At 59.4% G+C, this 57,017-nt stretch carries 52 protein-coding genes, 1 tRNA gene, 1 other RNA gene and 1 riboswitch (1 of these 55 cut by a window edge); of the genes, 25 read left to right on the top strand and 29 right to left on the bottom strand.

The features are described 5' to 3' along the window. From QP941_RS00305 to ctaC, 8 genes are all read right to left on the bottom strand, one after another. Nucleotides 1-689: the 5' portion of a C40 family peptidase gene (locus QP941_RS00305; protein WP_225746705.1), read on the bottom strand. The gene continues 355 nt to the left of window position 1, outside the view; 689 of the gene's 1,044 nt are visible here — the first part of the coding sequence; its start codon is at nt 687-689; its stop codon lies beyond the left edge, outside the window. Nucleotides 690-801: 112 nt separating this feature from the next. Continuing rightward, complete coding sequence (locus QP941_RS00300) at nt 802-1,431, bottom strand: C40 family peptidase (protein ID WP_284765747.1); 630 nt, start codon at nt 1,429-1,431, stop codon at nt 802-804. Between the two features lie 954 nt (nt 1,432-2,385). Further along, on the bottom strand, nt 2,386-4,008 hold the full coding sequence (gene qcrB, locus QP941_RS00295; protein WP_284765746.1) for a cytochrome bc1 complex cytochrome b subunit: 1,623 nt from the start codon (nt 4,006-4,008) through the stop codon (nt 2,386-2,388). Continuing rightward, on the bottom strand, nt 4,008-5,228 hold the full coding sequence (gene qcrA / locus QP941_RS00290; RefSeq protein WP_198491715.1) for a cytochrome bc1 complex Rieske iron-sulfur subunit: 1,221 nt from the start codon (nt 5,226-5,228) through the stop codon (nt 4,008-4,010). The genes qcrB and qcrA overlap by 1 nt, the downstream gene beginning before the upstream one ends. Beyond that, nucleotides 5,225-6,112 (bottom strand): cytochrome bc1 complex diheme cytochrome c subunit, encoded by an 888-nt coding sequence (gene qcrC / locus QP941_RS00285; protein WP_225746703.1) that lies wholly within the window; start codon nt 6,110-6,112, stop codon nt 5,225-5,227. Before qcrC ends, qcrA begins: the two co-directional genes overlap by 4 nt. Before the next feature lie 53 nt (nt 6,113-6,165). Next, complete coding sequence (gene ctaE / locus QP941_RS00280) at nt 6,166-6,777, bottom strand: aa3-type cytochrome oxidase subunit III (protein ID WP_448341695.1); 612 nt, start codon at nt 6,775-6,777, stop codon at nt 6,166-6,168. A gap of 547 nt (nt 6,778-7,324) precedes the next feature. Further along, complete coding sequence (ctaF, locus tag QP941_RS00275) at nt 7,325-7,756, bottom strand: aa3-type cytochrome oxidase subunit IV (protein WP_225746701.1); 432 nt, start codon at nt 7,754-7,756, stop codon at nt 7,325-7,327. Between the two features lie 19 nt (nt 7,757-7,775). Then, on the bottom strand, nt 7,776-8,849 hold the full coding sequence (gene ctaC, locus QP941_RS00270; protein WP_005324460.1) for an aa3-type cytochrome oxidase subunit II: 1,074 nt from the start codon (nt 8,847-8,849) through the stop codon (nt 7,776-7,778). A 390-nt stretch (nt 8,850-9,239) separates the two neighbouring features. Between ctaC and asnB the strand changes: the two genes are divergently transcribed. Beyond that, a complete protein-coding gene (asnB, locus tag QP941_RS00265) occupies nt 9,240-11,162 on the top strand; it encodes an asparagine synthase (glutamine-hydrolyzing) (RefSeq protein ID WP_284867612.1) in 1,923 nt (640 codons plus the stop codon). A gap of 65 nt (nt 11,163-11,227) precedes the next feature. On the opposite strand, the gene QP941_RS00260 is transcribed toward asnB, so the two are convergent. Then, nucleotides 11,228-11,572: a HesB/IscA family protein gene (locus QP941_RS00260; protein WP_005324455.1), complete on the bottom strand. Its 345-nt coding sequence runs from the start codon at nt 11,570-11,572 to the stop codon at nt 11,228-11,230. Nucleotides 11,573-11,713: 141 nt separating this feature from the next. Here QP941_RS00260 and QP941_RS00255 point away from each other — a divergent pair, with 141 nt between their 5' ends. Further along, entirely contained in the window at nt 11,714-12,406 is a 693-nt protein-coding gene (locus QP941_RS00255; RefSeq protein ID WP_225746698.1) for a DUF3043 domain-containing protein, read from the top strand. An 11-nt stretch (nt 12,407-12,417) separates the two neighbouring features. After that, nucleotides 12,418-13,212 carry a nicotinate-nucleotide--dimethylbenzimidazole phosphoribosyltransferase gene (locus QP941_RS00250; RefSeq protein ID WP_284867611.1) on the top strand — a complete coding sequence of 265 codons (795 nt, stop codon included), beginning with the start codon at nt 12,418-12,420 and terminating at the stop codon, nt 13,210-13,212. 7 nt (nt 13,213-13,219) lie between these two features. On the opposite strand, the gene QP941_RS00245 is transcribed toward QP941_RS00250, so the two are convergent. Beyond that, nucleotides 13,220-14,317, bottom strand: coding sequence for a branched-chain amino acid aminotransferase (locus QP941_RS00245; RefSeq protein WP_502869183.1), 1,098 nt, complete (start codon nt 14,315-14,317; stop codon nt 13,220-13,222). A gap of 103 nt (nt 14,318-14,420) precedes the next feature. Between QP941_RS00245 and QP941_RS00240 the strand changes: the two genes are divergently transcribed. From QP941_RS00240 to thiC, 3 genes are all read left to right on the top strand, one after another. Beyond that, nucleotides 14,421-15,908, top strand: a complete 1,488-nt coding sequence (locus QP941_RS00240; protein WP_284867609.1) for a leucyl aminopeptidase — start codon at nt 14,421-14,423, stop codon at nt 15,906-15,908. A gap of 38 nt (nt 15,909-15,946) precedes the next feature. Next, nucleotides 15,947-16,483: an isochorismatase family protein gene (locus QP941_RS00235; RefSeq protein WP_284867608.1), complete on the top strand. Its 537-nt coding sequence runs from the start codon at nt 15,947-15,949 to the stop codon at nt 16,481-16,483. Between the two features lie 316 nt (nt 16,484-16,799). Continuing rightward, a riboswitch (TPP riboswitch) is annotated at nt 16,800-16,910 on the top strand. Further along, on the top strand, nt 16,909-18,690 hold the full coding sequence (thiC, locus tag QP941_RS00230) for a phosphomethylpyrimidine synthase ThiC (RefSeq protein WP_284867607.1): 1,782 nt from the start codon (nt 16,909-16,911) through the stop codon (nt 18,688-18,690). (Overlaps the previous riboswitch by 2 nt.) Here thiC and QP941_RS00225 read toward each other — a convergent pair. After that, on the bottom strand, nt 18,682-19,092 hold the full coding sequence (locus QP941_RS00225) for an oxidoreductase (RefSeq protein ID WP_225746692.1): 411 nt from the start codon (nt 19,090-19,092) through the stop codon (nt 18,682-18,684). The two genes, thiC and QP941_RS00225, sit on opposite strands and share 9 nt — an antisense overlap. A gap of 125 nt (nt 19,093-19,217) precedes the next feature. Between QP941_RS00225 and sucB the strand changes: the two genes are divergently transcribed. The 7 genes from sucB (at nt 19,218) to QP941_RS00190 (ending at nt 28,887) form a co-directional block, all read left to right on the top strand. Further along, nucleotides 19,218-21,263 (top strand): 2-oxoglutarate dehydrogenase, E2 component, dihydrolipoamide succinyltransferase, encoded by a 2,046-nt coding sequence (gene sucB, locus QP941_RS00220; protein WP_225746691.1) that lies wholly within the window; start codon nt 19,218-19,220, stop codon nt 21,261-21,263. 293 nt (nt 21,264-21,556) lie between these two features. Continuing rightward, nucleotides 21,557-24,400, top strand: coding sequence for an aminomethyl-transferring glycine dehydrogenase (gene gcvP, locus QP941_RS00215; RefSeq protein ID WP_284867606.1), 2,844 nt, complete (start codon nt 21,557-21,559; stop codon nt 24,398-24,400). A gap of 2 nt (nt 24,401-24,402) precedes the next feature. Next, on the top strand, nt 24,403-25,515 hold the full coding sequence (gcvT, locus tag QP941_RS00210) for a glycine cleavage system aminomethyltransferase GcvT (protein ID WP_284843745.1): 1,113 nt from the start codon (nt 24,403-24,405) through the stop codon (nt 25,513-25,515). A gap of 36 nt (nt 25,516-25,551) precedes the next feature. Further along, complete coding sequence (gcvH, locus tag QP941_RS00205; RefSeq protein ID WP_005324433.1) at nt 25,552-25,944, top strand: glycine cleavage system protein GcvH; 393 nt, start codon at nt 25,552-25,554, stop codon at nt 25,942-25,944. An 80-nt stretch (nt 25,945-26,024) separates the two neighbouring features. Beyond that, complete coding sequence (gene lipB / locus QP941_RS00200; protein ID WP_284867605.1) at nt 26,025-26,828, top strand: lipoyl(octanoyl) transferase LipB; 804 nt, start codon at nt 26,025-26,027, stop codon at nt 26,826-26,828. A gap of 127 nt (nt 26,829-26,955) precedes the next feature. Further along, on the top strand, nt 26,956-28,020 hold the full coding sequence (lipA, locus tag QP941_RS00195) for a lipoyl synthase (RefSeq protein WP_284867716.1): 1,065 nt from the start codon (nt 26,956-26,958) through the stop codon (nt 28,018-28,020). Nucleotides 28,021-28,101: 81 nt separating this feature from the next. Continuing rightward, nucleotides 28,102-28,887 carry a DUF4191 domain-containing protein gene (locus QP941_RS00190; RefSeq protein ID WP_284867604.1) on the top strand — a complete coding sequence of 262 codons (786 nt, stop codon included), beginning with the start codon at nt 28,102-28,104 and terminating at the stop codon, nt 28,885-28,887. 74 nt (nt 28,888-28,961) lie between these two features. Here the strand turns inward: QP941_RS00190 and QP941_RS00185 are convergent, their stop codons facing one another. Continuing rightward, complete coding sequence (locus tag QP941_RS00185) at nt 28,962-29,435, bottom strand: RDD family protein (protein ID WP_005328129.1); 474 nt, start codon at nt 29,433-29,435, stop codon at nt 28,962-28,964. Nucleotides 29,436-29,553: 118 nt separating this feature from the next. Between QP941_RS00185 and glnA the strand changes: the two genes are divergently transcribed. The 5 genes from glnA to QP941_RS00160 all read left to right on the top strand — a co-directional run bounded on the left by glnA (nt 29,554) and on the right by QP941_RS00160 (nt 33,976). Further along, entirely contained in the window at nt 29,554-30,987 is a 1,434-nt protein-coding gene (glnA, locus tag QP941_RS00180; RefSeq protein ID WP_284867603.1) for a type I glutamate--ammonia ligase, read from the top strand. Nucleotides 30,988-31,323: 336 nt separating this feature from the next. Beyond that, on the top strand, nt 31,324-32,229 hold the full coding sequence (locus QP941_RS00175) for an Abi family protein (RefSeq protein ID WP_284765732.1): 906 nt from the start codon (nt 31,324-31,326) through the stop codon (nt 32,227-32,229). 173 nt (nt 32,230-32,402) lie between these two features. Continuing rightward, on the top strand, nt 32,403-33,374 hold the full coding sequence (locus tag QP941_RS00170; RefSeq protein ID WP_284867602.1) for a TDT family transporter: 972 nt from the start codon (nt 32,403-32,405) through the stop codon (nt 33,372-33,374). 18 nt (nt 33,375-33,392) lie between these two features. Next, entirely contained in the window at nt 33,393-33,602 is a 210-nt protein-coding gene (locus QP941_RS00165) for a hypothetical protein (protein WP_284867601.1), read from the top strand. Beyond that, nucleotides 33,602-33,976 carry a hypothetical protein gene (locus tag QP941_RS00160; RefSeq protein ID WP_284867600.1) on the top strand — a complete coding sequence of 125 codons (375 nt, stop codon included), beginning with the start codon at nt 33,602-33,604 and terminating at the stop codon, nt 33,974-33,976. Before QP941_RS00165 ends, QP941_RS00160 begins: the two co-directional genes overlap by 1 nt. Before the next feature lie 2 nt (nt 33,977-33,978). Here QP941_RS00160 and QP941_RS00155 read toward each other — a convergent pair whose 3' ends face one another. Genes QP941_RS00155 through thrC form a run of 4 tightly spaced genes read right to left on the bottom strand, consistent with a single transcriptional unit; the run spans nt 33,979 to nt 36,957 of the window. Further along, complete coding sequence (locus QP941_RS00155; protein ID WP_284867599.1) at nt 33,979-34,524, bottom strand: NUDIX hydrolase; 546 nt, start codon at nt 34,522-34,524, stop codon at nt 33,979-33,981. A gap of 29 nt (nt 34,525-34,553) precedes the next feature. After that, nucleotides 34,554-35,354 carry a trypsin-like serine protease gene (locus QP941_RS00150; protein WP_284867598.1) on the bottom strand — a complete coding sequence of 267 codons (801 nt, stop codon included), beginning with the start codon at nt 35,352-35,354 and terminating at the stop codon, nt 34,554-34,556. A gap of 10 nt (nt 35,355-35,364) precedes the next feature. After that, nucleotides 35,365-35,511, bottom strand: a complete 147-nt coding sequence (locus QP941_RS00145; RefSeq protein WP_225746679.1) for a hypothetical protein — start codon at nt 35,509-35,511, stop codon at nt 35,365-35,367. 3 nt (nt 35,512-35,514) lie between these two features. Beyond that, nucleotides 35,515-36,957 carry a threonine synthase gene (thrC, locus tag QP941_RS00140; RefSeq protein ID WP_284867597.1) on the bottom strand — a complete coding sequence of 481 codons (1,443 nt, stop codon included), beginning with the start codon at nt 36,955-36,957 and terminating at the stop codon, nt 35,515-35,517. A gap of 39 nt (nt 36,958-36,996) precedes the next feature. Between thrC and QP941_RS00135 the strand changes: the two genes are divergently transcribed. Further along, nucleotides 36,997-38,304 carry an MFS transporter gene (locus QP941_RS00135; protein ID WP_284867596.1) on the top strand — a complete coding sequence of 436 codons (1,308 nt, stop codon included), beginning with the start codon at nt 36,997-36,999 and terminating at the stop codon, nt 38,302-38,304. Between the two features lie 14 nt (nt 38,305-38,318). Here the strand turns inward: QP941_RS00135 and QP941_RS00130 are convergent, their stop codons facing one another. The 6 genes from QP941_RS00130 to QP941_RS00105 all read right to left on the bottom strand — a co-directional run bounded on the left by QP941_RS00130 (nt 38,319) and on the right by QP941_RS00105 (nt 44,730). Beyond that, a complete protein-coding gene (locus tag QP941_RS00130; protein ID WP_284867595.1) occupies nt 38,319-39,026 on the bottom strand; it encodes an AAA family ATPase in 708 nt (235 codons plus the stop codon). Nucleotides 39,027-39,036: 10 nt separating this feature from the next. Next, nucleotides 39,037-39,255, bottom strand: a complete 219-nt coding sequence (locus tag QP941_RS00125) for a hypothetical protein (protein WP_284867594.1) — start codon at nt 39,253-39,255, stop codon at nt 39,037-39,039. 156 nt (nt 39,256-39,411) lie between these two features. Next, a complete protein-coding gene (locus tag QP941_RS00120) occupies nt 39,412-39,861 on the bottom strand; it encodes a hypothetical protein (RefSeq protein ID WP_239279126.1) in 450 nt (149 codons plus the stop codon). A 10-nt stretch (nt 39,862-39,871) separates the two neighbouring features. Further along, complete coding sequence (locus QP941_RS00115; protein ID WP_284867593.1) at nt 39,872-40,216, bottom strand: Cgl2226 family protein; 345 nt, start codon at nt 40,214-40,216, stop codon at nt 39,872-39,874. Between the two features lie 97 nt (nt 40,217-40,313). Further along, nucleotides 40,314-43,385 (bottom strand): bifunctional [glutamine synthetase] adenylyltransferase/[glutamine synthetase]-adenylyl-L-tyrosine phosphorylase, encoded by a 3,072-nt coding sequence (locus QP941_RS00110; RefSeq protein ID WP_284867592.1) that lies wholly within the window; start codon nt 43,383-43,385, stop codon nt 40,314-40,316. Nucleotides 43,386-43,392: 7 nt separating this feature from the next. Next, nucleotides 43,393-44,730 carry a glutamine synthetase family protein gene (locus tag QP941_RS00105; protein ID WP_150850861.1) on the bottom strand — a complete coding sequence of 446 codons (1,338 nt, stop codon included), beginning with the start codon at nt 44,728-44,730 and terminating at the stop codon, nt 43,393-43,395. Between the two features lie 192 nt (nt 44,731-44,922). Between QP941_RS00105 and QP941_RS00100 the strand changes: the two genes are divergently transcribed. Next, nucleotides 44,923-45,981, top strand: coding sequence for a DUF2786 domain-containing protein (locus QP941_RS00100; RefSeq protein ID WP_284867591.1), 1,059 nt, complete (start codon nt 44,923-44,925; stop codon nt 45,979-45,981). Between the two features lie 133 nt (nt 45,982-46,114). Then, nucleotides 46,115-47,851, top strand: a complete 1,737-nt coding sequence (locus QP941_RS00095) for a CYTH and CHAD domain-containing protein (protein WP_284867590.1) — start codon at nt 46,115-46,117, stop codon at nt 47,849-47,851. Between the two features lie 59 nt (nt 47,852-47,910). Here the strand turns inward: QP941_RS00095 and QP941_RS00090 are convergent, their stop codons facing one another. Next, nucleotides 47,911-48,099: a hypothetical protein gene (locus QP941_RS00090; RefSeq protein ID WP_239279133.1), complete on the bottom strand. Its 189-nt coding sequence runs from the start codon at nt 48,097-48,099 to the stop codon at nt 47,911-47,913. Nucleotides 48,100-48,359: 260 nt separating this feature from the next. Here QP941_RS00090 and QP941_RS00085 point away from each other — a divergent pair, with 260 nt between their 5' ends. Then, nucleotides 48,360-49,634 carry a galactokinase family protein gene (locus tag QP941_RS00085; protein WP_284867589.1) on the top strand — a complete coding sequence of 425 codons (1,275 nt, stop codon included), beginning with the start codon at nt 48,360-48,362 and terminating at the stop codon, nt 49,632-49,634. A 12-nt stretch (nt 49,635-49,646) separates the two neighbouring features. On the opposite strand, the gene QP941_RS00080 is transcribed toward QP941_RS00085, so the two are convergent. The 5 genes from QP941_RS00080 to QP941_RS00060 all read right to left on the bottom strand — a co-directional run bounded on the left by QP941_RS00080 (nt 49,647) and on the right by QP941_RS00060 (nt 54,516). After that, nucleotides 49,647-51,041: an RNB domain-containing ribonuclease gene (locus tag QP941_RS00080; protein WP_284867588.1), complete on the bottom strand. Its 1,395-nt coding sequence runs from the start codon at nt 51,039-51,041 to the stop codon at nt 49,647-49,649. 25 nt (nt 51,042-51,066) lie between these two features. Further along, nucleotides 51,067-51,514, bottom strand: an RNA gene (gene rnpB, locus QP941_RS00075) — RNase P RNA component class A. A gap of 15 nt (nt 51,515-51,529) precedes the next feature. After that, entirely contained in the window at nt 51,530-52,660 is a 1,131-nt protein-coding gene (locus QP941_RS00070; protein ID WP_284844892.1) for a bifunctional RNase H/acid phosphatase, read from the bottom strand. Then, complete coding sequence (locus tag QP941_RS00065) at nt 52,660-53,376, bottom strand: zinc ribbon domain-containing protein (protein WP_005324390.1); 717 nt, start codon at nt 53,374-53,376, stop codon at nt 52,660-52,662. Before QP941_RS00065 ends, QP941_RS00070 begins: the two co-directional genes overlap by 1 nt. Continuing rightward, the gene (locus QP941_RS00060; protein ID WP_284791510.1) at nt 53,377-54,516 is read right to left on the bottom strand and encodes a Nif3-like dinuclear metal center hexameric protein; all 1,140 of its coding nucleotides are present in this window, start codon (nt 54,514-54,516) and stop codon (nt 53,377-53,379) included. A gap of 95 nt (nt 54,517-54,611) precedes the next feature. Between QP941_RS00060 and QP941_RS00055 the strand changes: the two genes are divergently transcribed. Continuing rightward, nucleotides 54,612-55,103, top strand: coding sequence for a low molecular weight protein-tyrosine-phosphatase (locus QP941_RS00055; RefSeq protein ID WP_284867587.1), 492 nt, complete (start codon nt 54,612-54,614; stop codon nt 55,101-55,103). Between the two features lie 43 nt (nt 55,104-55,146). Here the strand turns inward: QP941_RS00055 and QP941_RS00050 are convergent, their stop codons facing one another. Continuing rightward, on the bottom strand, nt 55,147-55,353 hold the full coding sequence (locus tag QP941_RS00050; protein WP_284867586.1) for a hypothetical protein: 207 nt from the start codon (nt 55,351-55,353) through the stop codon (nt 55,147-55,149). On the opposite strand from QP941_RS00050, the gene QP941_RS00045 reads away from it, so the two are divergent. Both QP941_RS00045 and QP941_RS00040 read left to right on the top strand, forming a co-directional pair. Beyond that, a tRNA-OTHER gene (locus tag QP941_RS00045) sits at nt 55,316-55,415 on the top strand. The two genes, QP941_RS00050 and QP941_RS00045, sit on opposite strands and share 38 nt — an antisense overlap. Then, nucleotides 55,372-56,121, top strand: a complete 750-nt coding sequence (locus QP941_RS00040) for an SURF1 family cytochrome oxidase biogenesis protein (protein ID WP_284867585.1) — start codon at nt 55,372-55,374, stop codon at nt 56,119-56,121. The genes QP941_RS00045 and QP941_RS00040 overlap by 44 nt, the downstream gene beginning before the upstream one ends. Nucleotides 56,122-57,017: the final 896 nt, after the last annotated feature.

The raw sequence follows: 57,017 nt of genomic DNA, 5'->3' as shown, positions 1-57,017 counted from the left end.
ATATCCGGCTTATCAGATCCGCCGAATTGGCCTTCCCAGGCCTCGCGCTGCTGCTCATCGAGAGCGTCCACCTGCTTCTCGATGTCCTTTTGCTGCTTTTCCAACTCCTCCTTTTCCTTGAGAAGCTCCTCGCGCTGCTCTTCCAGCGCCTTCTTTTCCTCGCGCACCTTCGCGGCGGCATCGGCAGCCTTATGCTTTTGCTCTTCCGCCATGGAAGCGGCATTAGCCTTTGCATCAAGAGTGCGCTGGGCCTTGCGGGAAAGCGCGCCGAGGTAGCCCATGCGCTCTACGGCATCGGAGGGATCTTCTGCAGCCAAAGCTCCAGACACTGCCGAACGGGAATCACCGCGGTAGCGCGACTGTGCGATGCCATTGACACGGTCCTGCTGGGTGGAAACATCCCCCTTCGCATCGTCCGCCCGCGTTTGTGCCTCAGCGGCGGCCTGCTCGGATTCAGCAACCTCAGCCTGCTTCTCCTCAAGCTTGACCTCGAGCTCTTTTACTTCTTCGTTCTTGGCAGAAACTTTGCGCGCAACTTCTCCTACGCGCTCCACCAAGGCGTCTACATTTTCGGTGGCACTCTCCTGTTGTGGAGCGGCCTCCTGCGCAACAACCTGCGAAATCCCAGAAACCGACGTAACAGCAAGAGCCGCTGCAAGTGCAGCTGCAGGAAGTACTCGTTTAGACACGTAAGGACCCTTAGACTAAGAAATTTAAAAATCGTACTAACTATAGCGGGTTTTACCCCCTGATGCACGACAAAGCCCTCCCCGCGAAGGGGAGGGCAAGATCCGCCGCTACTTAGAAGCGAACTGCGGAGTGAATCGGCATGTAGTTCAGGTCGCGCTCCTGAACCGGCACGCCGGAGTTAAGGGCGTCGATGATGGTGCCGTGGCCGGTGTAGATACCAACGTGGGAAGCGCCACCGTAGTAAGCGATGATGTCACCCGGCTGCAGCTGATCCAGGGATACCGGGGTACCGGCGGCAGCCTGTGCCTGAGAGGTACGCGGGATCTGCTTGCCAGCCTGAGCGTATGCCCAGCTGGTCAGACCGGAGCAGTCGAAAGCGTTCGGGCCAGCGGCGCCGTATACGTATGGAGAACCGATGACGGAGCGGGCTGCTGCCAGTGCCTTCTGGCCAACGGTCTGCTGTGCTGGGGCGGCTTGCTTGTGGCCAGCTGCTGCGTAGTTGGTGTTCTGCTGGTTAGAAACCTGACCCAGGGACGGAACGTAGCGGTCAATGTTCGGCACCTGGTCAATGTTCGGGACGTTTTCCAGACCTGCTACCTCAAAGCGGTAGTCGGTATTAGGTACGACGACCTCTGCTGCCTGTGCGACGCCCGGTGCGACGACTGCTGCGGTTGCAGCCAGTGCTGCAGTAGATGCGATGCGACGGGTGTTCTTAATGCCCTGACGACGGTGCTGTGCCATGAGTAAAACTCCAAATCTTCCTGCGCGCCTACTTCCCTAATAAAGGAAGCTCTGACCCTGGGGGACTAGCGTTCGTTGGGAATCCGTTCCTTTAGGATTTCCTCCACTCGGCCCCTCAGTAGGAAGGGCCAGATGCGGCGCTGTAATTCTTCTGTTTAGATTGAGCACCTTTTCGGGCGGTAACTCAATGTCTCGAATAGGTTACGAAATCATCACAAGCAATGTCCATTCGCGACACCAAAATAACGTTTGTTATCGCTTCGTTACCTTCCGTTGACCTTGCCGAGATTTAACCTCCATATGGATGCTAGCACCCGCCAGAATCCACCGCCTCGAGGCCATAAGCTGCACAAATGACAGCGGATGCCGGGCATCCGACCAAGAAGTGTCCCCACTAAGAGTAAGCTTAACAATTAACACATTTCTAATTTGTGACTTTCAACACTACGACATTTTGACAGTCCCTCTTCCCCCACGATGTCACTCCTTTAACACACCTCTAGAGTCTCGCTTACATCACGACGGCGCCCCGCTTTGCCACCTTTCCTTGCGGTCGTTTTAGCTAAACCGCTTCTTGAAGCCCCAAAGGCACTAAACCGACGAGCGCAGCGTACCTCTAGACAATAAAGCCTTTCGGCATTCACACCCACCTGAGCCCACGCACTAGGCTCCTGAAACAGTAAAGCGCGACAAAACCGCAAACTATCGACAATCCGCGCACCAGAACATGTACTAAACCGGCTGCACAACAAGCTTCAGCAGTTCTTTAGATGCTTCTAGATTCATAAATACTCACTGGCACGCAACAGCTCCCCTTCAACAACTCCTGTAGCAGCCAAAAGGATGAGGACTGGGGTCGGAATCTATCTGTACATACGCAAACCGCCCTTGCTCCTTCAGCAGGAGCAAGGGCGGTTCTGTGAGCGCGTTTCGAGTAATCCTCAGGAAAAGCGGCTAAATGCGGCCGTTTTCCTCGTCCTCACGGCGGTTAGCCTCGTTGAGGCGGCGGAACATCTCCGCTTCCTCGTCGTGGTTATCCGAGTGGATTTCGTGTACTCGGTGCATGAGGGCCGAATCATCAGGGCTGAAGGTGCCCTGGGTCTCGGAGTCAGCGAGTCCGAGGTGGTTCAGCTGCTTCGGCACCTGAGCGCCTGCATACTCGAGCGGAACCGGGTGGCCTTCGGCATCAACCGGGCCGAGCGGCTGGTGAACCTCGATGAAGGCACCATTCGGCATCTGCTTGATAACGCCGGTTTCAATACCGTGCTCGAGAACCTCCCGGTCAGAGCGCTGCAAACCAACGCAAATGCGGTAGGTCATGAAGTACGCAATCGGAGGAAGCACGATGAGGCCGATACGACCAACCCAGGTCATAGCGTTCAGCGAAATCTGGAAGAAGTGTGCCACGTGGTCGTTACCACCGGACAGGGTGACCAGCAGGAAGAACACGATGGCAGCAGCGCCGATAGCGGAGCGGGTAGGAACATCGCGCGGACGCTGCAGCAGGTTGTGGTGTGCATCGTCACCGGTGAACTTCTTCTCCAAGAACGGGTACGCCATTAGCAGGACGACCATGAGGCCACACAGCAGAGCTACCCAGAACGCGGAAGGAATGGTGTAGTTGCCAATGTAGAGTTCCCAAGCCGGCATGACACGGGCAACACCGTCAGTCCACAGCATGTAAATATCTGGCTGGGAACCAGCAGAAACTTGGGATGGATTATAAGGTCCAAGCAGCCAGATGGCGTTGATGGTCAGCAAACCAGACATCAGCGCCAGTACGCCAGCCACCATCATGCCCATACCAATGGCCTTGGTGGCGAAGACCGGCATAATGCGGACGCCAACGACGTTGTTCTCCGCACGGCCCGGTCCAGGGAACTGGGTGTGCTTCTGGAACCAAACCATAATCAGGTGGGCTGCAATCAGGCCAAGGATGATGCCCGGAATAACCAGAACGTGCAGGATGTAGAAACGATCCAGCATCAGGTCGGACGGGAAGTCACCGCTAAAGATTGCCCAGTGCAGCCAGGTGCCGATAATCGGCAGACCCAGGATGATGGCGGACATGATTCGCAGACCAACACCGGAAAGCAGGTCATCCGGCAGGGAGTAACCAAGGAAGCCCTCGATCATGCCCAGCAGAATAAGTGCGCAACCGATAATCCAGTTTGCTTCACGCGGACGACGGAACGCGCCGGTGAAGAAGATACGCAGCATGTGCGCAACCATGGACATCATGAACAGCAGAGCTGCCCAGTGGTGCATCTGGCGCACGAACAAGCCACCACGAACTTCAAAAGAGATATCCAGCGCGGTGGCGTATGCGCGGGACATTTCTACACCATTAAGCGGTGCATAGGTGCCGTCGTAAATGACCTTGGTGATGGAAGGGTCGAAGAACAGCGCCAGGTAGATACCGGTCAGTACAAGAATGATGAAGCTGTATAGCGCCATCTCACCAAGCATGAAGGACCAGTGGGTCGGAAAGACCTTGTTCAGCTGAGTCCTCAACACGCCGGCGGCGCTATAGCGCTCATCCATGTTGTTGCCCATTTGGGCGAGTTTATTGCTCATTATGACTTACGCTCCCAGAATGCCGGGCCGACAGGCTCAATGAAGTTGCCCTGTGCAACGAGGTAGCCCTCGTCATCCACCGTGATAGGCAGCTGTGGCAGTGCGCGGGCAGCCGGGCCGAAGACCGGCTTACCGTACTGCAAAGCGTCGAACTGCGACTGGTGGCACGGGCACAGGATTCGGTTGGTCTGAGCCTCATACAGAGAGGTCGGGCAACCGATGTGGGTACAGATCTTGGAGTAGGCGTAGTAATCACCGTGGTGGAAGTCTTCCTGACCTTCGCGCTCGATTGCCTTCTGAGCGTCGTTGTGACGCAGGCGAATCAGCATGACCGCATTGCGGTTGCCGTGAATCGAGTGCATGTGGTGCTCGTAGACATCGCGCTCGGCATCGTACTTGTCGCCATCATTAACGTCTTCTTCCGCCAGCGGGAAGACGGTTTCCATACCGCCTGCCGCTAGATCCTCTGGACGCACGCGAACCAAGCGGGTTACACCCTTGGTGCTGTAGTGTTCACCAGTTTCACCAGAGTGCTTCTCGGCAATAGTACCGGTGTCGCGGGCGAGGTAAAGCTTGACGCCTTCATTGTGCAGGGTCCAACCGGAAGTCCACAGGGTGCCGTCGCCGGCATAATTCATGTTGTGGCGTACCTTCCAAGGGTTTTTGATTGCGCCGCCGAGCGGAGCAATCACGGTTAGACCAAACAGAACGCCGGCGCCGCCCAGCAGACCCTGAACGGTCTTGCGACGACCCAGAGTCGAGGTCTTCCAAGAGTCGTTCAGTAGAGCGGTCAGGGTACGGCGGTCAACCTCTTCGGACGGACCGTCGTGACGACGCTGAACGGAAATCTCCTCTGGGAGAATCTTCTTAACGTACTGAACAATGGCAATGCCCAAGCCGCAAATTGCGAGGGCAGCAGTAATACCCAGCAGAGGGGTGTAAAGAGTGTGCCAAATGTGGCCCTCCTCCCCTAGCTGCTTGTACTGCCACGGCCAGAACAGGTAAACGCCGAGGAATCCAAGGCCGCCAATGACGGACAGGAACAACCAGATAGCAACGTTACGTCCAGCGCGCTTTTCAGCTGGGTCACCTTCGACTGGGAAGCGCTCCTTACGGAACGCAACGGTGACGTCGTCGAGCTCGGTACCAAGAGCAGCGAGTTCATCGTTACTCATCTTGTCGAGCTCAGCGTTAGTGTAATTCTTCTTCACATTGCTCATGAGCGCGATCCAATCCACATAGCGGCAGCGCACAGGGCGCTAATGCCGATGATCCACATTGCCAGGCCTTCCGCTACTGGGCCGAGACCACCAAGGTCCCAACCTGCTGGGGAAGGAGTTTCCTTTGCAGACTTGAGGTAGGCAATGATGTCCTTCTTCTCGTCTGCGGTCAGCTGGCGGTCAGAGAACTTAGGCATGTTCTGCGGGCCGGTCAGCATTGCCTGGTAGATCTCCTGCTCACTTGCCGGAGCCAGCTCCGGAGCGAACTTACCGGAAGACAGTGCGCCGCCCTGGCCGGTGAAGTTGTGGCAGGATGCGCAGTTCATGCGGAAGAGCTCGGAGCCCTTCGCTATGTCTTCTGCCTGAATTTCGCCGTTGTAGTTAGCACCACGCAGCGATTCCTGGGCAACGCTTCCGTCGTCGTTGTAGACAATGTCAGCGCCGCCACCGTTAGCTGCAACATATGCAGCCAACGCCAGAGTCTGTTGCTCAGTGTAGCGGGGAGCCTTGCGCTCTGCCTGTGCGTCGTTAGACATCATCGGCATACGGCCGGAGTGCACCTGGAAGTACACGGAACCAGCACCGACACCAACGAGGGACGGACCGCGACCTTCGATGCCCTGCAGATTGGCACCGTGGCAGGTGATACAAGCGGTGTCATAGATGTCCTTACCCTCTTGGACGAGGGCTTGGTCATCTTTTTCCGCCGTGGCGACCTGTGCGTCTGGGGTCAAGGCAGAAGCCAAGACGCCCGCACCGGACAGGCCAATCGCCAAAGCGAAGCCACCGGCAAGGGTGCGCTTCGCCTTGCGGCGACGGCGGGTCTTCTTAGCCGCCGCAGTGGTCTGCTCCACTGCCACGGACTGCGAATTGTTATCCATCATTTTCCTTTAGATAACTCGAACACGGGAGGACTGTTTGGGGATCTTGGCCAGTGCTACTGAACCAAGTAAATAACGGTGAAAACGCCGATCCACACAACGTCAACGAAGTGCCAGTAGTAGGACACTGCCATTGCTGCGGTCGCCTGTGCCGGCGTGAACTTGGACTTAGCAACGCGCGCGAGAATGATTGCAAAAGAAATCAGGCCCGCGGTCACGTGCGCAGCGTGGAAGCCGGTGATGATGTAGAACACCGAGCCAAAGACGCTGGCCTGGACAGTCACACCTGCGTGAATCAACTCGGCCCACTCGAACGCCATGATGCCCAAGAACACAACGCCCAGTACCAGCGTCACGGTGTACCAGAGTCGAAGCTTGTAAACGTCACCCCTTTCTGCGGCAAACACGCCGAACTGCGAGGTCACAGAAGAAGAAATCAGCACTGCCGTAATGAGGAAACCCATGGGCAGGTTGATATGGGCGGTGTGCTCCGCCCAATCGCCTTCCTGACCGTTTGCTCGCGAGGTAAACCACATCGCGAACAGTCCGGCAAAGAACATCAATTCCTGAGACAGGAACACGATGGTGCCCACGCTGACCATATTGGGTCGGTTCAGCGAGGCAGCACGTGGTGCTGTCATACCTTGGTTAGAAACTACGCTCGTCACAGTGGCTATTATGGCTGTTCTGAGCGCTAAAGTCACCTCGATTCCCCCCCGCTTTCTCTATTCGTTTTTGATGCTTCATCCAGCGAACGTTCAGCTCGTGAGGGCCAAAAACAATATTCCTCCAAACGGGAACTTTTTACCCCGCTTTCCGACGCCCCATTGATGCAGGTGACACCACCAGCTGGGCCCTACCCTGAAATTCCTAAGCACCCCAGACGCCTGCGGCCCACGCTTGTCGATGCGCCAATTAGTGCACCCGATCCCAGTCCTCCAGAGAGATAAATCACATTCCACGGGCCCCCTAAACGCCCAGCTTTACAACTTTCGAACGACCCCCGCTAAAATCGGCTTCTACGTGCCAGAATGCAGAAGAAGACTAGTCGACAATACGTCACACAGTCAGGTGTCACTCCCCCACCGGCAAACTTTTTAGAAATCTCGGGAACTTTATGACGCGACAGACGACGCTGGATCGCCAAAGCCCTCCTAGCCATGATGACTAGGAGGGCGGAGAAGTTTTAGGCAGGGATTCCTTTACATCAAGGAATTAGTGCTTTTCCTTCGGCAGGCCGTACTGCAGGGACAGGCCGGTGCAGGCCGCGATGAGGCAGACAGCGCCGAGGGCAATCAGCCAGAAGTAGAGGAAGATGATACCCAAGCCAAGGAGGCCAATGGCGCCAGTCATAGCCAGCGGCCAGATGGAGCTTGGGGAGAAGAAGCCCAGGATGCCAGCGGCATCTTCAGTTTCTGCCTCTTCCCAATCTTCTGGCAGAACGTCACTGCGGTCATCAGTGAAGTGAAGGTAAGCACCCAGCATCATGCACAGCAGGAAGGCGAGGAACATGCCGACGATGCCAACCCACTCGGCACCGTAGAGGTAGCCGTCGTCCTTAACGAAGGTGACGCCGAAGATATAGACAATCAGCGAGACAAGAAGGTACGTCGCGATTGAGTAAAAGACTTTCGATGTTGCACGCATTGTGTTGTGTCCTTATCTCTTATGCCGCGGTGTTTACGTAGTTGTCGCCCTTAGCGGTGTCACGCTCGCCGGAGAACGGGTGGGTGGTTACCGCGTATGGGTCCTGGCCGATTTCTTCCAGAGCTTCCGCGTTGGTGGCTTCTGGGTTGTCCTCGCGGAACTTCAGGTAGGTGTTGAAGTCCTCCGGAGAGACAACGCGGATTTCAAAGTTCATCATCGAGTGGTAGGTACCGCACATTTCGGCACAACGGCCAACGAATGCGCCCTGCTTCTCAATCTTTTCTACCTGGAAGCTGCGCTCCTGAGCGTTTGCCTCGGGGTGTGCGTAGACGTCGCGCTTGAACAAGAACTCCGGTACCCAGAATGCATGGGAAACGTCGCCGGAAGCCAGACGGAACTCAATCGCGGTATCGGAAGGAAGGACCAGAACCGGAACCTCTTCGGTGGTACCGACGGTCTCAATCTTGTTGTAGTTCAGGTAGGAAAGGTCGCCCATGGACTTGCCGTGGATTGGGTTCGGGTTGTCCACGCCCTCAGGGTCGTGAGCAGTCTTCTCTGCCTCAGCCTGACGCTCCTTGTCGGCACCGTCGTAGTTCTCACCATTGACGTGATTCTCGGCGTAACCGAACTTCCAGTTCCACTGGAATGCAGTGACGTCGACGACAACCTTCGGATCCTTATCCAAGGCGGTGACCTTTTGCTGAGTCTGAACAGTGAAGAAGAACAGGCCCATAATGATGAGGATCGGGACGATGGTCAGAACCATCTCCAGCGGAACGTTGTACTGAATCTGGCGCGGGAACTCGCCCTTGCCATCTTTCTTCGCCTTCTTCGCGCTCCAGCGGAAGATTGCGGTGAGGAACAGGCCCCACATAATAAAACCAACGATCCATGCGGCAACCCAGACCCAAATCCAGAAGTTGTACATGGCCTCTGCCTCAGGAGTAATACCCTTCGGCCAACCGAATCCAAGGAGGTTCTCTACAGCAGTTGGCGCCTGAACGTCACAACCTGCCAGAGCGAGTCCACCCAGGGCAAGTGCGCCAGCTACGCCCGCCTTGCGGGCAAAGGTGCGCTTATTACGCTGTCCCACGTGTGTTCTGCCTTTCTGTCCACACAAAACTTCTCGAATACTCACAGAGCACTCTTACCCAATCAGAATAGAGGATAATTGCCAGATTCCCAGCCTGTTTAAAGGCACAAAAGGGCACCTAGTGTGCTCATTTCATATTCTCCTTCTGGTAGGTTACCGCCCCACCTGCACAATGTTCCAACCGCACCCCCAGTATCCATAGGCTTCGTGTGCGCCAATTCACAGGATTCTCGTGGAGCCATCATCCGAAAGTTCGCACCCCTATCGGGGAAGCTAATTCCAAGGCAGTCGGCAGGTTTCCTTAAGCCGTGGCGTGTTCTGGTTTCACGCTCTCTAGCCGTAAAGTGGGTGACTAGCAATAGACGCTTATATATAAGGAGCAATCTTTACATGTGCGGACTTCTTGGCATGCTCGCCGCCACAGGCAACGTAGATAAGTACGTTGATGCGCTGGAACGATCCCTGCCCTGCATGCGCCACCGCGGTCCAGACGCGGCCGGCACGTGGCATGACGGCGATGCCGCCTTCGGCTTCAATCGTCTGTCCATTATTGACTTGGAGCATTCCCATCAGCCCCTCCGCTGGGGCCCGAAGGACCAGCCTGACCGCTACGCCATGACCTTTAATGGTGAAATCTACAACTACGTAGAGCTACGCGAGGAGCTCACCGGTCTCGGCTACACCTTCCACACCGAGGGTGATGGCGAGCCCATTGTGGTGGGCTACCACCACTGGGGCAAGGATGTGGTTAACCACCTGCGCGGCATGTTTGGCATCGTCATCTGGGATACCCACACCAAGACGATGTTTGCTGCCCGTGATCAATTTGGCATCAAGCCGCTGTATTACGCCACCACCCCAGCAGGAACTGTCTTCGCTTCCGAGATGAAGTGCATCCTTGAAATGGCAGACGACATTGGTCTAGAACTCAACCTTGACCGACGCGCCATTGAACACTATGTGGACCTGCAGTATGTCCCGGAGCCAGAATCTCTCCACGCGAATATTCGCCGCGTTGAATCCGGCTGCACTGTCACTCTTCGCCCGGGCGAAGATGTCGTCTCCGAGCGGTACTTCAAGCCCCGTTTCCCTGTGCAGCAGGTAAAGCAAGGCGAAGAGCAGCAGCTGTTTAACCGCATTGCAGAGGCGCTCGAAGATTCCGTCGCTAAGCACATGCGTGCCGACGTCACCGTGGGTTCCTTCCTATCTGGCGGCATTGACTCCACCGCTATTGCCACACTGGCCAAGCGCCACAACCCAGATCTACTGACCTTTACCACCGGCTTCGAGCGCGAGGGATATTCTGAGGTCGATGTCGCGGCAGAGTCTGCGGAAGCTATTGGTGTGGAGCACATCGTCAAGATTGTATCCCCTGAAGAATATGCCGAGTCCATCCCGAAGATCATGTGGTACCTGGACAATCCGGTGGCTGATCCCTCGCTGGTACCGCTCTACTTTGTGGCGCAGGAGGCCCGCAAACACGTCAAGGTAGTTCTTTCCGGCGAGGGCGCAGACGAGCTCTTTGGCGGCTACACCATTTACAAGGAACCACTGTCCCTCGCCCCATTTGAGAAGATTCCGTCCCCACTGCGTCGCGGTCTGGGCAAGCTCTCGCAGGTTCTGCCCGAGGGCATGAAGGGCAAGTCCCTGCTTAATCGCGGCTCGATGACGATGGAAGAGCGCTACTACGGCAACGCTCGTTCCTTCAACTTTGAGCAGATGCAGCGCGTTATCCCGTGGGCAAAGCGCGAATGGGACCACCGTGAGGTTACCGCCCCCATCTACGCCCAGTCCGAGAACTTTGATCCGGTTGCCCGCATGCAGCACTTGGATCTATTCACTTGGATGCGCGGTGACATCCTGGTCAAGGCCGATAAGATCAATATGGCCAACTCGCTGGAGCTGCGCGTGCCCTTCTTGGACAAGGAAGTCTTCAAGGTTGCCGAGTCCATCCCTTATGACCTGAAGATCTCGCACGGCACCACCAAATACGCCCTGCGCAAGGCCATGGAACAGATCGTGCCGGCGCATGTTCTGCACCGCAAGAAGCTGGGTTTCCCAGTGCCGATGCGCCACTGGCTGGCCGGCGATGAGCTTTATGGCTGGGCCCAGGACACCATCAATGAATCCCAGACCGAGGACATCTTCAATAAGAAGGAAGTTCTCGAGATGCTCAAGGAGCACCGCGACGGCGTTTCCGATCACTCCCGCCGCTTGTGGACCGTGCTGTCCTTTATGATCTGGCACGGCATCTTTGTGGAAAAGCGCATCGATCCGCAGATCGAGCAGCGCGACTACCCAGTCAAGCTCTAAGAGCCTTCCACACATACAAAGAGGGTGGGTGCCAGTGGCACCCACCCTCTTTTCTGTCCTTCTATTTAGTTGAAGGAATCGCCACAAGCGCAAGAGCCGGTGGCATTCGGGTTATCAATGGTGAAACCCTGGGACTCGATGGTGTCAGCGAAGTCAATCTTGGCACCGGTCAGGTAGGGAACGGACATCTTGTCCACAACGAGGTTTACGCCGCCTACCTGGTCAACCTTGTCACCATCCAAGGTGCGGTCATCAAAGTAGAGCTGGTAGCGCAGGCCAGCGCAGCCACCAGGCTGGACGGCAATGCGCAGAGAGAGATCGTCGCGGCCTTCCTGATCAAGCAGCGCCTTTGCCTTTGCGGCTGCTGCTTCAGTCAGAATGACGCCGGTTGCGGAAGCTGGAGCGGTCATCACTTCTCCTCAATAAGTATTGGATTCGTTGCCACTACCCTACCCGGTTAGTTCAGGTGGGAAAAGGTAGCCCATACCTACAACACCATCTGGGCCGGGCCTATTCCCCTATTCACACCTAAACCTTGTAGTGTGAGGAGCGTGAAACTCCCGTGGCAAAAAGATGACAAGACCTCCACTGAACCCGCCCCTGTACAGGACAAAGCTCAGGCCAAAGTTCAGGAAGAGCCCCAGCGCAAGGGCTACACCCCACCGAAGGGTCGTCCTACGCCAAAGCGCGCAGAGCAAGAGATTGCGCGCGGCGTAAAGCGTGATCCCAATGGCATGTCCGATGCGCAGCGCTACCAGCACCGCAAGGACATGAAGAAGTCCATGAGCAAGGACGAGTGGAAGGAATATAAGAAGAAGGAGCGCCAAGAGCGCCAGCAGGCCAACCGCGAGCAGCAGGCCCGCATGGCAGAAGGCGATCCGCGCTTCCTCCCCGCCCGCGACCAGGGTGAAGTGCGCGCCTATGTGCGCGATTGGGTGGATGCCCGCCGCAGCCTGAGCAACTGGGTCATGCCGATGGCCTTGGTGCTCATCGTGGTCATGTTCTTGACCTACGCGGTACCCAGCATTGCAACAATCATCAACGCGGTAGCGATGGTTATCCTCGTAATCTTCGCCATCGAGGGCGTCATTTTGGCCCGCCGCTGCAATAATGCCGTGCGCGCCAAGTTCCCTGGCACCACCGAAGCCGGCTTTAGTCTTGGTTTTTATGCGTATTCTCGCGCCAGCCAGCCGCGCAAGTGGCGCATCCCGCGCCCCCGCGTGGAGCTCGGCGCTGACGTTTAGGGGGACTACTCATGGCCATTCCGCAGCCCGATAAGCAGGCACATACCGCACAGGACGCGCAGCTCGCCCCTTGGGGGCGCCTGACCGACGCCGCTCAATGGCTGGCTGCTTGCCAAGGCGCGGCACCTGCCCATGAGCCGCGGCGCGTGCGGGCCGTGATTTTCGCGGATCAAGAGACCTCGCTTTCGGCCGCTGAGACCGCTGCGCGTCGCGCCGAGGCCGGGCTGAATGTAGTCACCGTGACGGATTATTCCCAAGCCTACAGCCTTGGAGCCGCAACAGCGGATGCGGAAATTGATGCCGGGGCTGACCTACTGATTCCCGGCGGCGAAGAGCTCGCCCGAGTACCGGCCGTGGTAATGGCAACTATGACGCAAACGGAACCGGTAGTGATCGTCGGCAAGCAGCGCAGCGTGGAAGACTGGAAGCGCGAGGTTTGCGCTATCCGGGACGCCATGTTCCGCGCCCGCAACCTCGAAGGCATGGAGCTGGTTGAATCGTGCCAGTCCACCGTACTAGCAGCCACGGTGGGGTTCATTACCCGGGCCGCGGAGCGCCGTACGCCCCTGCTTATCGACGCCCCCTTGACCGCCACCGCCGCGCTCCTTGCCGAGCGCGATAATCCCGGTGTGAAAGACTGGCTCTTCGCCACCTCCCTATCCACTGCCCCTGCGCACAAGTTGGCACTGGAAAAGCTAGGGCTCCACCCCCTCCTGGAACTGGGAATGGAGCCACAACCTACGCTCGGTGCCCTCGCGGCGCTGCCACTGCTGCTCACCGGAGTGGAGATCGCCGCGGACGCCTAAGCGGGGGTTACTTCACTAGGGTATGGAGCCAACCGTGGGTATCCTCCACTGCGCCGCGCTGGATTCCGGTGAGGCGCTCGCGCAGGGCCATGGTGATCTCCCCCGCTTCATTGCCATTGACCTGGAAGTCGGCAGAGTCTCCCAACACGTGACCCACCGGCGTAATAACCGCGGCAGTGCCACAAGCAAAGGCCTCTGACATAGCGCCGGATTCGGCATCGCGCTGCCACTCTTCGGCAGTAATGCGGCGCTCGGTGACCTTGTAGCCCACATCCTGTGCTACCTGCAATAGGGATTCGCGGGTAATGCCGGGCAGCAAAGAGCCCGATAGTTCTGGTGTAACAATCTCCGCGCTATCACCAGAGCCATACACAAACATCAGGTTCATTCCGCCCATCTCCTCGATGTAGCGGCGCTCAATGGCATCCAACCAGACAACCTGGTCACACCCCTTTTCATCTGCCTGGGCCTGCGCCAAGAGCGAGCCTGCATAGTTGCCCGCAAACTTGGCCGCGCCGGTGCCGCCAGGGGCTGCGCGCACGTAGTCAGTGGATAGCCACACCGAAACCGGCTTGATTCCGCCGCTGAAGTAGGAACCCGCTGGGGAGGCAATGAGCACGTAGCGGTAGGAATTGGCCGGGTGAACTCCCAAGGAGACTTCGGTGGAGATCATAAAGGGGCGCAGGTACAGCGCTTCTTCCCCGCCGGCTTCTGGTACCCAGTCCTGATCCACCTCAACCAATTGGCGCAGGGACTCAATAAACTCCTCCTGCGGAAGCTCGGGCATAGCCAAGCGCTCAGCAGAATTGATAAAGCGCTGCGCATTGTGGTCCGGCCGGAAGGTAGTAATAGAACCATCCGGCTGACGGTAGGCCTTGATGCCTTCAAAGATTGCCTGCCCATAATGGAATACGTTGGTGGCAGGTTCCATGGTCAGCGGTCCGTACGGGCGCACCTGAGCATCGTGCCAGCCCTTTTCTTCGGTCCAGTCAATGGTGACCATGTGGTCTGTAAAGTGCTTGCCAAAGCCGGGGTTGGCGAGGATGTCGCTCAAGTCTTCCGCGGACGTGGGGTTATCGGTACGAGTAATCGTGTAATCAAGCATGCCCACAATCTACCCCTTTATCTATAGCGAGGCAGGAATAAGTTCATCGCCGAGCGGTACAGTGGAGGGAAGATTGATAAGCCTTTCCATAAAGGAGGAGACAATGGCACAGTCCGATCTACCAGCACGCGGCCACTTTCCCCAGGTAAAGCTGGGAAAGAAGGTTCCTAAGAAGGCGGAAGCTCTACTTATCGCCGCTTTCGAGGGCGAAGGCGGCCTCGAACTGCCAGGCACCGATCTACTTGGGGGCGCAGCGCTGCGTTCCACCTATGAAGCACTGGTGGCCGTCGGGGCCTCTGGCAAGGCCGGTGAGGTCACGCGCGTGCCGGCTCCGGCCAAGGCGGGCGTGGCCTCCATCATCGCCGTTGGCTTGGGCGATGCGGAAGAAGTAGACGATGAGACGCTGCGCCGCGCTGCGGGCCAGGCCGCACGTTCCATCACCAAGGTGGGGGCCGTAGCCACCTCGCTAGGCGATTTTGGCGTCGCCCCAGTGGTAGAAGGCCTCATCCTCGGCGGCTATAAGTACTCTGGCCTGCGCTCTGAGTCGGTCGCGGAGACCACCACTTACACCGTGGTGGCGGAGAAGTCCGCACAAGAGGAATTCGACAGCGCCAAGATTACCGCCGAATCCGTCCTCATCGCCCGCGACCTAGTCAATACCCCCTCCAACCTGCTCTACCCAGAAACCTACGCCGCGTTCCTGTCCACCCAAGCGGCAGAAGCCGGCCTTGAGGTAGAGGTCTTGGACGAAAAGGCACTGGAAAAGCAGGGCTTTGGCGGCATCATGGCCGTCGGCCGTGGGTCCGCACGTCCGCCGCGCTTGGTCCGCTTGAGCTGGAAGCCGAAGAAGGCCAAGCGCCACGTCGCCCTAGTAGGCAAGGGCATTACCTTTGATACCGGCGGTATTTCCCTGAAGCCGGGCGCCAAGATGTGGGACATGATTTCTGACATGGGCGGTTCCGCTGCAATGGCCGCGGCCATCATCGCTGCGGCAAAGCTAAACCTGAAGGTGGGCATCACCGCTACCCTGCCGCTGGCAGAAAACATGCCAGGCAGCGATGCTACCCGCCCAGGCGATGTCATCACCCACTACGGCGGCATTACCTCCGAGGTACTCAACACTGACGCGGAGGGCCGCCTCGTGCTTGCCGACGCCATTGCGCGCGCCAGCGAGGACAAGCCCGATTTCCTCATCGAAACCGCGACCTTGACCGGTGCACAGATGGTCGCCCTAGGTGAGCGCACCGCCGGCGTGATGGGCTCGGAAGAATTCCGCGATCGCATGGCCGAGATTGGCCGCGAGGTGGGCGAGAAGGCATGGGCCATGCCTTTGCTAGAGGAACACGAGGAATCCGTGAAGTCCGCCAGCGCCGATATCCGCAATATCAACGCCAAGCGTGAGGGCGGCATGGAATACGCCGGCACCTACCTCCAGCACTTCGTGGGCGAGGGAATCGAATGGGCTCATATCGACGTGGCAGGCCCTTCCTTCAACACCACGGGCGCTTATGGATACACCCCAAAGATGGGCACCGGCGTGCCCACCCGCACGGTGGTTGCCGCCTTGCGCGAGATTGCTGAATTAAAGTAGCACCACAACAGGCTTAGTGCGTTTAGAATCCTAGAAGCATGAAGCCTGCTTTAATCATCGTTGACGTGCAACATGACTTCTGCCCCGGCGGCGCCTTAGGCACCGAGCGGGGCAACGAGGTCGCTGTAAAAATCGCTACCCTGCAACGGGATTACGAAACCGTCGTAGCCACGCAGGATTGGCACATCGATCCGGGTTCTCACTTTTCTAAGGACCCGGATTTTGTCGATTCTTGGCCCGTGCACTGCGTAGCCGAGTCCCACGGCGCAGCCATGCATGAGGCCATCGGGCCGGCGCAAGCCTACTTCCGCAAGGGCGAATACACCGCCGCCTATTCCGGATTCGAAGGCGCTGCAAACGACACCTTGCTCGCTGACTGGTTGCGCGAGCGCCACATAGACGCCGTGGATATCGTGGGCATTGCCACCGATCACTGCGTGCGCGCCACGGCCGCCGACGCCCTCAGGGAGGGCTTTGCCGTCCGCGTATTGCGTGAATATTGCTCCCCAGTGGACGAAGCCCGCGGCGAGGCCGCGTTGCAAGAGTTGGCCGCCGCCGGCGCCACCATCTGCTAAACACAGGAAAACGCCTACGGCCCTCGAACCGAATCTGGTCCGAGGGCCGCTGACGTCTCTCTACAAGGTGTTTCCATCTATCGGCTAAAGCAGCCGCCCTCTGGAAACGGGAGGGGTTCTCTCTATCTCTCTCGCATGCGCTCTCTCAAACGCATGAATTAAGTATGAGGTATCGAAATTGGATCCGGGTGTCAAGTACCTGAAAGTTTCCTGTTGGATTATGCCACCAAGGCTCCTACTACCTCACCTCGACAAATGCGTCTCCACCCAAACGGCGAAAGCCCTGCGCTATGCGAGACGATTGTTATAGGGCGATCTGCGTCCCCACGGGTGCCCGAGCACGGGCTGAGAGTGCGCTAAAGCTGCGCATAGACCGTTCGAACCTGTTTGGTTAATACCTACGAAGGAAGAGAGGAGCGCTTGCCATGACGGCTGCCCCAGAAAACCACCCTAAGCATTCCTATTCCCCCATTCACCACGACGGTCTAGAAGTTCCAGAGACCGAAATCCAACTGGATGATTCCCCACAAGGTCCCAATGAGCCCTTCCGCGTCTACCGCACGCGTGGGCCAGAATGCGCACCTGAAGTGGGGCTACCCGCCCTGCGCAGCGAGTGGATTAGCGAGCGCGCAGATACCAAAGAGTACGCCGGTCGCGGCCGCGAGCTGGCTGACGATGGACGTGCCGCACAACGCCGCGGGGCGTCTTCCCAAGAATGGAAAGGCCCTAAGCGCACGCCGCTTAAGGCTCAGCCTGGGCGCCGCGTAACCCAAATGCACTACGCCCGCCAAGGAATCATCACCCGCGAAATGGAATTCGTAGCACTGCGTGAGCACTGCGATCCGGAATTCGTTCGTGCTGAGGTAGCTCGCGGCCGCGCCATTATCCCTAATAATGTCAACCACCCCGAGTCTGAGCCCATGATCATTGGGCGAAAATTTCTCACCAAAATCAACGCCAATATTGGTAACTCCGCGGTTACCTCCTCCATCGAGGAAGAAGTGTCCAAATTGCGCTGGGCCACCCAGTGGGGCGCGGACACCGTAATGGATCTTTCCACTGGTGACGATATCCACACCACCCGCGAGTGGATTCTGCGCAATTCCCCAGTTCCCATTGGCACCGTGCCTATTTACCAAGCATTGGAAAAGGTCAATGGTGTGGCAGAGGATCTGACCTGGGAAATCTTCCGCGATACCGTCATCGAGCAATGCGAACAGGGTGTGGACTATATGACCATTCACGCCGGTGTGCTCTTGGCGTATGTACCGCTAGCAAGCAATCGCGTGACCGGCATTGTCAGCCGCGGTGGCTCCATCATGGCGGGATGGTGCCTTGCTCACCACAAAGAGTCATTTCTGTACGAGCACTTCGATGAGCTATGCGAGATTTTCGCTCAATACGATGTCGCATTTTCGCTTGGCGACGGCCTGCGCCCCGGCAGCCTTGCCGATGCCAACGACGCTGCCCAATTTGCAGAGCTAAAGACTATTGGCGAACTTACCCGCCGCGCCTGGGAGTATGACGTCCAAGTCATGGTGGAAGGCCCCGGACACGTGCCGCTCAACATGATTCAAGAAAACAACGAACTCGAACAGGACTGGGCTTCAGATGCCCCCTTCTATACCCTGGGCCCTCTAGTTACCGATATCGCCCCTGGCTATGATCACATCACTTCCGCCATCGGTGCCGCCCATATCGCAATGGGTGGTACGGCCATGTTGTGCTATGTCACGCCGAAGGAGCACTTGGGACTGCCCAACCGCGATGATGTAAAAACTGGTGTCATTACTTATAAGATTGCGGCGCACTCAGCGGACGTTGCCAAGGGACATCCAGGCGCCCGCGCATGGGACGATGCCATGAGCAAGGCCCGCTTTGAATTTCGCTGGAATGACCAATTTGCGCTCTCCCTCGACCCAGAGACCGCTCAGGCCTATCACGATGAAACGTTGCCTGCTGAGCCAGCAAAGACCGCACACTTTTGTTCCATGTGTGGGCCGAAGTTCTGCTCCATGCGCATTAGCCAAGACATCCGCGAGATGTTCGGCGGGCAAATGGCCGAGCTCGGCATGCCGACGCTGGGCGAGCAGGTCCGTGCGGCAGCCCACGGCCCAGCACCACAGGAAGGTATGCAGGAAAAATCCGCCGAATTCCGCCGCAACGGGTCTCAAATTTATTTACGCGAGGATGCTGACCTAGCTTAGCTCTCGCCCTGTATCGGGATTTTCGCCGCGCTCAAATCGGGCGCGGCGTTGCCTTTGTTCTTCCCTTTTGCGCAAGATGCGCTGCCTTTCCATGCGATCGCGCATGCGCTGCGGATAGCCGGTTTCTTCCACGTCATAAATATCGCAGCTCAAAAGTTTGGCCACCGCATCAATTCCTTTCGGCCCGCCAATACGGCGCCGGATAAAATCGCCGTGTTCATCCACAACGACAACGGACATCTCATTGACTACAGTTTCCGGTTCCACAAAGGCCTCTACATATACCTTTCCGGCGGCCCATTGTTGCAGATCCTGCGCGTCTTCCGGGCGGATGGTCTCCCCCGGTCCGCGGGGTGGTCGCAGTGACGATCTGGACTTGTTGCGGCGGAAAGGGTTGAACATAATTCCCTAGCTTACCCGGAAGGAGGGTAGTTACTAACCCCACATCTGCACGAGGGTGAGCATCACGCTGTAAGATTGTCGGGTAGCGATAGAACACTTCCAACTTTCGAGGAGTCTTATAACTCATGGCGAACTCCGTTGAGATGCCCGAGCTGGGCGAATCCGTAACCGAAGGCACCATCACGCAGTGGCTCAAGTCCGTAGGCGACACCGTCGAGGTCGACGAACCATTGCTCGAGGTCTCCACTGACAAGGTCGATACCGAAATCCCCTCCCCCGTAGCCGGCACCATTATTGAAATTAAGGCTGACGAGGATGACACCATCGAGGTCGGCGAGGTCATCGCCATCATCGGTGACGAGGATGAGGCAGGCTCCGCATCCAACGACTCCTCCGCTGACAAGGGCGAGGAAGAAGCAGAAGAAAAGAAGGAAGAGCCGAAGGCTGACTCCTCCAACGGCGGCTCCGGCGACGCAGCCGACGTGGAAATGCCAGAACTCGGCGAATCCGTCACCGAGGGCACCATCACGCAGTGGCTGAAGTCCGTAGGCGACACCGTCGAGGTAGACGAGCCACTGCTCGAGGTCTCCACCGACAAGGTCGACACCGAAATTCCTTCCCCAGTAGCAGGCACCCTGGTAGAAATCCTCGCAGACGAGGACGACACCATCGAGGTCGGCGAAGTCATCGCCCGCATCGGCGACGAAAACGCCACCGCATCCTCCTCCGAGGCCAAGCCAGAGCCACAGGAAGAAAAGAAGGAAGAGCCAAAGGCCGAAGAAAAGGAAGAGCCAAAGGCTGACTCCTCCAACGGCGGCTCCGGTGACGCAGCCGACGTGGAAATGCCAGAACTCGGCGAATCCGTCACCGAGGGCACCATCACGCAGTGGCTGAAGTCCGTAGGCGACACCGTCGAGGTAGACGAGCCACTGCTCGAGGTCTCCACCGACAAGGTCGACACCGAAATTCCTTCCCCAGTAGCAGGCACCCTGGTAGAAATCCTCGCAGACGAGGACGACACCATCGAGGTCGGCGAAGTCATCGCCCGCATCGGCGACGAAAACGCCACCGCATCCTCCTCCGAGGCCAAGCCAGAGCCACAGGAAGAAAAGAAGGAAGAGCCAAAGGCCGAAGAAAAGGAAGAGAAGAAGCCAGAACCGAAGGCTGAGGAGAAGAAGGAGTCCAAGCAGGATTCCTCCCTGAACACCTCTGCCAAGGTAAACAATGGCGACAACGTTCCTTATGTCACCCCACTGGTACGCAAGCTGGCTGAAAAGCACGGCGTAGACCTCAACACTGTTGAGGGCACCGGCGTGGGCGGCCGCATCCGCAAGCAGGACGTGCTCGCCGCTGCTGGCGAGGGCGATGCACCTGCCAAGTCTGGCGCACAGTCCGATAACTCCCCACGCGCACGTTGGTCCACCAAGTCCGTGGATCCGGCTAAGCAGGAGCTCATCGGCACCACCCAGAAGGTCAACCGCATCCGCGAAATCACCGCTGCCAAGATGGTCGAGGCGCTGCAGATTTCCGCGCAGCTTACCCACGTCCAGGAAGTCGACATGACTGCCATCTGGGATATGCGCAAGAAAAACAAGCAGGCGTTCATCGACAAGCACGGTGCCAACCTGTCCTTCCTGCCATTCATCGTGAAGGCTACCGCCGAGGCTCTGGTCTCCCACCCGAACGTCAATGCGTCTTATAACCCAGAGACCAAGGAAATGACCTACCACTCGGACGTCAACATCGCTATCGCCGTTGACACCCCGAAGGGCCTGCTCACCCCGGTCATCCACAAGGCACAGGACATGACCCTGCCGCAGATCGCTCAGCAGATTGCAGAGCTGGCTGATAAGGCCCGCAATAACAAGCTGAAGCCGAACGATCTCACCGGTGCTACCTTCACCGTGACCAACATCGGTTCCGAGGGCGCCATGCTCGATACCCCGATTTTGGTTCCGCCACAGGCCGGCATCCTGGGCACCGCGGCCATTGAAAAGCGCCCAGTTGTTGTCAACGAGAATGGCCAGGACGCCATCGCTATCCGCCAGATGTGCTACCTGCCATTCACCTACGATCACCAGGTAGTTGACGGTGCGGACGCAGGCCGCTTCATTACCACCATCAAGGACCGCCTGCAGACCGCTGACTTCCAGGCAGACCTCGAAGTCTAAAGGTTCTATCGCCGCTTGAAGCCTCTTAGCCCCACTGCGGGGCTAAGAGGCTTTAGCTATGTCTGGGGTGCCAAGTGGGGGTGATGGATCCACAATCACCGGACTAATCCATCCCCTTTTATTCGAGGTCTTGAGGATGCCTTGCCCCTAAGCCCATGGTGAGCGCACTGGGCGCAGTTCTATACAGTGACGCGCTGCATAAAAGTTTCCAAAGGGGGATCGGCTCACCCATTGTTAAACATATAATTGGGGCGGTTACAGCCACTGTCCCCCTATTAAGGAGTCTCACTGACATGGAATTCATCTCCCGCCACCTAGGGCCGGATTCTGCGGAGCAGGCCACCATGCTTGCGAAGGTAGGCTACGACAGCGTGGACGCGCTGGTCGATGCCGCCATTCCGTCAAAGATCCGCGCCGCAGAACTGCCTCAGCTTCCTGAGGCACTCTCGGAAGATGAGGCGCAGGCTACATTGCGGGAGTACGCCAACCAAAACACCGTGCTGAAGTCCTTCTACGGACAAGGCTTTTCTGACACCCTCACCCCCGCGGTCATCCGCCGCGGTTTATTGGAAGATGCGGGATGGTACACCGCCTACACCCCGTATCAGCCAGAGATCTCCCAGGGTCGTCTGGAAGCGCTGCTGAACTTCCAGACCATGATTGAGTCCCTGACCGGCCTGCCCATCGCGAATGCATCCTTGCTGGATGAGGCCTCCGCCACCGCGGAAGCCGTGGGGCTTATGTCCCGCGCGGTAAAGAAGGGTCGCCGCGTGGTACTGGATTCTCGCCTGCACCCGCAGGTGCTTACCGTCGCCGCGGAGCGCGCCCGCGCGATTGACCTCGAGGTAGAGATCGTAGACCTGCGCGAAGGCCTCGTGGGCGAGGATCTCATCGGCGCAGTAATCGCCTACACCGGTACCGAGGGCGATATCTTTGACCCCTCCACCATCATCGAGGAGCTGCACACCCGCGGCGCTCTGGCGACCGTGGCCACCGACCCGCTTTCGCTGCTCCTGCTGGAGGAACCTGGCTCGCTGGGCGCCGATATTGTGCTCGGTTCTTCCCAGCGCTTTGGCGTTCCGCTCTTCTTCGGCGGCCCGCACGCTGCGTACATGGCAGTCACGGAAAAGCTGAAGCGCCAGATGCCTGGCCGCATCGTAGGCGTGTCCAAGGACGCGGATGGTCGCCCCGCTTACCGCCTAGCGCTGCAGACCCGCGAGCAGCATATTCGCCGTGAACGCGCTACCTCCAATATTTGTACTGCGCAGGCGCTGCTGGCCAATGTCGCCTCCATGTACGCCGTCTACCACGGCCCGCAAGGCCTCAAGGCCATTGCCCAGCGCGTCCACGCGCTCGCTTCCTCCTTTGCACAGTCCCTCAAGGATGCCGGGAAGCAACTCGTGTCCGAGGACTTCTTCGATACCGTTACTGTCGCCGGCGTAGACGCCGCCACCATCAAGGCTGACCTCCAGAAGGAGGGCTACCTCGTGCGTACCATCGGCGAGGACAAGGTATCGGTGTCCTTTGGTGAGTCGGCGACCAAGGAGGACGTCGCCAAGCTCGCCCAGGCCTTCGGCGCCAAAGCTGCTGAGGCCGACTTTACTCTGCCGGAGAACCTGCAGCGCGGCGAGGAGCCGCTCCAGCACGAAATCTTCAACCGCATTCACTCCGAGACCCAGATGCTGCGCTACCTGCGCAAGCTAGCCGATAAGGACCTGGCGCTCGACCGCACCATGATTCCGCTGGGCTCCTGCACGATGAAGCTCAACCCCACCGCCGCCATGGAACCCATCTCCTGGCCGGAGTTTGCGGGCATCCACCCCTACGCACCAGAGGAAACGACCGCCGGCTGGCGCGCCTTGGTAGACGAAATTGAAGGCTGGCTGGCCGAGGTCACCGGCTACGCCAAGGTCTCCATCCAGCCCAATGCCGGCTCCCAGGGCGAGCTGGCGGGTCTATTGGCCATCCGCCGCTACCACGTAGCCAATGGCGATAACGAGCGCGATGTAGTGCTCATCCCAGCTTCCGCGCACGGTACCAATGCGGCCTCGGCAACGCTGGCTAACCTGCGCGTTGTTGTGGTCAAGACCGCCGAGGATGGCTCTATTGACCTGGCAGATTTGGATGACAAGATTGCCAAGCACGGCAACCACATCGCCGGCATCATGGTGACCTACCCGTCCACCCACGGCGTCTTTGACCCGGAGGTCCGCGACGTATGCGATAAGGTCCACGCGGTGGGCGGCCAGGTCTACATCGACGGTGCGAATATGAACGCGCTGACCGGCTGGGCCCGCCCAGGCCAATTCGGCGGCGATGTTTCCCACCTCAACCTGCACAAGACATTTACCATTCCGCATGGCGGTGGCGGCCCGGGCGTGGGTCCGGTCGCAGTAGCCGAGCACCTCATCCCCTTCCTGCCCACCAACGCCGCGGATCCGCAGCTGGATGCCACCACCGCTACCCCGGTAGGCCAGGGCGTGCCAATTACCAATACCAAGTACGGCTCGGCTGGTGTGCTGCCGATTTCCTGGGCGTACCTAGCTATGACCGGTACGCAGGGACTAGCCCAGGCCTCCGCCCACGCGATTTTGGGCGCGAACTACCTGGCCAAGTCCTTGGAAGATTCCTTCCCGGTGCTCTACACCGGCAATGCTGGCTTGGTTGCGCACGAATGCATCCTGGATCTGCGCGCGCTTACCGACGCCTCCGGGGTCACCGCAGCTGACGTAGCCAAGCGCCTCGTGGACTTTGGTTTCCATGCCCCGACCCTCGCCTTCCCGGTGGCCGGCACCCTCATGGTCGAGCCCACCGAGTCTGAAGACTTGGCCGAGCTGGACCGCTTCATCGAGGCTATGCGCACCATCCGCGCCGAGATCCAAGAGATCATCGACGGCGAGGTGTCCTACGAAGGCTCCGTTATCCACCACGCACCATTTACCGCGGAGTCCGTCGGTGCCGATGCGTGGGAGTTCGCCTTCAGCCGCGAAAAGGCAGCGTGGCCCGTGAAATCCCTGCGCCACAGCTACAAGTACTTCCCGCCGGTGCGCCGCATCGACGAGGCCTACGGCGACCGCAACCTGGTCTGTAGCTGCCCACCACCAGAAGCTTTCGACATCGACGATTCTGAGGAGTAACCATGACCGAACTACTCACCTCCCCGCTTCATGCCGAGCACGACAAGCTCGGCGCCACCTTCACGGCCTTCGGCCCGTGGAATATGCCCTTGAAGTACCAGAATGAGCTGGAAGAGCACCGCGCGGTGCGCAGCACCGCTGGCCTCTTTGACCTATCCCACATGGGCGAAATCTGGGTCAACGGCGCCGACGCCGGCAAGTTCTTGTCCTATGCCTTCATCTCCAACTTTGAGCCCCTCAAGGTGGGCAAGGCCAAGTACTCCATGATTACCGCTGAGGACGGCGGCATCATCGATGACCTGATTACCTACCGCTTTGAAGAGGACAAATTCCTCGTCGTCCCGAATGCCGGCAACGCCGATACCGTATGGGACGAGCTCAATAAGCGCGCCGAGGGCTTCGATGTTTCCCTGAAGAACGAGTCCCGTGACGTCGCGATGATCGCCGTCCAGGGCCCTAAGGCCGCAGAAATCCTCGTCCCGCTGGTAGAAGACAATAAGCAGGACGAGGTATATAACCTCGGCTACTACGCTGCCACCATGGGCAAGGTAGCGCGCACCTTCGCCATTATCGCGCGCACCGGCTACACCGGTGAGGATGGCTTCGAGCTCATCGTGTATAACTCCGATGCCCCACAGCTGTGGGAAGAACTGCTCAAGGCCGGCGCGGAATACGACCTCAAGCCGTGCGGTCTTGCCGCCCGCGATTCCCTGCGCCTCGAGGCCGGCATGCCGCTCTACGGCAACGAGCTCTCTCGCGATATCACCCCGGTAGAGGCGGGCATGGCGCGTGCCTTTGCCAAGAAGGAGGCCGATTTCGTCGGCGCCGAGGTCATCCGCCAGCGCGCTGCCGAAGGCCCACAGGTAGCGATCACCGGTCTCACCTCCACGCAGCGCCGCGCCGCGCGCGCCGGAGCCGAAGTATTCGTGGGAGACAAGAAGGTCGGAACCGTCACCTCCGGCCAGCCTTCCCCCACCCTGGGACACCCAGTGGCCATCGCGCTGCTGGAAACCAGCGCTGAACTCGAGCCCGGCGCCGAAGTCGAGGTAGAGATCCGCGGCAAGCGCTATCCTTTTGAAGTAACCGCGTTGCCGTTCTACAAGCGCGATAAGTAAACACTTTCTCAACCAGCCCGAAAGGACTACATCACCATGGCTACCCTTCCACAAGATTTCTCCTACTCCGAAGACCACGAGTGGGTCAACGCCACCGCTGACGCCGTCGCAGGCGCTACCGTGCGCATCGGCATTACCTCCGTCGCTGCCGATCGCCTGGGCGAGGTTGTCTTTGCCGAGCTACCGGAGGTGGGCGATACCGTCACCGCCGGCGAGTCCTGCGGCGAAGTCGAATCCACCAAGTCCGTCTCTGACCTCTACTCCCCTGTCACCGGCACCGTCAAGGCCGTAAACGAGGCCGTGCACGATGACTACGCCGTCATCAACAACGACCCGTTTGGTGAAGGCTGGCTCTTCGAGGTCGAGGTAGATGAGGCAGGCGAGCTCATGGATGCCGCCGCCTACGCATCCGCTAACGGCCTGGACTAATTCGGCCCCACGCGGGAGGGTGTGCCACGCGCATCCTCCCGCTTTGCTTTGCCCACCGCACCAGAGGAAACTTTGAGGCTATGACTGCACCACGCGATCCTTTCTTCCCCGCCGAGCGCTCTATCCGCGCCTCCGATAAGCCACTAGAGGTCCGTTTCCTGGGCCGGATGGACTACCAGGAGGCGTGGGATTACCAGGCCGAGGTAGCGGCCGCCCGCGCCAAGGGCGAGCAGGGCGACGTGGTGCTTGTGGTCGAGCACCCCAATATCTATACCGCCGGCAAGCGCACCCAGCCAGAGGATATGCCGGATAACGGCCTGCCCGTCATCACCGTAGACCGCGGCGGGCGCATTACCTGGCATGGCGAGGGCCAGCTGGTCATCTACCCCATTATCAAGCTGGCTGAGCCTGTCGACGTCGTCGACTATGTCCGCCGCTTGGAGGAAGCCACCATCCAGACGGTTCGCCAGATGGGGGTGACCACCGCTGGGCGCATCGACGGCCGCTCGGGCGTCTGGGTCCCCTCCACCACCCAGGCCAAGGATCCGGCTGCCCCGAAGCGCGACCGCAAGATTGCCGCGCTGGGCATCCGCATTACCCGCGGGGTGACCATGCACGGCTTGGCGCTCAATTGCTGCAATACGCTGGAGTACTACGACCACATCGAGGCCTGCGGCATCGACGACGCCGACGTGACCACCCTGTCCCTAGAACTGGGCCACCAAGTCACCCTCGAGGACGCCACCCAGCCGCTGTTGCAAGCGCTGGACGACGCCCTCTCGGGCCGCCTCATCGTTGCCGACCACACCTTCGGCTCAGCCCCGGATCCCACGAAGCTGGCCAATGAAAGGGCACGGGAGAGGCGTCGGCAAGCGCGGCACTAGCCCTCGTTCGGGGCTGGCGCGGAATAGGATGTGACCCTGGCGACTTATACCTAGAAGAGCTATTAGCCATCACCACCATCAACCGATAAAGTGAGTTTTTGTGACTGTAAAGCCTGAAGGACGCAAGATGCTCCGCATTGAAAAGAAGAATGCGGAGTCACCCATCGAACAAAAGCCACGCTGGATTCGCAACCAGGTCCGCACCGGCCCGGGCTACGAGGACATGAAGTCCCGCGTGACCGGTGCCTCCCTGCACACCGTGTGCCAAGAGGCAGGCTGCCCGAATATCCACGAGTGCTGGGAATCCCGCGAGGCTACGTTCCTTATCGGTGGCGATAAGTGCACCCGCCGCTGCGACTTCTGCGATATTGCCACCGGCAAGCCGGAAGAACTCGACCGCGATGAGCCGCGCCGCGTGGCCGAAAACATCCAGGAGATGGACCTTAACTACACCACCATTACCGGCGTTACCCGCGACGATCTCCCGGATGAGGGCGCATGGCTCTACGCCGAGGTCGTGCGCAAGATTCACGAGCTTAACCCGCATACCGGCGTAGAAAACCTCACCCCGGATTTCTCCGGCAAGCCGGACCTGCTCGAGGAGGTCTTCGAAGCCAAGCCGGAGGTCTTCGCCCATAACCTGGAGACCGTGCCGCGCATCTTTAAGCGCATCCGCCCGGCCTTCCGCTACGAGCGCTCCCTGGACGTTATCCGCCAGGCCCACGACTATGGCCTGATTACCAAGTCCAACCTGATCCTGGGCATGGGCGAGACCGAGGATGAGGTCGAGGAAGCATTGCGTGACCTGCGCTCTGCCGGCTGCGATATCATCACCATCACCCAGTACCTGCGCCCCGGCCCGCGCTTCCACCCGATTGAGCGCTGGGTGCGCCCAGAGGAGTTCGTCGCCCACTCCAAGCTAGCCAAGGAGCTCGGCTTCGGCGGCGTCATGTCTGGCCCGCTGGTGCGCTCGTCCTACCGCGCCGGCCGCCTCTATGTGCAGGCCATGGAAAAGCGCGGCTTCGAGCTGCCGGAAAATCTCAAGCACCTGGCCGAGACCTCCCAGGGTGCCACCGCCCAAGAGGCCTCCACCTTGCTGGAGAAGTACGGCCCCTCGGAAGAGACTCCAGTGACCACCCGCATGGCCAAGACCCCGGCTAATGCGAATTCGGCGGCGGCCACCATCCGCTAAACCGAACGTTTTCATAACGGCCTGCGCTTTTCGCGTGGGCCGTTTTAACATTTATGCCCGTTGACCTTTAAAGTAGGAGCCATGGCGAAAGATGACAAGGCAGCACTAAAGGCTGCAAAGAAGCAAGAACGCGCGGCCAAGCGCCAGCAGCGTAAGCAAACCTGGTCCCAGATGTGGCAAGCATTCAATATGCAGCGCAAGCAGGATAAGGCGCTTATCCCCATCATGCTGGGTGCCTTCCTGGGCATGGGATTGCTCTTCTTCCTCATTGGCCTGCTTTTTAGCGGCCAGTGGTTCATGCTCATCCTCGGCTTGGGCATTGGCGCGTTGCTCGCCATGTTCCTCTTTACCCGCCGCCTTGAGCGCGATATGTACAAGCGCGTGGAAGACCAGCCGGGCGCTGCCGGCTGGGCGCTAGAGCAGCAGCTGCGCAATACCGTGGGCATCGTGTGGTCCGTAAAGACCGGTGTGGCCGCTACCCGCCAACAGGATCTTATCCACCGCGTCATCGGCAACGCCGGCGTCATCTTCGTTTGCGAGGGCAATAAGAACCGCGTTCGCCCCACCTTGAACCAGCTTAAGAAGCGTGTAGACAAGATCGCCGGCGGCGTTCCTATCTACGAGATCTTCGTGGGCAACGGCGAGGACGAGGTTCCCGTATCCAAGCTGCGCAATAGGGTCATGAAGCTGCCGCGCAACTTCAATAAGAACGAAACCTACGACAACATCCGCCGCATCGAGGCCATGGATTCCATGCCGGGTACCACCCCGGGCATGCCTAAGGGCCCTATGCCCCACCAGGCGCAGAACATGGCCGGCATGAACCGCCGCATGCGCCGTGCCCAGCAGCGCAAGAAGAATAAATAAGCGCCTAAAGCTAATCCCTGCTACACCGTCTACGGCGTAGCAGGGATTTTCTTATGCCCTTGAAAGCAGGCTGTTTAGGAGCGGATAACGATGGTGCCGGTGGCGCGGTCGTGCATTCCGCGTCCATCCGCATCAACCATGGCCGCTGGGAACAGCACACCGGTGAGCACTGTGCGCAACGCCGCGCGCCATAGGCCCACGTGGGCACCGGGGACATCGAGACGCGCCACGCCCATCCCCAGCAGCAGCATGCCGGGGGTGCGGGCAAAGAGCCAACCACACACAATGCCCATGATGACCCACAGGGCGTAGCCCAAGAAGGCCACACCGCCCAATTCCGTGGTGAACATGTGGATCAGGTTGGCAATGAGCATGCACACGATCCAGTCAATCGCCACGGCGCCGGCGCGGCGACCAACGGGGGCCAGTGACCCCGGCCCGGACTCCGGAAGGCCGAGCTTTTCGCCCGGCCAGCGGCCGGGGCCTTCCATGTCATCGTATTCGCCCGGAATATTCGGCCCGTCGAGCCACGTACGCTTATCTGCCATGCTCACCAATCTAGCGGGCACAAAGTGAGATGTGAAACGAGGGGAATCGCGATGCCGACGGTGGGAACCTAGTAGGCTATAGAGAGACAATTCACCGGTCAACAACGAGGAGACAAACGTGTCTTTCGAGACAGTGCAGGACATCGTCCAATTTATTAAGGACGAGGACGTAAAGTTCGTCGATATCCGCTTTACGGACGTCCCAGGCACCGAGCACCACTTTTCCATCCCAGCAGATGAGTTCACCGTAGAAGATGCCGAAAATGGCCTTGCTTTCGACGGCTCCTCTATCCGCGGATTCACCACCATCGATGAGTCCGACATGACCCTGCTGCCGGATCCAGCCACCGCGCATATCGATCCGTTCCGCACGGCCAAGACCCTGAACATCAAGTTCTTCGTCCACGACCCATTTACCTTTGAGCCTTTCTCCCGCGACCCGCGCAACATCGCGCGCAAGGCGGAAGAGTACCTGCAGTCCACCGGCATTGCCGATACCTGCAACTTCGGCGCTGAGGCCGAGTTCTACCTCTTTGACTCCGTGCGCTTTGGCACCGACGTCCAGCACGGCTTCTACGAGGTTGATTCCGATGAAGGTTGGTGGAACCGCGATAGCGAGACCAACTTCGACGGCACCCCGAACACCGGCTACAAGACCCGCCTGAAGGGCGGCTACTTCCCCACCGCGCCGTATGACAAGCACGGTGAGGTACGCGACGCTATGGTAGAGAACCTGCAAAAGGTTGGCTTCCAAATCGAGCGCTTCCACCACGAGGTCGGCGCCGGCCAGAATGAGATCAACTACCGCTTCAACTCCATGTTGCACGCGGGCGATGACATTCAGACCTTCAAGTACGTGATTAAGCAGACCGCGGCGCAGTGGGGCAAGACCGCAACCTTCATGCCCAAGCCGCTGGCCGGCGATAATGGTTCCGGTATGCACGCCCACATGTCCCTGTGGAAGGACGGCAAGCCTCTCTTCCACGACGAGGCTGGCTACGCAGGCCTGTCCGATATCGCCCGCTACTACATCGGCGGTATCCTCCACCACGCCGGTGCCGTTCTTGCGTTTACTAACCCAACGCTGAACTCCTACCACCGCTTGGTGCCGGGCTTCGAGGCCCCGATTAACTTGGTCTACTCCCAGCGCAACCGCTCGGCCGCCATCCGTATCCCGATTACCGGCTCCAACCCGAAGGCCAAGCGCATCGAGTTCCGCGCACCGGACCCATCCGGCAACCCTTACTTGGGCTTTGCCGCCATGATGATGGCCGGCATCGACGGCGTAAAGAACCGCATTGAGCCGCACGCTCCAGTTGATAAGGACCTCTACGAGCTGCCGCCAGCAGAGGCTGAGTCCATCCCGCAGGCGCCGACCTCCCTCGAGGCTTCCCTGAAGGCCCTGCAGGAGGACATGGACTTCCTCACCGAAGGCGATGTCTTCACCGAGGATCTCATCGAGACCTACATCAACTACAAGTACGAGAACGAGATTAACCCGGTCCGCCTGCGTCCTACCCCGCAGGAATTTGAGATGTACTTCGACTGCTAGAGCTGCGCCTGCCCACGCCCCCTCTCGCCACCGGCTTTCCGCCTTCCTAGGCTCCCAAATTGCTGAGTGCCGATTGGGGGCTTTGCAGATCTATTTGCACTTTGGATTCAGAAATTTTGCACCCAACATTGACAAGCGTCCTTGGTTCTTGGCGGTGCCCCACTCCTTGTTGTTTGACTATCGCAGCGTTTTCAAATGCATGGCACTTGAGCAAACCTTGCGCAAATGATTACTAAGATTGCGCATTTTGAGCTATACTTTAGGCAATCGATACCCCCTCCAAGCTTCCCATAGGAACAGCTCAATATGAGAGGGGGGCTTTGCTATTCTGAAGCAATGAACCGCAGGAAGAAGTTCCTTAGCATTGAAGAGCAAGTCAGTTTAATTCAACGCCGTGGGTTAATTCTTCCTTCCGAAAAATCTGCTAAAGATTTCCTTGAGCGTCAAAACTATTACCGCTTTTCGGGCTACATGCGGTACTTCCAAGAAAACTTAGCCGGTGACGAAGCCAAATTCTTTCCTGGCACCCAGTGGGATGAAATAGTTAATATCTACCGGTTGGACTTCGAACTTCGTTCTCTCCTACTCCGCGGGCTCCAAGAAGCAGAGCTTGCGGCCAGGACGGCCTTTGCTCTCAGCGAAGGTGAAATCCATTCTCCTTATGAGAAGTATCTTCAGCCCACTGCGTACCGGCGCCCACCAAATCCGGCCATGCCGCCCACACACGATCTAATTATCAGTGAGCTCAAGCGGTCTAAGGAACCATACCTCCATAAATACCAAAAGGACTCAGGGGCCGACACTGAAAGGTGGGTTTACGATGTTCCAATTTGGGTGGCAGTCGAGGCATTGTCCTTTGGTACGTTGTCGAAAGCAATAAGCTTCCGAAACGATGACAACCGAGTTTACGCAAAGACTTGTTCCATTCTTGGCGTAAAGAAACAATACTTAGCGCGCCAATTGCGCTCTTTTACCTTCGTGAGAAATAAATGCGCTCACTCAGCTCGGTTATGGAACAGTTTCGTTTTGGACCAACCTTCAGTTTCTAGTGCTACGAAACGGCGTGCTGAGAAAGTTTTAGGTCGAAATTATGGCGAGAACTCACTACTGGCAGTAATTGTAGCCCTTGATAACTTTCTCTTTCTTACTAATTCGTGGGTTGGATTTTTGGATGAGTATATAGAGCTGGTCAAACGAACTCCGGCTTTCCACCAAGGTATAGCGAATCCTCATCATTCATAGCCCTCTTGGTGCATGAACACACAATGGTATTCTGGGCCCTTTTCATGCGACCCCGGCCACATATCCTTAAAGTCTTGACCCCTGCCCCTAATTCAGCGCCAGTTGAGAGTTCTCACCAGTAAAAACGACAACAGAATTCTGATAACCCGACCGAAAGAAATTAACATGTGGGTGTGACTGATAGATTCCGCCAACTCCCGGCCCCTGGCCCCGCGTGGGGAGGCAGCCTCATGGGCACCTCCATCGTTTCGCGCCTGCTCGTGGAAGAAGGATTGATGATCTTGGCCGGCATTTTTGCCGCCATCGCGTGCGTCATCTTTGTCGTTCTCACCGCGGGCTTCTTGCGCTACCGCCATCCTAGTTTTGAGCGCACCACTATGGCGGAGTGGTCGATGTTTTTCATCGGAATCTTGGCGCTCGGTGCCGCGCTTTCCGGTCTGACGGATATCCCTACCTTCCGCCTCGTGGGCTTTTGGATCGGTGGCCCGGTTACGGTTATTACGTGGGCTATCCAGCTCACGCGCTTTGATGGCGAGCCGAAGTTCACCTGGGGCCTGCCGCTGGTCGGCCCTATGATTTCGGCTTCCGTTTCCGGTTGGCTAGCTAATGATTACGGCCCGCTCTACCACGTGATGGGTACGGTATTTTTCTTCATGTCCCTGGTGACGGCGGTGCCCACCTTCGCCCGCGTGTATTGGGCCGCTTGGCACGGCAAGGTGGATTTCACCGGCGCGAAATCAGCCACCGCATGGGTTCCGTTAGGCGTGGTGGGCCAGTCCACCACGGCAATGCAGATTCTCTTCCCCGGCCCGGTGTCCATCTATTACGGCGTTACGGCGCTTATTATCGCCATTCCGCTGTCCATCTACGCCATGTTTACCTTCTATCCCAATGTGGCACGGTGGGTTCCGTACTCCCCGGCGTGGTGGTCCTGCACGTTCCCGCCGGGCACTGTGAGCATGGGCGGTCACCAGCTGGCATTGGTCAATGGCTCTGAGCTTATCGACGCCATTGCGCTCACCATTCCCGTCCTCCTCACCGCCCACTGGATGCTGTGCTCCACCCGCTTCCTCAGCTGGGTGTGGGAAGGAAAGAAGGAAACCGGCCCTGAAGAGCCGCTCATTAAGACTGGGCCCAAAAGGTAGCAAGGAGGCTAAGCCACTATGCGAGACGCCAGCTTCGAACGAGGAAAGCGCCGCACACGCCGACGCACGCGTGCAGCCCGACCGCGGCGCGAGCATTGGAGCAGGGAATACGCAATCTATGCGGAAGATTCCTGGGGCATAGATGACTTGGAGCCCGAGGGCGGCGAAAATTCCGTGCGCGCCTATTCCGGCGGCCGTGCAGATGGTAATCGTCGCCGGCGCCGCTGATGCATAATAACTCCCCTATCACCTTCATCGCTTGGGACCACGCCAACCTGACTGCGGTGAGAGACGTACTCGCTGGCCTGCAGCGAGACGGCATCTATCTGCGCCGCGGCCACCTGCTGATGGAGACGTCGTGGCTTGGCGCAGGCGCGCGGGACTTCTACGCCACGGCCTGGCGCTGGGGTGCACAAGACTGCCCGCTCTTTTATGACTTAGCCCGGCGCGGACAGCTCCTACTTACTATCGGCGATACCGTGATTGCGTGTGGCAACGGAGCTGATATCGACGCTGCACGCGATTGCATTGCACAAGAACTCATCGCCGCCCAGGATCCGCAGCAGTTGTGCGGGCTGCTTGCCGACGCCGCAGAAGACTAGCCCTACAGTCCCGGTTGCTCGCTGCGCTTCATCCAGCCCATGCGCGGGGCAAAACCGCGGGGATGTTTCATCTGCGCTACGGCGTCGGCAATCATGAGGCGGTGGCGGCGCGACACGCTATCGGGAAGCTTTGCCACGGAGAACCACCCTGCCTCGGTATTTTCTTCATCGCTAATCACCGGCTCTGCATTTTCTGCTACTGATACGCGCAGCGCGGTTCCCATGAATGTGCACTCATCGCCGTTGGGGTAGGTCACTGGCCCGGACTTCCCCACGCCCAAAAGGGCTTCCACTTTGGCGTCGAGTCCCACTTCCTCTTTGACTTCTCGCAGCGCGGTGGTGGTAATCTCTTCGCCTGGCTCGCAGATTCCTTCCACCGGGGTCCACGTACCGTTATCGGAACGCTTTACTAGGAGCACGGAGGGGACTTCCCAGAGTGCGGCGTCTGCCGGCACATCGCGGATGATGATGGCGCTACAGGCCGGCACAAAGATCTGATCGTGGCCAATCTTTTCGCGCAGCTGAACAATAAAATCTGGAGTCGGCATGCCACCTAGCGTAGACCAGTGCGGCGCACTTAGGCCATGGGCCCCAAGACCTCTTTAGCTAGAAGCTGAATATCGGTGGCCAACGTGAAAGATAGCTCCATGTCCGTCAGCGTGGTCTGGCAGGTATGACCTTCTTCGAGGCGCTGCGTCGTTCCGGAAACCACGCCCACGATGGTTTGCTTTCCTTCTACCTCGCCGTACACCGGACCACCGGAGTCACCATTGGTGCTGCATACGCGCGCCCTAGCGGCGAGCGAATCCCGCTGGAGTCCCTCCGAGTTCAGCTGCGCCATCTCTGCATCGTGGGAAAGCGTGCCACAGGTCTCATCGGTCACGCGGCCAAGCTTGCACACCTGATGCGGCAGGTGGGCCAGGGAGGTGGCGACGCTATTGTCTACTGCCCCGGGGACATAGTACTCAGCGCTGCCGGTGATCTCGATAAAGGCCACATCGAGGTCGTGGCTATCTTCGGAATAGAAATCAGAGTAGATGACCTCGCCGATAGGTTCGGCGGGGTAGCTAAAGTCGCCGTCGGCGGTGCCGGCCCAGACCTTATCGCCGGGTTTGCCGCAATGGGAAGCGGTAACGGCGATCGTGCGGGCGTCGGCAAGCGTAAATGACCATGCCGCGGTACACGACTGGTAGTTGAAGTAGGCGCCCGGCCGCGGTTCATCGCCGGAGAGATCTAAGGCGGTGCCCGGAGCGAGCGGCGCCGCGGCTGGGGAATAGGACTCGTTAGGAATGAGGTTTTTATAAGACAGGGCGGAGAAACTTGGTTCTTCCCCACCCCGCACCGGGCTGCAGGCTGCAAGGAACGCGGCCGTGCACACTACAAAAACGCTAGTTGCTCTCCGCGTCCGCATTCCCGGCGTTGTCCTTGTTCTCTTCTTCCGCATCCATCTCCGCCTGGGCTTTGAGATCGCGGATGAATTTTTCCGGATCAAACTCGGTGTAGTGTTCTGGGCCGGCAAAATTTTCTAGGGCCATGGTCTAAACCTCCGTTTTCTGAATCGACGTGGTGATGTAATCCTTGACCGCCGCGGCATCATTAGGCAAGTCCTTGACGTGCCGCTCAGCATCGAGGATGCCGGCAAAGCGCTCGGGCGGCTCAGGGGCAGAGCCGATGGCTTCCGTGATGGTCTCGGCAAACTTCACCGGCAGCGCGGTCTCCAGACACACGATGGGCGTTTCTACGCCCTCGCGCTGTGCGCCACGAGCCACCTTGATGCCGTCGGCCGTGTGCGGATCCGCCAGGTAATCAAAGCGCTCGTGTACATCCTTGATGGTGGCTAGGCGATCGGCATGGCTGGAGGAACCGGACAGGAAACCATAGTCCTCGCGGGCAGCGGCAATCTTGTCGTGGTCGAGGCTAAAGCCGCCCTCTTTCACCTTGGTGCCGAATAGCTCCGCGGTTTCGGCTGCATCGCGGCCGAGCAAGTCGAACGCAAAGCGCTCAAAATTCGAGGCGCGCGAGATATCCATGGACGGCGAAGAGGTTGCCATGGTCTCTACGGCTGGGCGCGGCCGGTAGTTTCCGGTGCGGAAGAACTCATCCAGCACATCATTTTCATTGGTAGCCACGATAAGACGATCAATGGGAAGGCCCATCTGGCGAGCGATGTGGCCGGCACAGATATCGCCAAAGTTACCGGTGGGAACGCTAAAGGAAACTTTCTGATCGGCAGTTTCGGTGACCTTGAGCCAGCAGGAAATGTAGTAGACCACCTGGGCCATCAGCCGTGCCCAGTTAATGGAATTGACCGCGCCAATGCGGTAGGCGGCCTTAAAGTCAGCGTCTCCCGATACCGCCTTGACCACATCCTGGCAATCATCGAAAACGCCATCTAGAGCGATGTTGAAGATATTCGGGTCATCCAGCCCAAACATCTGTGCCTGCTGGAAGGCCGTCATTCGGCCGGCCGGGGTGAGCATAAAGACGCGAATGCCGTGGCGACCGCGCATCGCATACTCTGCAGAGGACCCCGTATCGCCGGAGGTGGCGCCCAGAATATTGAGGGTCTCACCGCGGCGGGCGAGCTCGTATTCAAAGAGCTCACCCAAAAGCTGCATGGCCATGTCCTTAAATGCTGCAGTTGGCCCTTCGGATAAATGGCCGATAAAAAGGCCCTCGCCTAATTCGGTGACGGGAACGATTTCCGGGTCCGCAAATTTGGGGCTGGTATAGGCGCGCGCGGCGATATCCTCGATGTCTTGCGCTGGAATATCGTCAATGAAAAGCTTAAGTACCTCGGCCGCAAGCGCCGCGTAGCCCTTGTCCGCTAGGAGCCTGCGCCATGAATTTAAAGTGGCGGTATCTAGCTGTGGGTAGCTCTCAGGCAGGTATAAACCGCCATCGGGGGCAAGCCCACCGAGGAGAATATCTGTAAAAGATGCGGGCTGACGGGCGGTATCGCGGGTCGAAATGTACTTCACACAAAAGAATCTTAGTAGTTAAGGCGTAAGGTATCAGCCATGTCGCATCCGAATCCCCGAGAAGTCATTACCACTCAGGCTTTAGGCATTTGGGTAGCCGCCATGGCGGTCTACCTCGTAGCGATTACCGGCCGTACCTCTTTTGGTGTGGCCGGTTTGGATGCCATTGAGCGCTTCGATGTCGATGCCGGCCGTATCGCGGTCTTTACCTCTGTGCAGTTGGGCGTGTATGCCCTAGCCCAAATCCCCACCGGCATCTTGATTGATAAATTTGGCCCGCGCTTACTCCTCGTGGTCGGCGCCGTCATTATGGGCATTGGCCAAGTGGTACTGGGCTTTACCACCAGCTATGGCGTAGCCATTGCCGCGCGCGTTCTCATCGGCGCGGGCGATGCCACGGCATTTCTCTCCGTGATGCGCATCCTGCCCTATTGGTTCCCACTGCACCGCACCCCCATGTTCACCCAGGTGACGTCGTCGTTGGGGCAAATGGGTCAGTTCATTTCCGCGGTGCCCTTCCTGTGGTTGCTGGGTGCGGCCGGATGGACCGCCGCCTTCGTTACCCTTGGCGCGGTAGGAATCTTGGTAGCCATCGCCGCTATCGTGGCGGTGGCAGACTCACCAGAGAAGTTGGGGATTATTCCCACGGAGAAGGAACCACCCAACTCGCAGGCCACCAGCATCCCCGCCCGCTTGAAAACGGTATTCCGCTCCCCGGTGGCCTGGCAGGCTTACTTCATCCACTACATCGGCATGCTCCCGCTCATCGTCTTTGTCATGCTCTGGGGCATGCCCATGATGACCCAGGGCATGGAGATGTCCAAGGCCAAGTCCAGCCTGGTTCTCACCTTGCTGGCGGTATTCTTGGTCATCGTCGGCCCCTTGCACGGCAAGATTTCCTCCCGCGCGCAGCATGTCCGCCCGTGGCTTAGCCTCGGGTTTGTAGCAATTCACGCACTGACCTGGCTGATTTTCTTTACCTTTGGTACCGACAGCGGTGTGGTCGCAATTTTGGTGGTGTCCTTCGTTACCGCGCTGTGCACGCCGACGGCTAACTATGGCTTCGATATCGTGCGTGAGCGCATGGACCGCTCGGTGGTGGCCACAGCCACGGGCTTGGGAAATATGGGCGGGTTTACCTCCGGCATGTTGGGCGCGCAGCTCTTCGGAATGGTGTTGGACCACTCCTCCGACGCCCCTGATTACTCCATGCCGGATTTCACTGCCGCGGCGGCTGCGGTGCTAGCCGTTTGGGTAGTAGGCATGATTGGTGTGGTCATCACCCACTTCCTTCGCCGTCGCGCGGGCGAAGACGGGCCTTCTGTCACCATCGTGGAGGTTTCCTAGAAACTCTCGGTTGATCACTCCGGGTTGAGGATAAAGCGAATGGTCCCCTCAGGGTCCGCCAGAAGTTCCCGGGTCGCCGCCACGGCTTCCGCCTCGTCGAAGGCGATGCGTTCAAAGCCAGTATCGTTGAGCTCCACAATGTCCGCACCAGGGCAGGCCAGAAGAATTGGCGAGTGCGTGGCAATAATGACCTGTGCGCCGCGGTCAACTGCTTGGGCAATTTCCCCTACGAGGGCTAGTTGCCGGATAACGGACAGACCTGATTCTGGCTCATCCAGGATGTACACGCCTTGGCCATTGATGTGCTCGTAAAGCAGGTCAAAGACGGATTGCCCGTGCGAGCGGCGGGACAAATCCACATTCTGAGAAAGAGTCGAACGGCCGCCACGTTCGGCCGCTGAATCCCCACGTCCAATCAAGTACTCGTGCTTTTCGGCGCGCAGGAAATAGGCACGCTGGATAACTTCGTCTGTAACACAGCGGATGGGGCTGCGAGGAACGATTTCATCTGGGTCACCCATGCGGCCACCCGCGGGAGAACAACCCAAATCACTAGCCACGCCAGCGAGCAAGCTCGATTTGCCAATGCCGTTTTCACCTACGAAGACGGTGACAGGGCTTCGCAACTTGAAGCTGCCCAAATCAACTAAGTAGTCGAAGACAGGCAGCTCGGCGCGGTAGTCATCGGGCTTGAACTTCAGGCTTAGGGCATCAACCAGCATGGGCCCTAGGTTAATTCAGTTCATCGAGTACGCGCAGCGCATCTTCCTGCGCTGCCGCTGCGCCAAAGTTTTTCAGGTGGCCACCCAAGTCGCCGGCCGGAACTGACTGGGCGATGGTATCGGTCGGCACGGTATTGACGGCATAGGCCACCCCTACCCCGCCGGTGATGGGGATGGCAATGGCGGCGAGTACTCCCACCGCGGTCGACAGCGTGGTCTTGAAAGTCATAGTCTCCTCCAGAGGCTTCGGCACCGAGCACCCTGCCCGTTACCAATTTGTGATGTTTTACCTTAGGAAGAGTTACTGCCAAGGCCATGCCGCCTAGCTGCGGGTTACCTGAATTTTCGCGCCCAGTTCGCGAGGAAATCGCGAGGAAATAAAGGGCTAGTTTGCTGGATAGCTCTCAGCCACGATGCCATCGCTGGCCGGCATCACAAGGCCTCTCTCAAATGCTACGAGGACTGCCTTTTCATCGGATTCGCTGATGTCACCAGACTCCACCGCACTGTTGAGCTCGCGCTCGAGGTAGACGCGCACATCGGATTTGCCGTTTTCAGTCTGGGTAATATCCCGCGGGACGGAATTGAGCGGGATGCCCAGCGCCTTCGCCAAGGAGGTCACGCGGTTGGCGTCGGTGGAATCATCGCCTTTGATAGCACCATTGACCTGTGCGGGCATGTCTTCTTGGACTACGCCACCAGCCACGGCCTCGCCCACCGTCTTCGTCCCCTTGGGGGGATTATCGCGATTGGTGGCCCACACCCCGACAGCGATAGCCACGATGACGGCCACGGCTACAAAGGCCCACAGGTAGATGAGCTTATGTCGATACACTCCGCTGATTTTAGCCATGGTAACCAGCGCTATCGCCGAAGGAACCGTAGTCATTGCCGCGAGGGTTCTCGCCGCGATCATTGAGTGCGTCGATGATGGAGCGGATGGTGGCCTCCCCTATGCGGTCGGCGCGCCCCCACGAGCGAGGGGCCTGGCGGGAACTATCAGGCGATGGTTCCCGGCGCGGCGGCGCTGGCTTTTCCTCCCTCGGCGTGGAGACCTCGATGGTCAACGTAGTGCCATCAAGGCGGAGGGCGTCACCGTCGCGCACGCCCGCGGCACGCGCTGCGGAAAGCAGCGCGGATAGTTCGCCCACCGTGGCGTTGTCCACATCGAGTTGCAGCTTAAAAGACATAACTAGCCAGTCCTTTCTTATTCCCATCCCACTTTAGAGTCCGCAAGTGCAAAAAGTAAGGGCGTGGTGCGCACATCGGGGACTTTCAAGGCTAACTCTAAGAATGCTCGAAGGATTCCTCCTCGCCCCAGAAGACCTCATCTACAACCTTCCGGGCATGACGGGTAAGTTTCAGATAGTTTTCTAGAAACCCTTGGTTGTCCTCCGGCGGCCAGCCAGCGGCACCGGCTACCTGGGCCAGCTGCGGACCGGGCCCGGGCAACTGGTCGACGCGCTTGCCGCGCACGAGCACCAGTGCATTGCGGGCGTCGGTAGCCATAAGCCAGGCTTCGCGCAGGTCCGAGACCTGATCGGCAGACAGGATTGCGGTTTCCTCCAAAGCATCGAGCACGCGGAGTGTGGACGGATCGTGCAGTTGGGCATACTCGTGAGCATGCATCATGGTCAGGAGCTGCACAGTCCATTCAATATCTGAGAGCGCACCGCGCCCCAGCTTGGTATGCATATTGCGGTCCGCACCGCGCGGCAGGCGCTCATTGTCCACGCGCGCCTTCATCCGCCGGATATCGCGAATGGTCGAGGCGCTCGCGCCGCCTTCTGGGTAGCGGAAGCTATCGACCATGGACATAAATCGCTCGCCTACTTCCTTGTCACCAGCCACGAAGGCCGCGCGCAACAAAGCCTGCAGCTCCCAAGACTCGCCCCACTCGCGGTAGTAACGCTCATAGGAGGAGATGGTGCGCGCCACCGCACCAGAGCGGCCCTCTGGGCGCAGGCCCAAATCGACGTCCAGCGGCGGGTCGCCCGAAGGCTTAGATAGGCGGCGCCGGAGCTTATCGACGATCCCGATGGCCCACTTCACGGCCTCCCCTTCCGCACCAGAGTCATCTGCTGGTTCGGTAGGTTCTGCCACCACAAGCACGTCCGCATCTGAACCAAAGCCCAGCTCCATGCCTCCCAAGCGGCCCATGCCAATGACGGCGATGCGCGCTGGCGGCTCTGCGTCTTCATTGGCAAGGCGCCACGCGCGCACCTCGGCGCGAAGTGCAGCCTCAAGGACGGCATCCCAAATTGTGGAAAGCTCGTGACACACCTGCTTGACCGGCATGAAGCCCAGCAAATCCGCACTGGCGATGCGGGCCAGCTCAACCCGGCGCAACGAGCGCGCCACCGCCACCGCTTTATCCGGGTCGGCGTGTCGCTTGCTGGAATTGACCAGCGCCTTGGAAACCTGTTCGGGCTTGGTTTCTAGCAGTTTGGGGCCAGTGGCGCCGTCGGAAAGCTGCTTAACCGAATCCGGCGCGCTAATAATCAGATCAGAAGTAAACGGCGAGGTACCCAGAATGTGCATGAGCCGCTGGCCCACAATTCCTTCATCGCGCAGCATGCGCAAGAACCACGACCTATCGTTCGCGGCCTCCGAGAGCTTGCGATAGTTCAACAGACCCATATCGGGGTCTGCGGTATCAGCCAGCCATTCCATCAAGGTAGGCAGCAAAATCGCCTGGATGCGTGCCTTGCGCGAGGTTCCCGCCGCCAAGGAGGTCAAGTGCTCGAATGCGCGGTCGGGGTGGTTATAGCCCAACGCGGCCAGCTGCAGCTTGGCGGCCTCCGGCGAAAGCTTGAGCTCATCGGCGGACATGGTGACCACGGAATTAAGCAGCGGCCGGTAGAACAAGCGCGAGTGCAGCTCGGAGATCCGCAGACGGATTCGGCGCAGGTGCGATAGCATGCGCTCGGCCGCCGACTTGGTGCCCTGCGGATAAAAGCCGGCGATGCGCGCCAGCCACTTCATCCCCTCTTCATCGTCCTTTTCCGGCAGCGTGTGCGTGCGGCGGAAGCGCTCCAATTGCAGACGGTGCTCAAGCAGGCGCAAAAACTCATAGGCTTCAATGAGCTGGGTGCCGTCCTCGCGGCCGACGTACCCCGCTGAAATCAGCGCCTCCAGCGCCTCCACCGTGGAAAGCGCACGCAGCGTCTCATCAGAGCGACCATGCACTAACTGCAGGAGCTGGACAGCAAATTCGATATCGCGCAGGCCGCCCACGCCTAGCTTCAGCTCGCGGTGTTTGAGCTCTGCGGGAACATTGGCCAGCACGCGGCGGCGCATGGCCTGTACGTCCTCAACAAAGGACTCGCGCTGCGACGCCGTCCACACCATCGGTCGGATCTGGTCCAAATAGTCCTGGCCTAGTGGGAGGTAGCCCGTCATGGCGCGCGCTTTAAGGAGCGCCTGGAATTCCCACGTCTCCGCCCATCGCTTGTAGTAGGCCACGTGGGATTCCAAAGTGCGCACCAATGCGCCCGACTTTCCCTCCGGGCGCAGGTTGGCATCCACCTCGAAGAAGGTGGTGGATCCAATGCGATTAAACTCCGCCGCTAGCCGCGTGGCCCTAGGGGTTGCTTCGCTGCCGACGAAGATAACGTCCACATCGGAGATATAGTTCAGCTCGCCTGCGCCGCACTTGCCCATCGCCATGACTGCCAGCTGTGCATCCAAGGGGTCATCGCCGTAGATGGTGCGCACCGCGCAGGCAAGGGAGGCGGTTAAGGCGGCGTCGGCAAGCGCGGTGGTCAGCGCCGTAATCTGGCGAAATCCTACCTCCGGCTGCAGCTTGGTCTGGCCCTTGCGTGAATGAAAGGTGCCCGCCACATCGCAGGCGGCAATGCGCATCATCAAAGTGCGGTAGGTCGTGCGCAGCGCCTGCTTATGCTCACCCTCGCCGGCACGGTAAGTACCCGCCGCGCTCAAGTCCTCGCGCGCCGGATCGGGCCGGTCCACGTCGTGAGCAAAGTCCGCAGGCTGGGCATCGACGGCACCAAGCAAGCTTTGCAGCATCTCTTCGGGCTGAGGAAGGGGTTTTTCTAATTCTCGCCACAGTTCAGGGTGCGCCGCGAGATGATCGCCAAAGGCGGTCGACGCCCCCAGTAAAGCGAAGAGGCGCACGCGCAAGGTTTCATTGGACCGCACGGCATCATCTAGCTCTGGGGCTTGTTCATAGATGCGGATCAGATTATTGAGAGCCAGGTCTGGGTCGCCCACGGCAGCGAGGGTCCACAACAGATCCACCGATTCCGGATTCTTCCACCCCAGCTGCTCAATATCCTGGGCGGCGTGCGGGCGGGTAAGGCCTAGTGTGGCCGGTGAAGGCACAGCAGCAGGACGCATTATTCTCCTAGAAGTTCAGGTTATTGCGCAGCTCAAAGGTGGTGATTTGGCTCTGATAGTGATGCCACTCATCCCACTTGGAGCGCAGGAAGAACTCAAAGACGTGCTCGCCCAGAACTTCCGCCATGAATTCGGATTTTTCAAATTCTCGCAAGGCCTGATCCAGGCTAGTGGGTAGATCCTTATAGCCCATTGCCCGGCGCTCGCGGCGGGTGAGCTGGTGGACATCGTCCTCGGCCGGATCATCGAGCTCGTAGCCCTCGCGGATGCCTCGCAGGCCTGCCGCTAGTAGCACCGCATAGCCCAGGTAGGGGTTCATCGAGGCATCAATGGAGCGAATTTCTACCCGGCGCGATTCTTCCTTGGTAAGCCGGTAGGTGGGAACGCGGACCAGCGCGGAGCGATTCGATACTCCCCAGGTGGCTGCGCCCGGCGCCTCGTTGCCGAACATCAGGCGCTTATAAGAATTGGTCCATTGATTCACAATCGCCGACATCTCCGTAGAGTGCTCCAAGATGCCGGCGATGAACTGGCGGCCGGTCTGGGACAAAGAGAATTCATCATCCGGATCGTGGAAAGCATTGGATTGGCCTTCAAAAAGGCTCAAGTGGGTATGCATGCCAGAGCCCGGCAAATGCTCGAAGGGCTTAGGCATAAAGGTGGCGCGCACGTTGGAGTTGGTGGCCACCTGCTTAATCACGTGCCGGAAGGTCATGATGTTATCGGCCATGGTGAGCACGTCCGCATGGCGCAGATCAATTTCTTGCTGGCCCGGCGCGGTTTCGTGGTGGCTAAACTCCGTGGCGATTCCCAGCGATTCCAGCGCTAGCATTGCCTTCCTGCGGAAAAGCGGGGCGGTATCGTGCGTTGCTTGGTCGAAGTAACCGCCGTTGTCCGTGGGCACCAAGTCAGTGAGTTCGCGGCCGCGCTCGAAAAGATAGAACTCGATTTCAGGCGAGGCCATGCAGGTAAATCCATCGTTGGCGGCCTCAGTGACCTGGCGGCGCAGGATATGGCGCGGGTCCACCATGGAGGGCTGGCCGTCTGGCTGTGCGATATCGCAAAACATGCGGGCCGATTGCAGGTCCGGCTCATCCATATCAAAGGGCAGAATCTGGAAGGTGGAGGGATCTGGCAGGGCGATGGTGTCAGACTCAGAAATGCGAGAAAAGCCCTCTACGGAAGAACCATCAAAGCCAACACCTTCTTCAAAGGCCGATTCCAATTCGGACGGGCTCATGACCACGGATTTAAGGGCGCCCAGAATATCCGTAAACCACAGGCGGATAAAGCGGATATCGCGTTCCTCAACGGTGCGCAAGACAAATTCGTGTTGGCTATTCATGCTTTAGACCTTACCGGCTCTCCCCCGAGGGATGTGCAGTTCATGCGACAGTTTTTCCGGGGCAAAATGTGCAGGTCGCAAGAGTATCTAGGGGGTGGCCAGTGGGGGATTTTCCGGCAGGAGACAGCTGCACCGCATGCTTTGCTAAGTGAGCAAGCGAACACACGTACACCTCTTAAAGGACGAATCTTTATGACCACCCACTGCGATGACCTTTCTGCTCACGTAATCGAACGCCTCGTCACCGCCGCACAACAAGGCTGGGCGCCGGCGGACTTAGAACACGTCTTAGGCCCGCACGCCTACCCCATTATTTACCGTGCAAGCCCCCATGTGCCGGCACGAATTACCTCCCCTGCGCTGCGCAAAGCATGGCTACAGATGGCCCCTCCGCAGGAAAACTTCATTCCCCGCGATAAGTTACGCGCCATCATTAAAGAGCTCATTCACCTACCGAAGCTGCGCGATACCGAGCTTTTAGCCTCCGGCGAATCCTTGCGGGAGGACGGGCTCAGCGATAAGCAACGCAAAATCCGCGAAAAAGTTCTAGGCCTTTTGCGGAAAGCGGAATCTACCAGCTTTGAGGATGAGGCCGAGGTTCTCATTTCTAAGGCGCAGTCCCTGCAGCAGAAGTATCGCATCGAAGACCTGCTTACTTCCGAGCTGCCTCATCTCATTTCCCACCGCGTGCACATCCACCCGCCGTATATCAAGCACCAGGCTTCCCTATTAAGCACCATCTCTGACGCCAATGGATGCACCACTCTCCTGATTCATGACAAGGGCTTGGCCTGCGTGATTGGCGCTCCTGCCGACGCCGCCCATTGCGCCGACCTTTTTGCCTCTCTCAACCGTCAATGCGATTGGTTCATGCGCAATGGTGACGGCGCAGAAATTGCCCGCGTTACGGGCTCTACCGCCGCTTATCGCCGTAGCTTCCGGCTCTCTTATGCCGCCCGCATCGGTGAACTGCTCACTCAAGCAAATGAGGATGGCATCGCAGATAACCTGCGGGAGTCGCAGTACTGCTCACACCACGCAGAGACTGTAGCTACCCAAACCCTTCCGGCGTTGCAGGCGCGCACCGATCACGCCATCGATACTCGCAATCGCCTCTTCCCCAACCTGACGGAAATGTCGCTTTCCATGAACAGCATGCACGGCATCAACGATGGCATTGCCGCTGCCGATAAATCTCACTTTGGCGGCGATGCTTCCGGGATCGGTTCGGTTCCAGAAATTACGCAGTAATTTTGCCCTGCTCAAGGCCATTCTTCCCTCCCGTTCCCTGCTAGCGAACGGGGGCGAGGAGCGACACCGAAACGAATGCTTAACGGGTAGGATCACCGGTGAGATATTGGTCTAGAAAGTAAAAGGTACGTGAATGTCTACACAGTCTTTTCTCGAAGTTGAAGCGAAATTCTCCGTAGCCGAGTCCACTCAGCTCCCTGAACTGACCCGCCTCGAGGGAGTTGACCACGTTGCAGACACGCGCCACCACGCGCTTTCTGCCATCTACTACGACACCGAAGACCTCCGCCTGACCCACGCAAAGATCACCCTCCGCCGCCGCACGGGTGGCAATGATGATGGCTGGCATATCAAGATTCCTAGCGAGGCTGGCCGCACTGAAATCCACGCCGAGCTGGGAGAACCTGTAGATGGCCGCTACGAAGTACCTGAGGAGCTTCTCCACCAGGTCCGCTCCATTATCCGCCACCACGAACTCACCCCGATTGCTCAGGTAGACAACAAGCGCACCGAGATGGTCCTAGCGGATGCCGATAATAAACCGGTAGCGGAATTCTGCGATGACCACGTCACCGCCTTTTCCTTCCTTCCAGGTGGCCAGCAGCAGTCGTGGCGCGAGTGGGAAGTAGAGCTCGCCGGTGAGCTTCCTGGCACTGAGGAAGGCACGCAATTCATTCGCCGTGCCACTTCCCTGCTCATCGGTGCCGGTGCGCGCGTTTCTTCCTCCCCATCCAAGCTGAAGTCTGCTTTGGGCGATTCCTACGCCAACGCACCGCTGCCTCCAGCCCTAGTTTCGCCAGACGTGGATCCAGACTCCCCTGCCGCGGCCGTCATCACCGCGCTCCAAGCCAACCGCGACAAGCTAGTTGATTATGACCCTCGCGTGCGCCGCGATGAGTGGGACTCGGTTCACCAGATGCGCGTCGCCACCCGCGAGCTGCGCAGCCACCTGCAGACCTTCCATGGCATCGTTGTCGGCCCAGAAATCGACAAGATCGAAGCCGAGCTCAAGGAGCTTGCCAGCATCTTGGGCGTTGCTCGCGATGCGGAAGTTGTGGAAGAGCGCTGGCAGAAGCTGCTGGAGTCCGAGGATTCTGACACCTTGGATGACTCCACCCGCGAGCACATTGCGCACGATATGGGCAACGCCTACCGCCGCGCGCACCGCCGCGTTATCGCAGCCCTGGATTCCGAGCGTTACCTCGAGCTGCTGGAGTCGCTCGATCGCCTGCTCGCAGACCCGCCAACGGCCGATAAGCAACAGGAGTCCGCCCCGGCAGCAAGCGATGCGGAGCAGACAGAGGAGCAGTCCTCTGCAGAAGATGACGCCGCTACCCCTACCGAATCCAGCGAGGACAGCGCACCTGCTGCAGAAAAGGCCGAAAAGAAGCCAGAGAAAAAGAAGTCCAAGGACAAGTCCGCCGACATGGATACCGTGATGGCGCAGCACCTTGAAAAGGCCTATAACAAGCTGGTCAAGCGCCATAAGAAGGCCGTGGAGAACTGGGATGACCAGGAACTGTCCCTGCACGAGCGCGAGGATTATTTCCACGATATGCGCAAGGCAGCAAAGAAGCTGCGCTATGCAGCTGAAGCAGCTGGTTCTGCTACCAACCTCAAGACCAAGCGCCTCTACAAGGCCTGCAAGCAGATGCAGTCGGTGCTCGGTGATTTCCAGGATTCCGTGACCTCGCGCGATAAGCTGCTCGAGCTGGCAGGGTCCGCTCGCCGCCGTGGGGAGAATACCTTTGGCTACGGCCTGCTTTACCAGCGCGAGCGAACCATTGGCCTAAAGGCTCTTGATGATTACGCCGAGTCTTTCAAAGACATCAAGGCCGCGTTTAAGCCGCTGCGCAAGAAACTAAAGTAGCCGCGCTCCCCTGGCAGGTGCTGGGAAACACGGCTTTAAAAGAGATGGCTGGGAGTTAGTTACTTCCAGCCATCTTCTTCGTCTGCAGCGTCTGCCGCATCATTGCGGGCTTGGGCAATTTCGATGGCGTTTTCTGCCTCTTCGCGGGTGTCATACGGGCCCATCCGATTTTCCCAGCCAGAGGTCTTGCCTTGGCTGACTTCCTTAGTGGTGGGATCAAAGAACCACTTCTGGTCTGCATCGCTCATGAAACTATCCTCTCAGTTGTTGCATCAGCGGCATCGGCTAAGTGCTGCCGCTGATATGGTTTGTGCCCACACTACCCACGCTGTCCCATTGATGCCCGCTAGAATGTGGGGCAGCACAATTCTTTTATACGAATCCATGTCGTATTCCCCGCCACCGCGCACATAGGTGGCGGGCGTTCGTTGCTTTAAACGCACCGCCGCGTGTGTGGGGCAACGAAGACTTACTGGTCCCAGAACCTGGAAAAGGAGCTTTAGCACCCATGCCACTGTGGTCAACGCCTGCAGAGCCCGTAGCCGAGCGCGCCGCCCGAGCACATACCGAACTCACAGGCAGCGCTCCAACGCATACCGCCAGCGCGCCGGCAACGTGGTCCCTCATTGGTGAACATATTGATCACTTCGGCGGCATTGTCGCCATGTGTGTGGGAAAGTTGCGCGCTGCAGCGGCGGTAAGCCCGCGCACCGACGGCGTGGTGGCCGTACATTTCCACCCAGCTCAGGGCGAGACTGCCCATGACTCGATTAGCCTGCAGGCGCTTGCAGAACTGGCAACGGCGCAACAGCCCACCACGGATGCGGAAGGCCAGCCAGTTATTCCGCCGGCACCACAAGGTGGGTTGGCGGCCCGCGTAGGTGGCATTGTCCACACGATGATTAATCGTCAGTTGCTCTCCCGAGAGACGGCCGGTGCGGATATCACCATCGCCTCCGATATTCCAGAGGGCGCGGGTGTGGGCGCAGATGCCGCTGCGGACGTTGCGGTAGCGCTAGCGCTCATGGGCGCAGATGCGGATCTCGATGCACCGTTGAGGGCCCGAGTGGCGGATGTCTGCACCCAGGCCGTTTCCACCTTCGCAGCGCGACCGCCACTGCGCGCACGCCACAGCGCAGCGCTGCGCAGCACGGGTGAGGGCGTGTGCATCATGGACTACGCCGATGGTTCGGTCACCCACGCCCCGCATGTGGTGGGGCGCGAGATGTCCGTCTTTGCGGTGGCGGTGCCGGAGGATTTTTCCGCGCAGGAGGAAAGGGCCATCGCCGATATCCGCCAGCGCCAGCGCTTTATCGATGATGCGTGCCACTCCTTTGGCACCGATTCGCTGCGCTTGCTTCCCGACGCCCAACAGCGCGTCCTCGACTGGCTCAAGGCCGTGCACAAGGTATACGGCGAGGAAGGCCGCCCGAGCATCAGCGCCGCCACGGAGTGGATGGCCTTTTATGAGGAAGAAACTGAGCGCGTAGAAAAGTTTGCGCGCTGCCTGCGCTCGCACCGCGGCGCGGAGCTCTTCCCCATCCTGTTGCAGTCGCAGTCTTCCTTGGCCAATATCTACGGTTTGGATTCGGCAGAAAAACTCGCCGAGCTGGTCACGGTTCGCGGTGCCGTAGCGGGTCGATCGGCGCATGCCGGTACCTCGAACGCGGTCATCGCTTATGTGCCAGCGAAAAGCGCGCACAATTTTGCAGCAGACCTTGCAGAAGATGGCCTGCTCGTCGTCGAACTGCAGCCAGGCGAGGCCGCCCGCGGCGAAGGCTAGGAGCCTTGCCCGCTAGTCGGCCGGCCAGGCAAAAAGAACCTCGCGCGAATCGGTATCCGCCGTCACCAGCGAGACAGTGGTTTCACTGCCGGTTTCCGGTGCGCCCACGCATTGGGCGAAGACGGGAGGCTCCGGCACGAAAATCCGCGCCCTGTCCCGCTTCGGATCGCCGCGGACCACAGTGGCTGGGAAATTGGTACCGAGCCAAGGTCGCAGCACGGTGGCCTCTGTCAGGTTCAGGCAGGCCTTATCCACTTGGGAGGCGAGCTGCGAGGTCGAACGCATTGCCCCGATGACCTCCGTGGCGCTGCCTGTTACCCACTCGGGAACCTCATAACCGCCGCACAGCGCTAGGCAGACTTCCGTGGCGAACCTATCGGAAAGGCGCCGCAGCGGCGCGGTGACGTGGGCATAGTAGCCACCAATACCGGCGTGTACCTGCGCTTCCTGCTCGCCTAACCAGGCATAGTCGGCGCCCCTCAGCAGGCTCTGGGCTTCGCGCATGACGGCCATGCCGCGCGGGGAATCGGCGTCGACGGTGAGCAGGAATTGGGGAATGGGGGCGTCGCCAAGCGCAAAGCCTAGGGCCTGCGCCTCGGCGCGGAATTGGCGCTCATGCTCCGGTTCAGCCCCGGGCAGGGTGCGCAAGAAGCCCACGCCAGCTTCCTGCATGAGGCGCCCGGCGCACATGCCGGCGAGCAGCGAAATTTCGGAGTTATAGTCCATGACCTCATAACGCGGCTCGATGATGAGCTCAAAGGTACCGTCCTCGTTGTCCACCACCCGCTGGGAGGGCAGGCGCAAGGAAATGGCCTCGCGGCGCAGGGAGGATTCCTGGCGCAGCCGTCCGACCACTGGCAGCAGTGCAATAGATGGGTGGAGGTTGCCGGCCGCAAGATCCGCATGCGCGCCTTCATAATCCAGGCGGGCCTGGGAGTAAATGAGCGCGCGCTCGACGTGGAAGGACTCCACCTCGCCATTGCCATCCAAGTCAAAGGTCCACAACACGGCCGGCTTATCGGTGCCAGGCAGTAGCGAGGCTCGGTCCTCGGAAAGCTCTGGCGGGTGCAGGCGCGCGGGTTCATCGGGAAGATAGATGGTCTGGCCGCGGCGGAACGACTCGCGCTCCAGCTCGCTGCCGGGCTCGATGAAAGCAGCAACGTCCGCGATGGCATAAAAGATGCGGTATCCGCCCTCGCGTTCTTCGATGTAGACCGCCTGATCCAAGTCCATGGAACCGGCGGGATCCAGGGTCACGAAGGGAATGTCGCGGGCGTCGCGGCGCGAGTCGGCGTATCGGTCCTGCGCGCGGGCGGCCTGGGCGGTGACCTCTGCCGGAAAATCGGTGGCCACCGAAAATTCTGTGGCAATAGCGCGGAAATCGAGCGGGGCGGCATAGAGCTTCATGCCCACCACCATAAACGTAGTAGGGCGAATGAGTCGGCCTATAAGCCGGATTCTGTCTAACCGCGGCACTCCCTGGGAAGCACCGCGCGGTGAACATCCATCTAGACCAACCGTTGCCAGTTGGTTCCAGCAGCTACCTTCAGGCTCGAGCGAGCAGCCTTAAAACGCCTGATCGGGCCCCGCAACGTGGCGGGGCCGTGATGCCTTGCTCCCGGTGGGGTTTACCCAGCCACCGCCATCACTGACGGTGCTGGTGCGCTCTTAACGCACCGTTTCACCCTTACCTTGTGGCTCCAACTCGGCCGAAACCAAGTGGAGGTACAAGGCGGTCTACTTTCTGTTGCACTTGCCCGCGGGTTTCCCCGGGTTGCCGTTAGCAACCACCGTGCTCTGTGGAGTCCGGACTTTCCTCGGCGCCCACGCGGCAGCACGCGGCTGCCCGTATGAAGCGACGCGATCACCCGGCCGGCTCATTCGCGTTCCTTATTCTAGCGCAGGCCTGCCAGGTGGCCCACATCGTTAAATCCGTGCACCATAGAGCCGCCTTCCCAGAACTCCACCTGCGAAATGGCAGCCAGGTCGAGGAAGAGGTGCCCAAAGGTGGCTGGGCCGGCATCTAGCGCCTGGCGAATGAAGGACTTAATTGGATTGACGTGGCTGACCACCAGCACGGTCTTTCCTGCGAAGCGCTCTTGGAGCTCCTTGCGGGTGGTGCGCACGCGGCGGTTGACCGCCTGCAGCGATTCACCGCCCGGACAGGCGACGCTCGCATCATGCAGCCATTCCTCGTGTAATTCCGGATCGCGCTGGTGGGCCTCGGCTGCGGTCTTGCCTTCCCACGCACCGAAGTCCACCTCGATGAGGCCTTCGACGGTCTCTACCTCGATATCCCGGCCATTGGCCACGGCCGCCGCGGTCTCTTGGCAGCGGCGCAGGGGCGAGCAGACGATGGCGTCAAAGTCGGCGTCGGCAAGCGCTTGCGCCGCGGCGAGCGCCTGCTTTTGGCCAAGCTCGGTAAGGCCCGGATTGGCGCGCCCCGAGTACTGCTTGGCAGCCGACATCTCCGTCTGCCCATGGCGCAGCAGGATAAAGCGGGTGGTAGGTCCGCGGTCCCCCAGCCAATCGGTGGGGTGCGGCGCGGTGGTGTCCTGCTCCGCGGCTGGTGCTGGCTCGGAGTCTTCTTCGCCGGCAACGATGCCTTCGGGGTGCCCGGCGGCCGCGGCATCCATGGCGTCATTAGACAGGGCGTCTGCCACCTTGTTTTTGGCGCGCGGCACCCAGTCCAGGCTGAAAGAGGAAAAGCCGTTGATGTACTCGCGGGCGCGCAGGGCCAGCTTCTGCATATCGGGGTGCTTGATCTTCCAGCGGCCGTTGATTTGTTCCACCACCAGCTTGGAATCCATGTGGAATTCCACCTCGGTAGCGCCCATCTCGGTGGCAGCTTCGAGCCCGCGCAACAGGCCGTTGTATTCGGCGACGTTATTGGTTGACTTGGTACCTACCACGTAGACAATTTCGCGCAGGATGCGCTGCCCGCTGCCGTCATAGATAACGGTGCCGGAACCGGCTACTCCGGGGTTGCCGCGGGAGCCGCCATCGGCGTAGATGATGACCTTCATTAGACCAAGCGCACCAGGTAGGAGCCGCAATCGCCGCACTGCGGCAGCTCATCGGCCGGGGCATTGCGCACAGCGTTTTGCTCGGCCGGCGGCAAGACGATGAAGCAGCCGCCGCAGGCGCGGTTGGCCTTGAACTGGGCGGCGCCTACGCCATTTTCCTCGCGCTGGGTATCGTACTCGCTGAGCACTCCGGCGGGCAGTTGATCGCGCAGCTCGCCGATGCGCACGGCCGGGTCTTCTTGATTGGCGGCCGCTTCCTTAGCCGCCTCGGCTGCGCGGCGCAGCTTTTCCAGCTTGCGCTCGGAATCAGAAACGCGCGCGCCGTGGACGTCCAGATTGGAGCGCAGCGCGTGCACCTCGTTATGCGCCTCCTGCAGCTCGCTCATGAGGTCTGCGATGCGGGACTTGGCCGCGTAGAGATCGTGCTCCAAATCCTTGCGGGTTTCTGGGTCCACTGCGGCGCCGAGCTGGCGCTTATCATCGCGCTCGCGCTGGCGCAGCTTGCGCTCATCGGCCTGGATGCGCAGGATTTCAGTCTCCATGTCATCAACGGCCATCTGTGCAGAACCGGAGGCATCGAGCAGGCGCTTGTGCTCCTCTTTGGCCTTGTCATACTCGGCTTGTTCCGGGATTTCCTTCTCGGCGCCATGGCCCTGCGAGCGTTCCAGGTTGGCCAGTTCCAGCAGTACCGGCTGTAGTTCTTGCGATAGTTTCACTTATGACTCCTTTGGGTGCGCAGAGATAGTCCACGGGTCGGTGCGCAGGCTAATAATTTCCGTATCCAGTTCTAAAGCATTCTCTACGATATCGCGCGCCTGGGCCGTCCACGGAAATTCGCTGGCCCAGTGGGCGGTATCGATAACAGCGGGGCCGCCGGCGCGCAGGTGCTCATCCACCGGGTGGTGGCGCAGATCCGAGGTAACGTACACGTCCACGCCTAGCTTCGCGGCCGCAGAGAGGAAAGAATCTCCCGAACCGGAAGACACGGCCACCGTACGCACTTTCCGGTCCGGATCGCCGGCGGCGCGGATACCCCAAGCGGTCTCCGGCAAGGCATTAGCCACCTGCTGGGTGAACTCGCGCAGGGTCATCTCCTGCGGCAGCTCTCCCACACGGCCCAGGCCGAGCGCCTTGTCCAGGTCCTGGTGGCCGGCGGTTTCCGTGATGTCATAGGCCGGCACCTCATAAGGGTGGGCGGTGTGCAGGGCTTTCAGCAAGGAGGAGCGAAGTGCGGCTGGGGCGACGAACTCGACGCGGAGTTCCTCGCCGCGGTGCAGCGCGCCGATCTCACCCTCGGTGGGGTCAGCGCCCTCCTCCGGCTGGAATTGGCCCGTGCCTGCAATGTCAAAGGAGCAGTGGGAGTAGGCGCCGATGTGGCCCGCGCCGGCGTCGAAAAGCGCCTGCTTTACTTCCTCGGCCGCGGCGACCGGCACGTGCACGCCCCACTTATCCACGCCCTGGGGCTCCGGCACGATGGGCCGACCGGGGTTGATGCCTACCAGCTCCGCGAGCTTGTCGTTTACGCCCGGCCGCGCCTTATCCGCGTTGGTATGGGCTGCAAAGAGGGCAACGCCATTGCTGACCAGCGTGTGCACTACCTTGCCCTTGGGCGTATCGGCCGCCACGGACTCCACCCCGCGCAGCAGCAACGGGTGGTGGACCACGAGCATGTCCGCGCCGAGCTCCACCGCGCGCTCGGCCACCGCTTGGGTGCAGTCCAAAGCGAAGGCCACCCGCTTTACCTCCGCGGCCGGATCGCCGCAGATAAGCCCCACGGCATCCCACTTTTCCGCCAGGTGCGGCGGGTAGGCCTCATCGAGTACGCGGCGGACATCGCCCACGCTCACAGCGGACATAGAGGTGCTCCTTTATGCTCGTTTCATGGAATAGTTACTACTGCTATATCCTATCTTCCGCACCACAGTACTATTCGCGCGAAGGGGTTTTCCGCATGACCGAATCCGATACCCGCTCCGGCCTTTACCTCGTCTTTGTCTGCACCGGAAATATCTGCCGCTCCCCCATGGCAGAAATCATCGTGCGCGATGAAATGGAAAAGGACATGCTAGACCTCGTCGCCACCGTAGATTCCTGCGGCCTAGGCGGCTGGCATGTGGGCCAAGGCGCGGACGAGCGCGCGATTGCCGAGCTGCGCCGCGGCGGCCACGATGGCGGTTCCCACCGCGCAGCCAAGCTGGGCGCCGAGCACATGGACGCGGATCTCTTCATTGCTATGGACAAGGGCCACCGCGAAGCCCTCATTGAGCACGGCATCGACCCCGACAAGATTCGCCTGATGCGCAGCTTCGACCCCAACTCCCCGGAGGACGCGGACGTGGCAGACCCCTATTACGGTTCCGCAGCGGATTTTGAAACCACGCGCAAGAATATCGAGGCCGCCGTGCCTGGCCTGCTGGATTGGATTCGCGCTAACCGCGACTAAACTAGGCCCCATGCTAAAGACGTTCCTTAAGCCGGGTTGGGTTCTACTGCTGCTGTTCGTCGTGGCTTTTTCCTACCTGGCTTTTACCGTCCTTGCCCCGTGGCAGCTGGGCAAGGACGATGACATTGTGGAACGCAATGAGCTCATCACCCACGCCTATGAGGCTGACCCCCAGCCGGTGGAAGACCTCGTGGATGGCAACGGCGCCATCAAGGACGATGAGTGGTCCCGCGCCACCCTGCACGGCCATTACCTGCCGCAGGATGAGGTGCTGCTGCGCCTGCGCCCGGTCGATTCCGGCCCGTCCTACCAATCCCTGGTGCCCTTCCGCACCGATTCCGGCCTGACCATCCTGGTCAACCGCGGCTGGGTCAAGGCCGGCGAGGCCAACGCCGTGCCGGATATCCCTGATGCTCCCTCGGGCGAGACCACGCTCACCGGCATGATCCGCGCCGATGAGGCCGAGCACCAGTCCGCCCCCATTAAGCAGGAGGGCTACCAGCAGGTCTACTCCATCCATACGGAGCAGATTGCCTCGCTTATCGACGCCCCCTTGGCCCACGACTACATCCAACTCTCCGCCGACCAGCCCGGCGTGCTCAACGCCATGCCCATCCCGCAGCTCGACCGCGGCAACCACCTCTCCTACGGCTACCAGTGGATTGCCTTCGGCATCATGGCCCCGCTGGGCTTGGGCTACTTCGTGTGGTCCGAAATCCGTGAGCGTCGCCGCCTGCGCGAGGAGGAAGCAGCCCTCTCCGCCCTCGACGCCGATGCCTCTGCCCCATCCGAGCCCGAGGACGCCTCCGCTGCTGGCTCCGCACCCGTAGAAACCCCATCCCCTGCGACCTCCCAGCACGACGCCCACGCGGCCACTGACGACGCCACCGACACCGCCACAGCCGTTCCCGCCGCGTCCTCCTCGCACGCCGCCAGCCGCCGCAATCGCTCGCGCTACGGCGACTCGAAGCCGGATCACTACGCCAAGCTGAACAAGCGCCGCCGCGAGCGTTACTAGCTACTCTCTGCCTAGGCCGCCTAGACCGCGTTGCCTGAACATCCGCCTAGGCCCCAAGGAACAGCCACGTTAGCGGGCGCTGCCCCCTCCCCTTCACGAGTAACGTGGCCACAAGTTGGCTCTCGAGGCCTTGCCCAGGCTAAGGGTCAGAAAGTGTGTCTGAGATCGGGGATTTCTAGGGTCTGACCTGTATATTCTTGCAGAATATACGCTTTGAGAGCATATATCTGGCCTTGGGACGCCAAATCCACGGTGCGGTTGACAACCTGTGGTAGTTGACGGCGGTGTGGTGGTTCAATGCTAAAGAATCGACCACACTTGCTCCACCGTCGAAACCCGGATATACCCCACCCGCTGCCCACGCGAACCGAACTCATTGACCATTAGTCTTCGGCCCGCGAGGGCGTAAAGGTAGCATTCTCTTGTCCTATGACCGCATCACGATACGACTCGATTGCATCCGAGAGGCCGTACAGCTGAATACCGTCGAGACCATCGGCGTCAGCAAGCAAGGATTGTACAACCCTGCCCAACGCCTGCTACCCCGACGGCAACCCACCAGGCAGCTCTTTCACCCGCGCCAACGCGGGCACTTCGTCAATATGACTTTCAATATGGAAACCATCAGACGACAACACCACACTCACCACTTTCTGCAAACATATGGCCTAGACCCCGCTAGACATGTGTAAAACAATACTAGGAACGGCCCTATTCAACAGGAAACATTCTGCCGCACACTGGCGTAGCAATAGGGTGTACTCTATCGCGAAACGATGCTGCATTGTTCGGTTATTCGATAGGATGAGTGCATGACTGAATACCCTGAATCAATTTTCAGACTGTGGCCGATTTCGGCGGTTCATTCCAGTGATGAAGTTTCCAAGGCCGACGAG

Source organism: Corynebacterium sp. MSK150, assembly GCF_030229215.1.
Classification (GTDB): domain Bacteria; phylum Actinomycetota; class Actinomycetes; order Mycobacteriales; family Mycobacteriaceae; genus Corynebacterium.
Note: the sequence above shows the minus strand (reverse complement) of the source record. Positions and strands in the feature narration are given on the sequence as shown.

What these genes read in the sequence shown, in the direction of transcription:
- QP941_RS00185 (WP_005328129.1), bottom strand. Translation starts at nt 29,435, where the DNA reads ATGGCAGATAAGCGTACGTGGCTCGACGGGCCGAATATTCCGGGCGAA.
- QP941_RS00070 (WP_284844892.1), bottom strand. Translation starts at nt 52,660, where the DNA reads ATGAAGGTCATCATCTACGCCGATGGCGGCTCCCGCGGCAACCCCGGA.
- QP941_RS00085 (WP_284867589.1), top strand. Translation starts at nt 48,360, where the DNA reads ATGCCACTGTGGTCAACGCCTGCAGAGCCCGTAGCCGAGCGCGCCGCC.
- QP941_RS00145 (WP_225746679.1), bottom strand. Translation starts at nt 35,511, where the DNA reads ATGGCCCTAGAAAATTTTGCCGGCCCAGAACACTACACCGAGTTTGAT.
- sucB (WP_225746691.1), top strand. Translation starts at nt 19,218, where the DNA reads ATGGCGAACTCCGTTGAGATGCCCGAGCTGGGCGAATCCGTAACCGAA.
- QP941_RS00115 (WP_284867593.1), bottom strand. Translation starts at nt 40,216, where the DNA reads ATGTCTTTTAAGCTGCAACTCGATGTGGACAACGCCACGGTGGGCGAA.
- QP941_RS00155 (WP_284867599.1), bottom strand. Translation starts at nt 34,524, where the DNA reads ATGCCGACTCCAGATTTTATTGTTCAGCTGCGCGAAAAGATTGGCCAC.
- QP941_RS00260 (WP_005324455.1), bottom strand. Translation starts at nt 11,572, where the DNA reads ATGACCGCTCCAGCTTCCGCAACCGGCGTCATTCTGACTGAAGCAGCA.
- QP941_RS00090 (WP_239279133.1), bottom strand. Translation starts at nt 48,099, where the DNA reads ATGAGCGATGCAGACCAGAAGTGGTTCTTTGATCCCACCACTAAGGAA.
- QP941_RS00055 (WP_284867587.1), top strand. Translation starts at nt 54,612, where the DNA reads ATGACCGAATCCGATACCCGCTCCGGCCTTTACCTCGTCTTTGTCTGC.
- QP941_RS00240 (WP_284867609.1), top strand. Translation starts at nt 14,421, where the DNA reads ATGGCACAGTCCGATCTACCAGCACGCGGCCACTTTCCCCAGGTAAAG.
- QP941_RS00060 (WP_284791510.1), bottom strand. Translation starts at nt 54,516, where the DNA reads ATGTCCGCTGTGAGCGTGGGCGATGTCCGCCGCGTACTCGATGAGGCC.
- QP941_RS00130 (WP_284867595.1), bottom strand. Translation starts at nt 39,026, where the DNA reads ATGCTGGTTGATGCCCTAAGCCTGAAGTTCAAGCCCGATGACTACCGC.
- thiC (WP_284867607.1), top strand. Translation starts at nt 16,909, where the DNA reads ATGACGGCTGCCCCAGAAAACCACCCTAAGCATTCCTATTCCCCCATT.
- ctaF (WP_225746701.1), bottom strand. Translation starts at nt 7,756, where the DNA reads ATGCGTGCAACATCGAAAGTCTTTTACTCAATCGCGACGTACCTTCTT.
- QP941_RS00165 (WP_284867601.1), top strand. Translation starts at nt 33,393, where the DNA reads ATGCGAGACGCCAGCTTCGAACGAGGAAAGCGCCGCACACGCCGACGC.
- QP941_RS00300 (WP_284765747.1), bottom strand. Translation starts at nt 1,431, where the DNA reads ATGGCACAGCACCGTCGTCAGGGCATTAAGAACACCCGTCGCATCGCA.
- QP941_RS00095 (WP_284867590.1), top strand. Translation starts at nt 46,115, where the DNA reads ATGTCTACACAGTCTTTTCTCGAAGTTGAAGCGAAATTCTCCGTAGCC.
- QP941_RS00225 (WP_225746692.1), bottom strand. Translation starts at nt 19,092, where the DNA reads ATGTTCAACCCTTTCCGCCGCAACAAGTCCAGATCGTCACTGCGACCA.
- QP941_RS00110 (WP_284867592.1), bottom strand. Translation starts at nt 43,385, where the DNA reads ATGCGTCCTGCTGCTGTGCCTTCACCGGCCACACTAGGCCTTACCCGC.
- lipA (WP_284867716.1), top strand. Translation starts at nt 26,956, where the DNA reads ATGCTCCGCATTGAAAAGAAGAATGCGGAGTCACCCATCGAACAAAAG.
- gcvH (WP_005324433.1), top strand. Translation starts at nt 25,552, where the DNA reads ATGGCTACCCTTCCACAAGATTTCTCCTACTCCGAAGACCACGAGTGG.
- qcrA (WP_198491715.1), bottom strand. Translation starts at nt 5,228, where the DNA reads ATGAGCAATGTGAAGAAGAATTACACTAACGCTGAGCTCGACAAGATG.
- qcrB (WP_284765746.1), bottom strand. Translation starts at nt 4,008, where the DNA reads ATGAGCAATAAACTCGCCCAAATGGGCAACAACATGGATGAGCGCTAT.
- QP941_RS00105 (WP_150850861.1), bottom strand. Translation starts at nt 44,730, where the DNA reads ATGAATAGCCAACACGAATTTGTCTTGCGCACCGTTGAGGAACGCGAT.
- lipB (WP_284867605.1), top strand. Translation starts at nt 26,025, where the DNA reads ATGACTGCACCACGCGATCCTTTCTTCCCCGCCGAGCGCTCTATCCGC.
- QP941_RS00100 (WP_284867591.1), top strand. Translation starts at nt 44,923, where the DNA reads ATGACCACCCACTGCGATGACCTTTCTGCTCACGTAATCGAACGCCTC.
- QP941_RS00250 (WP_284867611.1), top strand. Translation starts at nt 12,418, where the DNA reads ATGGCCATTCCGCAGCCCGATAAGCAGGCACATACCGCACAGGACGCG.
- QP941_RS00235 (WP_284867608.1), top strand. Translation starts at nt 15,947, where the DNA reads ATGAAGCCTGCTTTAATCATCGTTGACGTGCAACATGACTTCTGCCCC.
- asnB (WP_284867612.1), top strand. Translation starts at nt 9,240, where the DNA reads ATGTGCGGACTTCTTGGCATGCTCGCCGCCACAGGCAACGTAGATAAG.
- QP941_RS00125 (WP_284867594.1), bottom strand. Translation starts at nt 39,255, where the DNA reads ATGACTTTCAAGACCACGCTGTCGACCGCGGTGGGAGTACTCGCCGCC.
- QP941_RS00135 (WP_284867596.1), top strand. Translation starts at nt 36,997, where the DNA reads ATGTCGCATCCGAATCCCCGAGAAGTCATTACCACTCAGGCTTTAGGC.
- qcrC (WP_225746703.1), bottom strand. Translation starts at nt 6,112, where the DNA reads ATGATGGATAACAATTCGCAGTCCGTGGCAGTGGAGCAGACCACTGCG.
- QP941_RS00160 (WP_284867600.1), top strand. Translation starts at nt 33,602, where the DNA reads ATGCATAATAACTCCCCTATCACCTTCATCGCTTGGGACCACGCCAAC.
- QP941_RS00175 (WP_284765732.1), top strand. Translation starts at nt 31,324, where the DNA reads ATGAACCGCAGGAAGAAGTTCCTTAGCATTGAAGAGCAAGTCAGTTTA.
- QP941_RS00050 (WP_284867586.1), bottom strand. Translation starts at nt 55,353, where the DNA reads ATGGCCGTGCAGGGTGGCGCGGGACCACTCATCGTCCTTGATGGCGCC.
- gcvT (WP_284843745.1), top strand. Translation starts at nt 24,403, where the DNA reads ATGACCGAACTACTCACCTCCCCGCTTCATGCCGAGCACGACAAGCTC.
- QP941_RS00190 (WP_284867604.1), top strand. Translation starts at nt 28,102, where the DNA reads ATGGCGAAAGATGACAAGGCAGCACTAAAGGCTGCAAAGAAGCAAGAA.
- QP941_RS00080 (WP_284867588.1), bottom strand. Translation starts at nt 51,041, where the DNA reads ATGAAGCTCTATGCCGCCCCGCTCGATTTCCGCGCTATTGCCACAGAA.
- QP941_RS00245 (WP_502869183.1), bottom strand. Translation starts at nt 14,317, where the DNA reads ATGCTTGATTACACGATTACTCGTACCGATAACCCCACGTCCGCGGAA.
- gcvP (WP_284867606.1), top strand. Translation starts at nt 21,557, where the DNA reads ATGGAATTCATCTCCCGCCACCTAGGGCCGGATTCTGCGGAGCAGGCC.